Raw genomic sequence first — 54926 nt, forward strand, 5'->3', positions numbered from 1 at the left:
GCGTGCCGGAAGAAATTTGATGTTCCACCAGCTTAACAAGTGTCTCAACGTCAATTTTGCCATCTTGGAACGGCGTAATCAAAGCGACGTTGGAACCATTAAATTTAGCGACCTTAGGGTCTGAACTCATCATGTCTGACATTATATTGTGACTCATTAAGGCTATATATTACCGAGTATTTGTTGACGCGCACCCTAAGTCAAATTGCTTTTTTCTTCAAGCATACCGGTATGAAAGACTAATTACCAAACGATTGTCTGTTACTTCCTGCTCAGTTATTAGTCCAACTGCTATGTAGTTTAAGGAGTCCTGCGAAGAAGTTCGCCGAGTAACTGAATGCACTCTCCTAATAAAGGGTTATGAATTATTAGCAAAGCGAATGTAAACATCCCGAAGTCACCCGCCGGAACTTGCAAAAGTAAAACAAATGCATGCAGCATGTATTTTTTAAAAATAATGGCATCAAGTTTCTTTTGGATCATCGAACTCGATACCGACCCTCTTGAGACGCTCAACTAATGGCATACCTAAACCAGTTGCACTGGTTAGAACACCACCATAGTTTTTGCCACCGGGTAGTTCGTTAGCATTTTGAATAAGACACATTGCGCTTTCAGCTAAAAGTTTTGAAGTAACTTTATAACCCGGGTCACCTTCTCCGCGTATTGAAGAGACAAGCCTTTTTCCTGTAGCAGTTTTCAAAATAAACTTACAATCAAACCAACCCTTATCTCTAATGTCTTTAGAAGGTCCATCACCGGGCTGCCTGAACATTGGGCGTAACAACTTACGCAGAGGAGAAAAAAGTATCCCTCCTATCATGGCCATGCCAAACATACCTTTTATTGCTTGCCACCATGAAGAGTGATAAGAATATTCATTATAAACAAAATTAGCTCCATAAGGCTCCTGCACAAGCTCTGATAAAGCGGCAGAGCGACGAACTACACGCGTGTTTACGCCAGCCATGATGAATGGGCTACCATAACCTTTAATTTCTGGCCTAGAAATTATACTGTATTTATCTTTACTATTTTTTTTCATTTCGGGTGTAAATGTACCGACTGGATTGAGCAAAAAAGGGTTCGTCATATCATCGATTTGAGCCACATCTGGCATAGAAAACATAGTCTCCAGCGTCCCGCCCGAAGCCTCACCTTTATAAGAATGGAAAGCCTCTATTTGGCTAATCTGAACTCCTGCTTTTTTAATGGCATAGAAACTTCCTAAGTCAGATGGAATTGAGTCAAAACCGCAAGATGGGATGATTCTAACACCCTTTTTACTTGCCGCCTCATGGTGTTTCTCAATGAGGCCTTTAATCCAAAAGTTCTCCCCAGTTATATCTACATAATGAGTGGAATTCTTCACACAAGCAGCTACTAAGTTTGAACCATATCGATGAAACGGGCCAGCAGTTGAAAGTACGACATATGACCTCGCGGTAAAAGCCTCTAAACCATCAACATCATCAGAATCTGCAACGATGACTTCAACATCAACACCAATTGATCTGACAAGTTTTTCAAGTTTTGAATAATTACGACCTGCTACAGCCCACTTAATTTGCCCAGAGCTTTTTGCCAGATATTCAGCACAAAGGGTGCCTGTAAATCCAGTAGCGCCATATAAAACAATATCTAAGTCTTTAGAGATGGTCACTTACCTTTTGCTGGGGGAATAAAGAGAGAAGATTTTTTATCAAAACTCCCTTTAATCCATCGATGAGTAAGGTTTGACCAGTAACTCATCCCTCCCTCATCTTCTGGTAATAGTTCAATTAGATTATTTTTACCTTTTTTGGGACGAGTACGATTTTTAGTAATCTCATAAAGTTCAAAAATTTTTTCATTTTCTAAATCGGGATGGTCTTCATCAATATCTTCAAAAAACTTCCGCATAGCCCCCAGCGCCATTAATGCTCTTTTTTGTGGAACGTTTTCAATTTTATCAACGACACCACCTGGCCACCAAAGAAAAACGTCAAAATGAGAAATAGAAGTTTTATAAGTCTGCTGCAGGTTTTTCGGGTTTGATTTTTTTACAGTATATTCCTTCCGATAACTTGGCACTTCAATTTGATTTAAGAATTCTATAGAAAAAATTACCTCTTCTAGCGCAATGGTAAGATCTTTTTTAAATACATTATGTTTTAATCCAGGATTTTCGCCGCGCACACCGGCAAATGGATCGAGGTGTTTATTGCGATCATATGTTAAGTCGGAACCTGGTATAAAAGGTTCAAAGTTATAGTTTTGAGCCGTTTCATTAAAACATTTGATAATATCTGGGTGAGTTAAATCAGGATCTAGAGGATTAATTTTTTTATAAAACGATTGCATTCCTACTAACGCGACACGCACCTCACGCTTAGGGACTTTGTATATTGAGGCTATTTTTTTTCCAGACCATTTAAAGTGGACATCAGCAAAGGATTTATCGTTTAGTTTTATATAACTCCAGTTAGGTGGCTCTTTACCAAGAAGTTTTGTCTTTGCTCTGAAACGTTCAAGTAATGAAGCACGTTCAATCTCAGGAGGCATTTTTCCATCCCATAAATCAATAGAAGACTGAATGTCTGCTAGTGCCTGTTGCTTATCAACTTCCATTGGAGAAAGTTTTTTTGCACTTTCTTCAGTAAATTTTTTATCACCCTTAATTCCACCAAATGGATCTAAATTTTTAGAGGACATAACCCAGCCTATAAAATTTATCTCTTAATTTATTGTTATTGGAGTATAACCAATCTCTGAAGTGAAACAACTTTAACCTTTATAATGATTTTCTATGGGGGGATTCCATTTATGGGATGATAATTTATGGCCGGTGATGAATTTCTCAAATCAATTGAAACCAATTTTAGCAATGCTGTTGCAGCATTAAATACAACTGATAACGAAGAAAGAATTAGTAGTGACCTAGCTAATCAAATTATGCTCGCAAATTCTACATATGTGGTTCGCTTTGGAGTAAGACTTCGAGATACGCTTACAACTTTTACTGGTTTCAGATCAGTTCACTCTGAGCATTTTGAACCAGTAAAAGGGGGAATCCGTTACGCGCCTGATGTTAATCAGCAAGAAGTAGAGGCTCTTGCAGCACTAATGAGTTATAAATGTGCCCTTGTAGAAGTGCCTTTTGGTGGATCTAAAGGGGGGCTAATAATTGATCCAAGAGACTGGACGTCGGCCGAATTAGAAAGAATCACTCGTCGTTTTACCCAAGAGCTTGCTAAACGAGACCTTATTCATCCATCACAAAATGTTCCAGCGCCAGATGTTGGAACTGGTGAACGTGAAATGGCTTGGATGGCAGACGAATACAAGCGGCTTAATCCCGCGGAGATTAATGCATGGGCTTGCGTTACTGGCAAGCCAGTTGCGAAAGGGGGTATTTCAGGAAGAGCAGAGGCCACAGGAAGAGGGGTGGTTTATGCTCTCCGTTCTTTCTTCGATTGTCCAGGGGATGTAACAAAGTCTGGACTGAAGCCAGGGCTAAAGGGAAAAAGAATAATAGTTCAGGGACTAGGCAATGTTGGGTATCATGCGGCAAAAATTCTTTCTGAAGAAGATGATGCACTAATCACTCATGTCATGGAGCGTGATGGAGCAGTAGTAGACGAAAGTGGAATAAATATTGAGACCCTGAGGTCTCATATATCTTCAACTGGAAGTGTTTTGGGTTACTCAGGTTACGTTGAAAGCGGTTTAGAGATGTTGGAGTCAGATGCTGACATTATTATTCCAGCTGCAATGGAACTTGTTATCACGGAGGAAAATGCAAAGAATATCAAGGCGCCACTTATAATTGAGGCAGCAAACGGACCAGTCTCAGCAAAAGCCGACACAATTCTTCGAGATCGAGGGGTAATAATTATTCCTGACCTTTATGCCAATGCTGGTGGTGTTACCGTAAGTTATTTTGAATGGATTAAAAACCTAAGTCGTATTCGCTTCGGCCGTATGCAGCGTCGAGCTGATGAAAGCAGATATGGCGCATTAATTGAAGGCATCGAGGGCATTACAGGTAAGTCGTTTCCTGATGAGCTTGCAAGTCGTGCAATTAACGGAGGTGCAGAGATTGATCTTGTTCGTTCTGGTCTAGAAGACACTATGAGAAGCACTTATGATGTAATAAGCGAAGTTTGGAATAGGGAAAAGTCTGCAATTGACCTCCGAACTGCAGCGATGATGGTTGCAGTTCAACGCATAGCCCAGGGCTATCAGTCAATTGGTATATAGGTAACCTCATCGCTACTTTCAGCTTAGTAATTGACCAAACCTCCCTGCTGTTCTATTTAGGAGTTCTGCGTAGAGAGGTGGCCGAGTGGCTGAAGGCGCTCCCCTGCTAAGGGAGTATGCGTTAATAGCGCATCGAGGGTAAACATCCCGAAGTCACCTGCCGAAACTTGCAAAAGTAGAATAAAGTCAGTTTCTTCTAAGTATGTTCAGCCTAATAAAGTTGTTGCCAAAAGGCTATCCCCAAAATGTTGCAGATCTTGATTATGTCTGTTTATCGATCTAACTGGACCCATATTGGACCCGAATATATTTAGCTAGCAGGGGGCACACATGGGCCACCCGGGGTAGCCCGTATATGTGCATATAAAGTCCAGAGTGATTTGTTATTTTTGTGGTTAATCGTCCCAAGTAGCTAACGGTTACGAGTACGCAGAGGACCAGTGGAGCGGATCCCAAGATCCGCGGAGGTGGGACGATGTTTCTATTAGTCATTAAACTTAAAACCATAATGTTTCAGAAGAACATTTCTTTTAGTACACTTCTCAAGATTATTTGCCTATATCTTTGAACAAAAATATAAAACTTTTAAAGAAGCAAAAACGTTAAACTAAAACTTATGAGAGTGTACAAATTTGAATCTTAACATTTAAAAATAACGTATTAAGAAAACTTTTTGTGCGGGGTGTTAATTATTTACAGCTTCTACGATTATTTGAAAAACTTCCCAACAAACCATTAAATCTTCTCGAAATGCTTCAGGTGAAGAAACCAGTAATCTGTTGTAGATAGCTTCGTTTGATCTGATTTCATAGTCTGAGACAACGCTACCTTCTTTTCTTGCCAGTAACAAAAAACCTGAACCCATCGATTGTGATAATTTATATAAAGGTTCTGATAATTTGTTCTCTGGCGCTAGTAACACCATATCAGATACTACTTTATTCAAAGCAGCACATCTTCCGTTAATAATTGTAAGAAGGGCACTATCATCAGTAGTTCTATCTTCAAGGCGTGAAAATATATTTCTGAGAGATCCTTCTGGGAAAGTGGTATAAGTTTTTTTGTTTTCTGTAGTAGAACATGCAACCAGAAATATAAGACCAATACTGAATATGAAAAATTTCTTTATCATTTTAATCCAACAAAAGAACTCACTGATTTGTATTCGAGATGACCAAATTTAAAAAAATGTAAATAACTCGAATACCTTAACCGCTAATTAGCTTTTTTTAAACAAATTAAATTATAAATCTGAGCCTTGTTAGCAGCGCCAGATATTAATCCTCTCTCAGCTTCTAACCGCTCTTTATGCAAATCTGATTGAACGTAAACTTGACCGCCTTCAGTTAAGCCATCTTCCATCAATCTTCTATATCGCTGTGCAGCTACTTGGAACTGCTTAATTTCTTTCATTAGAAGTTCGCAATCTACCTCCTCTGCAGTTGCAGGCAGTGAAAATAGAAATATCAATATTACAACTGAAAACTTAGAGAAGTTCTTTACAAGGATAAACATCTGCTAACTCATATAAAATAGCTAAGGTTGCGTTTTCTTTTCTATTACTTGGGTCTCTATTAACCGCTCTTTCCATCATTTCAATTGCTAGGTAATAGTCGTAAGCTGTCTCCTCAGGGGTGCAGATTTTTTTCCTATATTCCTTATCTTGAAAGTAAACCTCTGAGAATAAGATGCCATGCATCGTACCAATTATCCGATAAAATACATCACTCTTGTCTTTGTTTTCCAGCATGTAACCAACGGTTAATTCTTCAGCGAATTCCTCATCATTTTCTGCGTAACTATCAGATACAATCGAGAAAAGCAGGGCGATAGTTAGAAGAAGTGGTTTCATTCCTTTATATTCTCTCTTTTTTTATAAAATTTATCACATACTTTTTTGGAGAATTATTGCTTCTATTGTGTTAGGAGTCGGGCGGAATGCGTAACTTTCATATACCGTTACGTATACTATTTCTCCATTTATCTTATGGCGACTTAAGGGTGTAGCACCCGCTGCTCGAGTCATAAATAAACCGCAACGACCATAATAATATTCTACATCTGAAAAACTTTTAGAACCCGAATCTTTATCGATAAATTCGTGTAGGACATAATAAAGAATGTATCTATCTTCTATTAAAGTTGGCTCAAAACCAACACGGAAAGTGTCTCCTTCTTTTCCCTCCACCATTATTTCCCACTCTGCCCAAGCAGGCGTCGAGAAAAGCAATGCGATAATGAGGAGAAGTGGTTTCATTTATTTACCTTTGAGTCTTTGGAAGGGTTAATAATTGACTTCTTCCGCCTCTTCATCAGCAGCATAATCATGACCGCAATTTGGACAGCATCTAGAAAAGTCCATATCCTTTGGAGGCGGAGCAATTGTACTGAAGCTGTTCATTACATTTATGAAAAATAAGTGCGAACATTTTGAACAAATAATATCTTGGATAACGATAGTAGTCATAAGCTTATTCGTATAGACCTCGCTCGTTACATGACACTAAGGGAAATATTGAAATAAATGCGATGGTGAGGAGTAGTGGTTTCATTCCTTTATATTCTCTCTTTTTTTATAAAATTTATCACATACTTCTCTAAGAATGATTGCTTCTAATGATTTAGGTTTTGGGCGGAATAAGAGACTTTCATATATAGTAAGGTATCTTATCTCTCCATTTATCTTATGGTGACTTAAGGGTGTAGACCCTACTGCTTGAGTCGCAAATGAATGACAGTGACCTTTGTAATATAATACTTCTGAAAAACTTTTAGAACCTGTGTCTTTATCGATAAATTCGTATAAGACATAATAGAGTATGTTTCCGTTTTCATTTAAAGTTGGCTCATAACCAACATGGATAGTTTCTCCTTCTTTTCCCTCCAGCGTTATTTCCCACTCTGCCCAAGCAGGCGTCGAGAAAAGCAGTGCGATGGTAACGACGAGAGTTTTGAGGGTGTGTTTCATAATTTTAGATTAAGCACTTCACAATTAAAATTTTCAACTGAGGACTTTATGTCCTTTTTTTGAGACGCAACAGTGTATCTTAAGGTCAGAGCTGTTCTATTAATAAATAATGAAACTTTGAAACCATCAGTATTTGAACTGCGTAAGCACTCGTAGAAAAATGGCTCTATAGTTCTGCATCGAAATTCTTCGCCATTGAACGTTGCAGTCTTTGCAACATCATTTTCATAATCTAACTTCAGATTTTGTTTGATTGTTCCACTTTTGCAAATAAGTGCTTTAGTATTTGCCCAAATTGGTGTCGAGAATAGAAGTGCGATGATTATAAAAATTTTTAACAAATTTTATGCTCTATGCGATTATTAAATTTTAATTTCCGTATCGTATTTTATCCCAAAAAGTTGGTGCTTTTGAAATTTTACGACATTTTCTAAAGGCAGATGCTTTATAATCTTTATCAACCAGTTTATTAGGCATCAGAGAAACGACGCAATTATCAAAAATTGCCTCTTTCTCCTCAATATCAAGAACCTCTTTTTCTGAATAAAAATCCAAGCAATTTGTCTTGGATTCAGACTGGTAAAATAGAGTTAAATCATCATCATCGTCGGGGGGATATCTGCCATCAAAGCCTTCTTTAAATGAGGATGCAGGAGGTATATCGACGTTGACGGTATGAATATTCCCCCCTCTATCCTGCCAAGACAATTTTTTAATTGTAGTATTGAGTGGGTTAAAGAAACTTATCTGAATCCCAAGTCCATTTCCTGACCGGAATACACCAGTAGTATAGTATGATAGCTTATATTCTTTCCAAACGGGCTCGGCCCAAGTCTTACATAGCTTTTTATCGTTTTTTTCGTAACTGTCAGATGCTGTCAGTAAAAGCAGGGCTAAGGTGAGGAAAAGAGGTTTTAAATAAGAGTTATTCAATATCAACTTCGCAATCAGCCCAGTAATATGCAGTAACAATATGCCTACCACCTAGAGCGGTTTCAGGATTGCCAGTAGAACGGACAGCATAAAGTTTTTTTTCTGAGACATCTAAGTTAGTAATCCACCACTGAAACCCATACTGACCAAAAGATCTTATCAACCCCTTATCGGCAGCCATGACAAATTCCTCATCCCATTTTGTGCCAGCCAACTGCGCAACTTCTTTAGCACTAATACCATCGGATTGTGTGCTTTGTGCATACACTTTTAATTTATCTGGGGTGTCTGTATCAAAGATGTAATGCCATGATGCTCCCGTGTATGCATCAGGGTTATCTTTGTTTATCTGTCCAAATGAGTATGAACTACTTTTGCCTTTTGGTTCAAAACAAGTTGCATAAACAGTTGCAGCAGAAGCATTTCTAGCTAATGCAGTAATAAAAATAACTAAAATTAAAAATATCAGATTTTTCATTTTTGACTCCTTAAACAATCCTTTTTTCCATCAATATAACCATCATTGAAACCTTTAGCGTAGTCAGGATTATCAAAATAACCATATTTCTGTTCACACCAAAAGAAAAAGGCGTCCCGTAGGACGCCCTATCAATGGTGTAAATTCTTACTTGTTAACCCTAGCAATAATTTACCTATTCCCAAGTAGTTCTATTTTGATAATCTACTCTCATCTTTTTGAATAATCAAGGTGGTGTTGGGATGTCCGAAAAATATCGACTAGGGCTCGATGTGGGAACAAATTCACTTGGATGGGCTGTTATTGGGCTGAAAGAAGATGTGCCATCCAGCGTTTTAGCAACCGGTGTAAGAATATTCTCTGAGGGTCGTGATGCAAAGACCAAGTCAACATTAAAAGCCAGTAGAACCGAGAAAAGATCAGCTCGCCGTCGTCGAGACAGGTTCCTTCAAAGACAAACTTTCCTCATATCAGAAATGGTAAAGTCTGGTTTATTTCCAAAGGATATAGTTGAACAAAAGAACTTAGAACTTCTAGACCCATACGAAATTCGTTTTAAAGCCCTCACAGAGCAAGTACCTCTCCACCATCTAGGCCGTGCTTTATTTCATATTAACCAAAGGAGAGGTTTTAAATCTTCCAGAAAAGACAAAAGTGAGGAGACAACCTCTGGGGTTGTGTCGAAGTCAGTTCGTGCACTTTATGAAGAGATGCAGCTCATTAATCCTGCTCCTGTTATCGATGATCCTAAAGCCCTTTCTAAGGAAGAGCGGAGAGAAATCAGAGTTCAAGAAGCGTCTAGTCGAGAAGAGGCTTTAGTGACGCTTGCTGAACAAAAAGGAGTTACTTTCGGGGCTTTTCTATACCGAAGGCTGCAATCAGGTAAATCTGTTCGAGCGAGGAAAGACGCAGATAGTCAATTATATGATGTGTATCCAACCCGAGAACTTCTTAAGGACGAGTATTCGAAACTGATGCAACATCAGGCTCAATACTATCCAAATGTTATCAATGAGGCTCTGATATCAAGACTTCATGATGTCATTTTCTTCCAAAGAAAACTGAAAGAACAGGAAAGAGGGTTTTGTACCTATTATCCTTCTGAAAGACGGACTTTTAGGTGCATGCCGAGTTTTCAACAATACAGAATGGTTCAAGAGCTAAATGCGCTTGAGTGGGTTGACGCGGCAGGTAAACATTGCCTTCGAGATTATCCAGAATCTAGAGACCTCATACTTAGTGAATTGGAGAATATTTCTACAAAGGCCGGAGAATTCACCTTTGGGAACATGAAGAAAATTCTAAAAAAAATGGGAGTTATTGACGGAGAAGTTTCCTTCAATTTCGAAGGTCCAAAAAGAAAAGGTTTTCAAGGCAATGTTACATCTCGCGAAATGCGACACGAGGATTGTTTTGGAACTCGTTGGGATGAATTATCGTTAGATGAGAAAGATGACATCATAGATAAAATTAATGATGACCATCTAGATGATGAAGACATGGAGCGTTATCTCATAGATACCTATGGTCTGTCTTCTTTCTCAGTGGGTAATGCCATAAATGCCCGCCTACTAGAGGGGACTGCTAATGTCTCCCGAAAGGCTGCGCGCACTCTTTATGAAACCATGCTATCTGCAAATTGTCTTCAATCAGATGCCGTGATCGCAGTTTCTGAGCAAGATGACACCTTTGTAAATCCTTACAGCAGGACAGGTCGTGGTGAGTTGCTTTCTGAGCTTCCTTATTATGGAGAAGCCTTTCAGGATGGTCGACACATCATTCCGGGTAAACGAGAACCAAAAGTCTCGCATGATCAGTTAAAATTTTACGGGGGGGTATCTAATCCAACTGTTCATATTGCTCTCAATCAAATTCGGTTGGTCGTTAACGAAATTATTAAAAGATATGGGTTGCCGTCTTCTATTAGCATCGAACTCGCAAGGAACTTGCCTGAGGGACAAGATGGGCGTCGCAAAATTGAGAAAATGCAATCGGAAAACCAGAAAAATAACGAACGATATGACCAGATACTTACAGAAAATGGTCAATCTCCAAACCGAGATAATCGTCTCCGCCTAGCTTTATGGGAGGAATTGGGAGAAGGCCCTACTGATCGATTGTGTGTTTTCACCGGCAAACTTATAGAGCTCGCAGATTTATTTAATGGTTCCGTAGAAATAGAGCACCTTATCCCTTTCAGTGTGTCTTTAGATGACAGTAAGGCCAATAAAACTGTCTGCTGGAAAGAAGCCAATAGGTTTAAAGGTAATAAGACACCTTATGAAGCTTTCGCAAATAATTCTGGCGACTATTCTTGGGAAGAAATTATGGAGCGGGTCAGGGCACTACCCAATTCTAAACAGTGGCGTTTTCAAGAAGATGCATTGAAAATTTGGAATAGCGATCATTCTGATTTTTCAGGACGACATCTTAATGATACGCGCTACATCAGTCGGCTGGCGCGAGAGTACTTAGAAAACATATGCCCATTCAATAAGATCGATGTAGTAACTGGACGCCTAACAGCCCTACTAAGAGGTCATTGGGGGCTTAACAATATTTTACGTGGGCACAATGAGCCAGAAACGGCAACGCCAAAAAAAATGCGAGATGATCACAGACACCATGCTATTGACGCGGTTGTAATTGCAATGACGTCGCTCACGATATTGCAAAAAGTATCAAGTGCTGCGGGAAAAGCTGAAGAACTAGATGTTGGAAAATTATTTGCTAAAGATGAAAGTGGCCGCTCGGTGATCGACCCGTGGGATGGTTTCAGAGACGAAGTGGCTGAGAAGGTCAGAAACATAATTGTTTCTCATAAGACCAAAAGGAAAACGATTGGAAATAGCGGCAAATCAACCGATAGGGCCCTTCATAATGAAACAGCTTATGGCTTGATAGATGGACCTGATGAGAAAGGTTTGTATTCTGTAGTCACGACTAAGCCAATTTCATATTTTGATAATCGTGATAAAATTGAAAAAATCCGTGATGAAAAATTAAGGGATGATTTTCTAACAGCATGGGATGGTGAGGGTGATAACAAAGCCTCTCAATTAGCAGTATTAGATAAGGCTAGTGGTCTGAATGTAAAAAAATGCCGCTATGTTGAACGTAAAAAAGTAATTCCTATTAATGGGCCCGATGGTCAACCCTATAAAGCTTATGACGGCAACAGTAATTGGGGTATGGAAATTTATGAGTTTCCAAATGGTCACCCAAAAGAAAAAAAGTGGAATGGCGTAGTTATCTCTACATATGATGCTAATAAAAGCGAGTTTAAACCGGGAGAAACCTTCAGGCCCCATCCTGCTGCCAAACTTGTTATGCGACTTCACATTAATGATATAGTTGAGGTGCAAAACGACGGCGAGCCAATTCTTTACCGCGTTCAGCTTATTTCTGCAGGAACACTTACCGTATCACCTTTACATGAAGCTAATGTTGATAGCCGTAACAGAGATAAACACGACGAATTCAAATATAAATCTTTAAGTGTTACGCCGATGCAAAAAATGGGCGCAAAAAAAGTGAATATCAGCCCAACTGGCTTAAAAAATTATAGCAGGTAAGCACGGCCACTTGGGAATAGCTAGGGCTAGAGCAACCCTGTTCATGGAGTGCCCACTTGAACCTTTAGCTTACCACTTGGGAATAGGTAGGGCTAGAGCAACCTGTCTTTAATGCCACATCATTAGAGGAACAGCTTACCACTTGGGAATAGGTAGGGCTAGAGCAACAGGTTACGAGCAATAATCTTTTGGCGTTGCAGCTTACCACTTGGGAATAGGTAGGGCTAGAGCAACCTTATCGGGTGAATACATCTGATTTCGGTTAGCTTACCACTTGGGAATAGGTAGGGCTAGAGCAACAGGGTTACTTGAGTGCCATCCTGTAATGTGAGCTTACCACTTGGGAATAGGAAGAGCTAGGGCAACATTCAAGGTGTACGGGGAACTAGCGAGTTCAGCTTACCACTTGGGAATAGCTAGGGCTATAGCAACCCTGTTCATGGAGTGCCCACTTGAACCTTTAGCTTACCACTTGGGAATAGGTAGGGCTAGAGCAACGAAATCTCCATAAGGTCAACCTCTTTCAAGAGCTTATCACTTGGGAATAGGTAGGGCTAGAGCAACCTCTCATCTTTAACCATCTCGCCAGCGTAAAGCTTACCACTTGGGAATAGGTAGGGCTAGAGCAACATCGCCGCCAAGCACAATAAACGTGACCTTAGCTTACCACTTGGGAATAGGTAGGGCTAGAGCAACTTAGCTTGCATACCCGCGACCTTGCCTTTAAAGCTTACCACTTGGGAATAGGTAGGGCTAGAGCAACGAACACTGAAAGCAGGACTAAATACTACGTAGCTTACCACTTGGGAATAGGTAGGGCTAGAGCAGCTCTACCCCACGCAATTACTCTAATCTAATTAATCAAATGACTTTCTTTTTGGGGTGATGCATTAAGGCTTCAGCTAACGGTTACGAGTACGCAGAGGACCAGCGGAGCGGATCCCAAGATCCGCGGAGATGGGACGATGCTGTAGGGGGGGCATAATTTATTTATAACAAATAAACTAAACCATTGAATATATTGAAAATAATTGCCTTGCAGGGTTGTAATCGGTTGTATCGTTCCCCACATATGGAGCATGTTAAACTCCAAAGAAACACTTAATAAAGCAGTCAGCCAAATTACCGACGAACTTCAAACCCATTGGGCTACCAATGGTAAGAGGCGTCTTGGACCGGCTGACGTGGATGCTTTTCATGCATCCCTTACACACATAATTATTGACGCCTTACAAGCACATAACTCATCACGAGAACAGAGTATGGCGTCCATACACAAGACATCAGGTCATTACTCACAAGGCCGGTATTGGTCTGCGCCTTATGGATATAAAATCCATATTGGACGATCTTATAATGGCCTATGTGAACTAGGCTATATCCAAGAATGTAAGAAGGGGGTTTACACTGATTATGCCCGACTTCTTACCCGTTACCGAGCTACGGATAAACTTATCAAAATGTTCGATGCGGAAACCATTGATGATCTCCACATTATATTTAGGCCACGAACAAATGCTGAGACGATCAGGCTCAATATATTACAACCTGATGGCTACAAATTGCTTGTTGATTATCAAGACACACATGAGACCATTTCGATGCGTGAGGACATGGAAATGATTAATAATTGTTTGTCCAGATCATGGGCTGATTTGGAACTCGATGATGATCAGCTGCGTGAACTAAAGTTGCGAATGTTGCCAGATGGTCCTGATCAAACATCAAGCAACAATGGTGACGGCATATTGCGGCTTCAGGACCGGACATTATACCGTGTGTTTAATGATACCGACTTCTCCTCTAATGGCCGCCTTTATGGTGGATGGTGGCAGTCCATTCCTAAGGAATACCGTCCCTATATTTTAATTAATGGCAAGCAGACAATTGAACTCGATTACAGCGGCCTTCATCCAAATCTTATTTATGCTTTATCCGGTCAAAAATTAGATGGCGATCCTTATGAGATCCCACAGTCTCATCGTGACTGGTCACGTAAAAAATACTTCCGCAAGGCAATAAAGCGCGCATTTAACGCCATGCTAAACGCAGATCACGAGTTGATGCGTGAGCCCTCAGGCGTCGGCATTAAGGATTTAAATATGAGTTGGAAGGAAGTTAAGGCTGCGATTATCGAGAGACATAAACCTATATCACATCAATTTTTTACAGCCATTGGTTCAAAGCTCCAGCTTATCGACAGCAAAATTGCTATTGCCGTTTTAAAACATTTTGCAGCTATGAATGTTGCCGTCTTGCCTGTCCATGACAGCTTCATCATGCATTCAGGATATGAGAATGAGCTTAAAGATGTTATGCGCGAAGCTTTACGAAAAGAGGCCGGTATTTCTGTTCCAGTGATGCTGACAGAAAAAAAGCAAATGACTTCACATAAATCAGATTTAAGTGAAGAAGACGAATTGCTTGAACTCTTGAGTCCGCAACCATTTACTAGAAGGCTGGATGCGTTTTATGCGCTCAGATAGTTACTTTAGGGGCACTTTTTTATAGTTATAAATATACAATAAATGATTGCTTTTTTTATCACTATTTAGTGTCCCTACCAAAGCTTTTTAACTATTGAGTTTAGGTCAGCATGTGCATAACGAAACAACTGGCTGGGTGTTCTGTGGCCGCTTATTGAGGCGACCTCTGGAACGCTCAGCCCTTTTTCAAAAAAGCGACTTATTGCTTCGTGACGCAGATCATGAAACCTGATGTCAGGATAACCTGCCCTGTCGCGTAATCTTATCCAAGCATTCGCAACCCCGCTGGGGGACAGGCCAAAAACCAGCGCTTCTTGCCCATCAATTTGTTCAAACACGAATAAAGAAGCTTGAGACATGGGTATGTAGCGCGAATAGCCATTTTTCCCCTCTCGAACGGTTATTAATCTTCTCTGTCTATCTACATCCTCCCATTCAAGACGTAACAGTTCGCTGCGCCGCATGGCTGTCTCAAGCGCAAGTTTTGCCAATAAAAATATCTCTGGCTTTGTCTCTTCTGAGTAAATTGCCTCGATGGCATCCCACGCACCTCTCGGCAGGCGTCTTACAGCGGGTCTGCCAATTGAGGGCAACCTTAATTGTTCAACAGGATTAACTTCTATTGGAACGTGCCATTGGGTTTTGGCGATATTGAACAGATGGCGCAACACGCCGAAATCCTTTCGAATGGTTTCTGGCTTGTAGCGTTTTTGGTAATCGTTAAGTACAGGCGTCAATCGGGCACTTGTTACCGCCCCTATGGGTAGTTTCGAGATCTCATGTTTTTGCCATTTGCCGATAATATATTTTTCAACATCATAGCTTGCCTTAAAGGCGGATATATCTGTCTTATAACGGCTTAAATAAGCCCGTAGAGGCGTGTTCAGAGCTTGCTTGTCTACAACCCCTGCAATGGCCTTATCTTGGGCTTGTTCGACTTGTATAGCCCATTTTCGGGCATCAGATTTTGATATAAATGTTTTCGAACATGTTGGGGCACCAGCACGCCGAATGAGAGCTTGCCACTTACCATTTTTACGTCGAATAGTTGCCATTTTTTTCTCCTAACTGGACCTATATTGGACCCAGAAGGAACTGACTTACGTATCTCGCTGTTCAATACACGGCGATAGACGAGTAACCTCATCGCTACTTTCAGCTTAGTAATTGACCAAACCTCCCTGCTGTTCTATTTAGGAGTTCTGCGTAGAGAGGTGGCCGAGTGGCTGAAGGCGCTCCCCTGCTAAGGGAGTATGCGTTAATAGCGCATCGAGGGTTCGAATCCCTTCCTCTCTGCCAGCTTTACTTAAAGAGCTATCTTTTAGAAGAAATGGTACAGACGCCCCGATTTGAACGGGGGACCTCCTGATCCACAATCAGGCGCTCTAACCTACTGAGCTACGTCTGCACTGCTTTCGCGACTTATTGGAAGTGTTGGGAAATTAATCCTTAAAGCTGGATGTTTCAAGCGGTTAATTTGAATTTCCGATAGAGTTGTCCAAAATCATAAATAAGCCTTATAAAGTGAGTATAAACCATCAGGAGATGACGCATGGGTATTAACACGCCTTCAGAAATCATAGCGGATTTGAGCATAGGGCCAACCGATCAGGGCATGGTGCGTATTTACATAACCTCCGAGGAAATTGATTTGCCGATGGATTTTTCGCCTGAAGAGGCTGAGGAAATTTCTCGGGAACTACTTGCCGCCATTGCCTTGATTAAGGACAAAAGCGGGTGATCGGAAAATCATTATCGCGCCCTATTGGCTTTCTTATTGTTCTGGCCATGCTTGCGCCTATTCTGGGCATTGCATGGCTTACCGTCGTGCCACCCGAAATGTCTGACAGCACGAATGACGGCTTAATGTCGTTTTTGATGACAACTGTACTACCCTATCAGTTTGGTCAAACACTTGGCCTCATGCTGGGTGTTGCAGTTTTTACCATTTTGGCTGGCGTTCCGGCAGCATGGTTTGTGACATTCATCGACTTTCCGGGTCGCAGGCATTTACAATGGTTGCTGTTACTCCCCCTTGCAATGCCGACCTATATCGCCGCCTATGTGTTTGCAGAACTTCTCGACAAAGCTGGACCTTTTTATCAGCTATGGGTTTCAATTTTTGGGAGTCATGCATGGTATCCTTCGCTCAATAGTCTTGGCGGTGCCATCTTTACGCTCTCTATTGTGCTTTATCCTTATGTTTATATGTCAGCACGCACCGGCTTCATAAACCAATCTGCAGAATTAATGCAGGCAGGGCGCCTATTGGGTGCGTCACAATGGGTGAGTTTTCGTCAAATTGCACTCCCGCTATCACGACCCATGATAATTGTCGGTGTTGCTCTTGCACTGATGGAATGTCTGAATGATATCGGCGCTGTCGAGCATCTTGGTGTTAAAACGCTCACCGTCGGGGTTTATGAAACATGGTTGTCACGCGGCAGCCTTGAAGGTGCTGCCAGAATTGCAATGCTGCTGCTTAGCTTAATGGCACTCTTATTACTTTTAGAACGCTATTTGCGCGCTGGTGGCATAGAACAAAAATCCAAACACGACCTCACCCCTGTTTTGCACAAACCTTCGCCACTTATGCAGGGTGTCGTTCTAACGATCAGCAGCCTACCGTTTTTAATCGGCTTCGTGGTGCCGGTTATGTTGCTAATCGTGTTTGCAGTAGGGCGTTTTGATAATGCCACCAATCTATTCTCTCCTGCTATCAGAAGTATTTTACTCGCCAGCATCACAGCTGTTATTGTTGTAGGTATCGGGCTTTTTCTGGCTTTCCTGACACGCATTAATGCGCCGGGGTGGTTTAACAGATCAATTCAATCTGCTTCATTGGGTTACGCCATACCGGGAACCGTCCTTGGGCTTGGGGTTTTGATCGTACTGTCGCAATTTGACAATTTCTCATCCCAATTTCTTAATCTGTCATTTTTGCCGATATTAAGCGGCAGTGTTTTCGCCGTGATTTTCGCCTATTCGCTACGCTTTCTCTCGATTTCTTTCGGCACATTCGAAGCAGAATTGTCCCGCATCCCCAAAACCACCGATATGGCCGCCAGCACCCTTGGCGCTCGGACATTTCAACTTCTCAGACTTGTGCACCTACCGATGTTGCGCCCAGCTCTTGTAACAGCGTCGGTTCTCGTCTTTGTGGATACGATGAAGGAACTACCGGCAACACTTATTTTACGACCGTTTAATTTCGAGACATTGGCTACACAAGTTTACAATTATGCATCTGTCGGTCAGATCGAAGATGCCGCACTCCCCGCCCTTATCATAGTCGGCATAGGTATTATTCCTGTCTTCATTGCAACTCGTAAGCTGCATAAACACTAAATCAGCTTAGACGTTAGCTTCCAACAACAGCTTTAGACTCGAGAAACTCCTCCAGCCCATAGACACCCCACTCACGCCCATTACCAGATTGCTTGTATCCACCAAATGGGGCAGCAATATCCGAGCTAGCACCATTCACACTTACATTACCGACACGTAATTGCGCGGCAATTTTATAAGCATGGTCGCTGTCGCCGGATTGGATATAAGCCGCAAGACCATAAACCGTGTCATTGGCGATCTCGACTGCCTCATCCTCTGTTTCATAGGGAAGAATAGAAAGCACAGGGCCAAAAATTTCCTCACGGGCAATCCGCATATCATTGGTCACATTGCCGAAAACAGTTGGGCGAATGTAATACCCTTTATCTATACCCTCAGGCATATCAGTACCACCACACACAAGTTCAGCACCTTCATCGATCCCTGCCTGTATCAGCCCACGAATTCTATCGAACTGAACCTTATTAGACACCGGCCCAATAGTCGTGCCTTCGGCATCTGGCTCACCAGCGACAACTTTTTCGGCAGTCGCCTTGGCAATTTCGAGTGCCTCGGCATGTTTCGAGGCTGGAACAAGCATCCGTGTGGGTGCATTACAGGACTGACCGGAGTTGGCAAAACATGTCATGACACCTTGTCTGACAGCGCGTTCCAGGTCTGCATCATCGAGAACAATGTTTGCTGATTTACCACCTAGCTCTTGCGACACACGTTTGACTGTATCAGCCGCAGCTTTGGCAATCAGCACACCGGCACGCGTTGACCCTGTGAATGACATCATATCAATGTCAGGATGAGACGATAAATGCGATCCAGCCGTCGCGCCGTTACCATTGATCATATTGAATACCCCTGCAGGTACACCAGCTTCATCCATAATTTCAGCAAATATAACCGCGCTTAAAGGCGAAACCTCTGATGGCTTGAGAACCATTGTACAACCCCCAGCAAGCGCGGGCGCAACTTTACAGGCAACCTGATTAAGTGGCCAATTCCAGGGTGTAATCAGCCCGCAAACGCCTACAGGTTCACGAATAATTTTTGCACCCCCCAGTTCACCGCCAAAGTCAAAATCTTCGAGTACTTTTTTAATCTGAATAAAATGCCCAAGGCCGGCAGGCACTTGTGCCTTCGCCGCCAACATTCTAGGCGCCCCCATCTCCATCATGACAGCCGCAATCAGATCCTCCATACGCGCTGAATAAACCTCAATGATCTTGTCAATCAGCGCCAGCCTTTCCTCACGCGAGGATCTTGAATAAGCAGGAAAAGCAGCTTTTGCAGCAGCAACAGCTTTATCGACATCTTCAATACTGGCGAGCGTAATCTGTCCGCAAGCCATTTCAGTTGCGGGATTAGTAACATCGTGAGCCGTACCATTATTTGAGGCGACCCACTCACCATTAATATAAAATTGTTTGTTATGATCCACCTGACCCTCCTGAAATATGATTTGAGATGCCTGCAAACACCGTAATTGACACCTCAATTGAGTCTTTAATTAACAAAATTTAAGCTTGCATGACAAGCTGTGACCAAAACTTTGCAACTACAGATAGAAATACAACAATTTTTGTTGTTAAAAGACAACGCCTGGGTAAACAAACCCTTAAAATCATAAAGTTATTGAACCTATTTTTAACTTATCTTTTAATTACCTAAAGCGTGGCATAGTTGTGTGAAGTAGCAAGTGCCGTAGCGTAATATTTTTGTCTAGTTACGCCATGCAAACCGGCAGGCGTCCCTCCCAAGCCGGTTTGCCACGTCTCCCCATTTCGGAGTCGTGGCCCAATTTTTCCAAATATTTGACATCTCAGATTTTCACGCCACATACACTATATGAAGATGCGAAAAAAATCTGACCTTCCGGAAAAAACATGTGTGGTTTGCGGACGTCCTTTTGTCTGGCGAAAAAAATGGATAAAGGACTGGGAGCAAGTAAAATATTGCTCAGTCAGATGTCGCAACAGCAAATAACTTTTCTGGAGATGATTATGGCACGCCCCTTACCCTTTACCGCCATTACCGATACCGGCGACAAATTTGATGTTGATTTCCCACTCCATGAGGCAACGGAAGCTCCAATGCGCGTGCATCAATTACTTGAAGATATTCTCGCCGTTGTCAGTCGGGAAGCACGACGTGACGGAATGGCAAATGGCGACGTGCTACAAGCTTGTGCGATGGCCTTGGCGATAAGAGCTCGTGTCATCGTGGCTGACCCAGAAGTAACAACCAATTTGGCGAAAGACCTTACGCTCGCCGCATTGGAAGCAGTCCAACGTGCTGATGTTAGTTCGCCACCTTCAGGATTAGCTTAAGCTATTTCTAGGCCGGTATTTCTTGTCCATCCCAAGCAAATACTGCTCCACTCTGCGCGGGTGTCAGATTATCCATCACGTCAAGGAGGTAATCAGCTGATTGCGATGGACTAAAAAGCTTTTCAGGCGACACATTTCCTCTAAAAGGGGCCGAAAGATTTGTTGCCACCGTCCCTGGATGCAACCCAACAATCACCGCTTGTTTATATTTCATTCGCGCTTCCAGCGAAGCTGTTTTAATAAGCATGTTATGCGCTGCCTTGGATGCACGATAGGCATACCAGCCACCAATCTTATTATCGGAAATAGAACCAACACGCGCAGAAAGAGACGCAAAGACCGACCTTTGATCTCGTGGCATAAATGGCAAGAAATGCTTTATCAAAAGCGCTGGGCCGAAGCTATTAATCGCAAAAACTTTTTGGAATGCCTCATTGGATAAATGCCGAATGCTTCTTTCCGGCTGAAGGTCGTTTTCTTCATCATGCAAAATACCGCTGGCATTAACAAACAGCTGAACAGGCGCATCATCATTTATATGTTCACCAAGTTGTGCAGCCACGCTAGCGATAGAGTCCTCGTCGCAGATATCAGCCTGCAGCATTTGTATGTCAGTATCACCAATGGCGTTAACATTCTCTTCAATTTTAGAGATATTTCTGCCCATTAGGGTCAAACGTGTACAGCTCGGTAATTCGGTTAGTCGAGAAGCCATTGCCGCACCAATTCCACCACCTGAGCCGAAAATAACAGCATGAAAATTGGGTAAAAAACTTTTCATTGGCCTTTACAGTCTCTATTAAAATAATACCTATCTAATAATAGGTCATTTAAACTTAAAACAAACTACCGGGAGCGACATTGTGACAACAGATAACCCACGCATCGCTATTTTAGGAGCCGGGGTTTCGGGCATTTGTATGGCCATCAAGCTCAAGGAAGCAGGTTTTACAAATCTGGTTATTTATGAAAAGGCCGACCGGGTTGGCGGCACCTGGCGCGAAAATACATATCCCGGTGTCTCATGTGATGTGCCAACACATTTATATTCATTTTCTTTTGCTCAAAAATCCGATTGGCCAAGACTATACGCCGGCGGCGCCGACATTCAGGCATATCTTGAAGATGTGTCAGAAAAATCAGGCATTATTCCCTTGTGTCATTTTCATACAAAAATTACCGGAGCAACTTATCAAAATGATGAATGGGTTGTCAGTCTCACTGATGCATCAGGTAACAACAAGGAAGAGAAATTTGACTATGTTATCTCTGGTCTAGGCGGCTTACACAGCCCGGCCTATCCGAACGTTCCCGGATTAGAGGAGTTCCAAGGGGCTTCTTTCCATACAGCCAAATGGGACCATAGTGTCGACTTGACCGGAAAAAATGTTGCCATTATCGGCAATGCCGCCAGCGCCGTTCAAGCTGTTCCGGAAATTGACGACAAAGTCGCTTCCCTAACTGTTTTCCAGCGTACACCTAATTGGATGATGGATAGGCAAAATAAAGAATATTCAGGGAAAACCTTAAAGTTGATGCGATGGCTTCCCATTATACCCCTTTTGAAAAGGTTGAGAATTTTTCTTTGGGCGGAATTTGTTCTCCATCCCGCTTTCCGTGAAAATAGTTTAATGCAAAAATTCGCCCGCATGAGGGCTAAGGCCTATTTGAGACAAGAAGTGAAGGATCCTGAACTTCTAAAAAAACTCATGCCGGACTATTCAGTTGGATGTAAGCGGGTTCTGTTTGTCGACTCCTATCTTCAATCTTTACAAAAAGATCATGTGAAACTGGTAGACCGTGCGGTCAAAGCTATCACAAAAGACGGCATTATTGATGTAGAAAATAATAACCATAATTTTGATGTGATTATCTATGCCACAGGATTTAACCCCTTTAATATTCTCTCATCAATGGAAGTTAAAGGAGCTGAGGGGGTCACACTTGCAGATTGCTGGCAAGATAATATCCAATCTCATAAAACGGTTGCGGTTTCAGGCTTTCCGAATTTCTTCATGCTACTCGGGCCTAACAGCGCTTTAGGTCATAATTCAGTCATTTTAATGATTGAGGCACAGGTGAATTATATCGTCAAATGCCTCAAGAAAATGCGGAAAAATGGCTGGACATCACTCGACCCAAAATCTGTAAGTCAGGATAAATTCAACAACTTTATACAAAAACGGCTTCAAGGCACTGTTTGGCAGGGAAGTTGTTCAAGCTGGTATAAAGACGGCGACGGGCAGAATTTCACCATCTGGCCTCTATCGGCGACACGTTATATGTTAAGCATGCGTAAACCGGATTTTTCCGAATACAACGTTAAGTAGATATTTAGGAAATCTGACCGAGCGCCATATCCGATACAAATGGGTTAGAACGCCTTTCCTCCCCGAATGTTGAGGTCGGTCCGTGGCCTGGCACAAAAGTAACTTCTTGACCCAATGGCCAGAGTTTTTTCGTGATTGAATTGATGAGTTGTTGATGGTCGCCTTTTGGAAAATCTGTACGTCCAATTGACCCTTGAAAAATAACATCGCCGACCATCGCAACATTGTCTTCTGGTTGATAAAAAACCACATGACCCGGTGTGTGGCCGGGACAATGAACAACATCAAATGTTGCACCGGCAACTTCAACTTTATCGCCGTCATCCAGCCATTGATCGGGAACAAAAGTCTCAACATTTTGGAACCCAAACATCTCAGCAGCCTCGGGGAGACCTTCAATCCAGAACAAGTCATCCTTATGAGGCCCAATAATTGGCAGGGATAACTCATTCGCTAGTTCGGATACCGCCCCAACATGATCCAAATGACCATGCGTGCACAATATCATCTCTAGCGTGATATCATTCTCGCTCAGAAAGTTGCGAATGAGGCTTAAATCGCCACCAGGATCAACAATGCCCCCGCGATTAGTTTCAGGTGACCAGAATACCGTGCAATTCTGCTGAAGCGGAGTCACCGGAATAATTTGGTAGCGAAGCATATGGTTCTTAATTCGATCTTTTAAAATTAGCCGAGACAGGTTTCAGCATTAATTAGGCAAAATTTTCTCGATCGCCTTCGTCAGTTTTTTAGACTCTGGCCCCACTAACGATGAATACCCTCTGACCATTTTACCGTCTGGCGAGATGAGGTATTTATGGAAATTCCACATTGGGCCACCCGCAACATCTTTGGCCCATTGATAAAATGGGTGCGCATCATCGCCTTTAACGACAACTTTTGACGTCATTGGAAAGTTCACATTGAAATTGACTGAACAAAACTCTTTGATTTGCTCTTTAGACCCAGGCTCCTGACCAGCGAAGTCATTTGATGGTACACCGACAACAACCAGCCCTTTATCCTTATAGTTCTCCCATAAGGATTGAAGTCCGTCATATTGTCCCGTGAAACCACATTTGGATGCCGTATTCACAACGAGGAGAGCTTTCCCCTTATAGCTGGAAAAGGGCATGGGTTCCCCGTCAATACTGTTAAATGTATATTCGTGTGCAGAACCGTCTGCTTTAACCTGATTGGAAAACAAAGCCAAAAAGAAACCTAAAATAACTGAGCGCATATCATGACCTATTGCTTAATTTTATTTCAATTTGCCTCGCAGCGTTTATACCGCTGGACAAAGCACCGTGTGTATCTGGTAACATAATCCAATCTCCAGCAACAGCAAGTGCAGATCTTGTATCTATTTGAGCTTCAGGGGTTAAACCCGCCGAGGTTTCAATACGACAATAACGCCACGAATGTACCGCCAGATATACAGGATTATCCAGTCCGTCACCTGCCACACTATGCTCAAAGAGTATATTTTGTAGGTCTTTCAGGATAATCTGTGCGACCTCATCTTTTGGTCTATCAAGGTTTTCGAAGCTCCATTCCGGAGCACAAAAAACCACAAAAGCCGATTTTATCGGTCTATCAGGTTTTTTTGCCTGATTAACGATTTTAGCGATTTTTGGTGTCGGATTATGGATTATTGCTGGCGCATCACGCAAAAAATCATATCCAATAAGAACAGAGAATTGCGGCGCGTAAGTAACTTTCCTGGCAGCTTGTAACAAATCTTCGCCAAGGGGTAACAAACCCTCAATTAAATCAGCCGTTTGCGGTCCGGGAGCCGTCAGGAGAACAGCATCATAAGGCCCGCTGGATGTATCGGCTGTTTCAGCAATAAAAACATCATCGCTAAAGCTTAATTTCTCGATTTCAACACCCTGCCTAACATCCAAACCGCGACCCAATTCCTCGGGGAAGCTTCGCATAGCAGGCATGCTAACAAGTGCGTCTTCACCTTTCTCAGACAAGTCGTACGGCCAGCTTCTAAGATAAGGCTTTTCTAAAATATCCTTTAAATCTTCAGGAATTTGAGACGGTTTAAAATAGGGGGTTCCATGGTCAAAACTGAAACCGTCAATACGACGCGTGGCGTAACGCCCACCGCATCGAAATCCTTTATCAAAAACGGTGACTTGATAACCTGACGCGCTTAAAATCCGACCAGCAGACATACCGGCTAGTCCTGAACCTACGATCAAAATTTCTGCTTTTTTTCCCAAGCCTTTTCTTCCCCCGATTCGTTTCATACTGTAAAATATGATTCGCTATCAACAACTGAAAGGAGGTGGTCCATTGTCTAGTGTAGGATATCTTTCAGGGTATAAAATCCCATCTGTCACAAGAGCCATGGAGCAGCCTTCGTGGCGGCCTTTTGTGAAATAATAAGAGGGATTTAATCTTGAATCCATCACGGGGGGTTGCTTTTGGCAGCCCCCTTTTAATTTAACTATCAACCTATTTTCTGCTGTGTTCTCGTGGCTGTTTCTTTATGATGCAGCCATGTTATTTCTCGGCATAGATTTGGGTGCCAGCGCACTTAAACTTATCCTAATCGACGCCACAGGGTCGCCGGTAGCACATATAGCTGCGCCTGTTGACACCCTTAACCCCACATTGGGGACATTTGCGACTGCAGAGCAAGACCCATCCGCATGGCTCATAACGCTTGAGACCCTGTTAGACAATCTTTTCTCAAATAGCCCGGTTAAGCCCGAAGACATCACGGCCCTTAGTATTACGGCTGGGACGCATATTGCAGTTTTATGTGATGATGACATGCATCCAATCCGGAATGCGATAATGTGGAGTGACCAGCGTGCAGAAAGCATCATGTCTAAACTCACGGCGTCGAAGGATATGATTGTCGCGGAAAGCCTGCATGCACCGAACCCGACATGGACACTTGCACATCTGGCATGGCTCACCGAAAACGATCCCGAGGCAATGCACAAAACTCAAATGATTTTGCCTGCTAAAGACTGGTTGCGCCATTCCCTGACCGGACACATTGCGACGGATTTGTCTGATTCCGTTGGTTTACAACTCGTAAATGCCCATAGAGAAGAATGGAGCGCGACACTTTGCGATCTAGCGGGTATTAAGATTTCGCAATTACCGGACATCGCGCCCAGTGTGAGTTATGCGGGGCAAATCTCCGAAAGCGCCGCCAAGAGGTTTAAGCTTTCCCCTAAAACAGCCGTCTATACAGGTGCCATAGATACCTCAACCGAGATCCTTAAACCCTCCGATGACAAATCAGATGCTCCCGCATCTATCAAGCTGGCCTCTGCCGGCGTTGTTTATATGTCAGTGCCCGACAAAACGTCCCTGCCACCGCTATCATGTTACCCGCATTGTACCGAGTCAGATGGCTGGTATCTCGCTTCAGGCATGAATAGCTGTACAACTGCATTGGACTGGCTTCGCAAAGAAGTGCTGTCTGATATGTCCCTGCAGGCATTTAATGAATGTGCCGCAAAGGCACAACCAGGTACACGCGGCGTGATGTTCCACCCTTATCTCATGGGCGAACGCGCCCCTCATTGGAATCCTAACTTAACCGCAAGCCTTTCGGGTATAAGCCGCGAAACAGATAAATCAGATATCGCCCGCGCAGGTTTTGAAGGTATCGCATTTGCCATTCGGGACATTAAAGAAAATATGGAAATGCTGACCGGCAAAGCCCCCAATCGTTTCAATCTCCTGGGGGGTGGTGCAAAAAGCCGTTTATGGAGTCAGATTATCGCTGATATTCTGCAATTACCGATTAACATCGAGCCTAATTCTGATGCCGCTTATGGCGCCGGTCTACTGGCCTGCCTTGCGCACACAGGCAATTTACCTGCAACGCTACAAGACGACGCCGTGATTACATTAGAACCCGACACATCCCGCGCGACATTTTACGCCGAGAAACATGCAGAATTTAACCAACTAAGACAAAAATTATCCTGATGTTATGAAATTTTGATATGTTTGGTTAGATGATTGATGAAAGATAAAATGATGCAAGATAGAGTTTCCATTACCCGCCACGGTCATGTTGCCCATGTAGAAATGATACGTGAAGACAAAATGAATGCCCTCGATAAGGACATGATGGAAGGGCTGGTGGAAGCCGCAGAGACGCTTAGCCAAGAAGATGATGTACGCGCCGTTGTCTTATCAGGCAGGGGAAAAGCTTTTTGTGCAGGGCTAGATGTTTCAAATTTTGCCAGCATGATGAGTGGCGAAAAATCAAAAGTTGAAACTATCCCGCTAACGGAGCGAACGCATGGCATCGCCAATCTGTTTCAAAAATGCAGTTTTGCCTGGCATCAACTGGAAGTCCCTGTCATTGCCGCCGCGCATAACACCTGCATTGGTGGCGGGCTTCAGATTTACCTAGGCAGTGACATACGTTTTGCAGCGCCAGGTACAAAATTTTCTATCATGGAAATTAAATGGGGGCTGATACCTGACATGGGCGCAACCCCAATTATGTATCACCTCGCAAGACGGGATGTAATTAACGAGTTGACCTATACAGGACGCATATTCGAGTCCGAAGAAGCACACCAAATCGGATTTGTATCTCATATTGCTGAAGATCCCTTCGCGGCAGCTCTTGAGATGGCCCAGACCATTGCCAGCAAAAATCCCGATGCGATTAGAGCTTCAAAGAAACTGCTATCCCGCGCACCTTATTTATCAGAGGCTGAAGGACTGATGATGGAAGCGGAATTACAGCAAGCCGTTATCGGCACACCAAATCAGATTGAGGCGGTCATGGCTGAAATGGAAAAACGCCCTGCCAAATTCTCAGACAGTAAAAAATAATTATTCAAAGAGAAGCGAGAAGGGCTGTTCGATTATCGACTTAAAAGTCGCAACAAATTTTGCCGCTTCAGCACCGTTAATAACACGGTGATCACTGCTCAGTGTCACACGCATCACTTTTTTAATCTCAGGACCAGATGCACCGGGAAAATACTTTTCCTCAGCCCCGCCAATGGCCAGAATTGCCGATTGGGGCGGGTTAATAACAGCTGTGAAATCACTGATACCGAACATGCCAAGATTAGATACAGAGAATGTGCCGCCCTCATATTCTTCAGGCTTGAGACGCGTCTCACTCGCACGCGCGGCAAGTTCCTTTACCTCTGAAGCAATTTCTCTGACTGATTTTTTATGCGCCTTTTTAACAATCGGCGTAATCAACCCACCACCTGGCAAAGCCACGGCAACAGAAATATCTGCGTTATGAAACCGCATTACATGATCACCTGCAAAGGCCACATTAACTTCTGGCACTTGAATTAATGCCTCAGCAGCAGCCTTTATAATAAAATCATTAAGTGTGAGTTTCTCTGAAATATCTTTTTCTTTTAATGCTGCGTTAATTCTGGCACGAATTTTTTCTGCTTCATCTACATGGCAATCTATGGATACATAATAATGAGGTATCTCAGATTTAGCTGCCGTCAGTCGTTTTGCAATTGACTGAAGCATTGGCGAAATTGGCTCTAAAGAAAACTCATCCTCCGAGAAGAACAATTTCGGATCCGGTAATTCAGTTGTCTTTGTTGTGTTTTGTGTTTCCGTTGATGATGTATTGAGATTGGTTGCTGGGTTGGCAATCACACGTTCAATATCTCTTTTAATAACGCGCCCCTCCGGCCCCGATCCGGAAATCAAGGTCAAATCCAGATTATTCTCACGTGCCAAACGACGCGCCAGTGGGCTTGCGAATACTCTGGAACCAGATGAGCTAGGTAAAGTTGACATTTATTCCACTCAACCTTGCCGATAGCAAACCGCATTAACGGCCTGAATGACCTTCTCCGTCGACGGTAAAGCCATTTTTTCAAGATTATCGGCATAAGGTAAAGGCACATCCAATCCGGTTACCCGTGCGATGGGTGCATCGAGATAATCAAAAGCTTCGCTTTGGACAGCCGCAGAGATTTCAGCGCCGATACCAGCGACTGGCCAACCCTCTTCAACCGTAACCAGCCGATTTGTTTTTTGCACAGATGCAATCACAGTTGACGTATCAAGTGGGCGCAAACTGCGTAAGTCAATCACTTCGCAATCTACACCCTCGGCAGATAGGCTTGTTGCCGCTTCCAAACAAGCATCAAGACTACGGCTATGCGAGACAAGGGTAACATCAGCACCTGCTCTAAGAATTTTTGCCCGCCCTATCTGTAATACATAATCGTCACTCACAGGCACATCGGCTTTGACAGCATATAAAAGCTCATTCTCCAGCACCAGCACAGGGTTCGGGTCCCGAATGGCGGCTTTCAACAATCCTTTAGCATCGGCAGCAGTGTAAGGTGCGACGACTTTCAATCCCGGTATATGTGCATACCACGCTGAAAAATCTTGGCTGTGTTGGGCGGCAACACGGCGGGCCGCGCCGTTTGGCCCTCTGAAAACAATCGGACAAGTTACCAGACCACCGGACATATAATGTGTCTTAGCGGCAGAGTTGATAATCTGATCAATCGCCTGCATGGCAAAGTTAAACGTCATAAATTCAACTATTGGCCTTAGCCCTGCAAAGGCCGCCCCAACACCCAGACCGGCAATACCGTGCTCCACAATCGGGGTATCAATCACTCGTTTCGCCCCAAATTCATCAAGCAGTCCTTGCGTGACTTTATAAGCCCCTTCATATTCGGCGACTTCCTCACCAACCACAAAAACTGTTTCATCACGACGCATTTCTTCAGCCATCGCATCACGCAAGGCTTCACGAACGCTTAGCTCTTTCATCTCCGCATCTGCGGGTAATTCGGGATCTGCAGCAACCGTAATAGCTGTAGCTTGGATATCAGGGGAAGGTATTGTTGATTGTTCTATTTCTGTTGAAACAGGAATTTCAGGTTTTTCGGTAACTTGTGCCGGGGCCGTTTCAATATCTGATAATGCCTCACCATCGCGTAACAAATAAGCAATGGGTGTATTCACGGGAATATCTGATGTGCCTGCCTCCATAACAAGCTTCCCAACCTCACCATCGGCAGCGGCTTCAAGCTCGACGAGCGCTTTATCAGTTTCAATTTCAGCCAGCACGTCGCCGGCTTCAACCTTGTCACCCTCTTTGACGGTCCAACTTGCTATTTTGCCCTGTTCCATCGTTGGAGACAGTGCTGGCATAACGACCTCAACCGGCATGATTTTCCTCCACATAAATATCCGTCATTAATGCTGAACTGTCAGGTTCACCATTTTCCAGCGCTTTATTCGCCGCCTGCTCAATCACATCAAAAACCTCATCCTGAATTTTCTTAGACTCTTCTTCATTCATGAGCTTGCGTTCTATTAGGCGGTCTTTGAGCATATTAATAGGGTCATGGTGCTGACGCATATCCTTGACTTCTTCACGCTTTCTGTATTTTGCAGGGTCTGACATCGAGTGTCCGCTGTAGCGATAAGTTTTCATCTCAAGAATAAACGGCCCTTTGCCGCTTCTGGCATGTTCCAGAGCCTCCAGTGACGCGGCGTAAACTGCCTCAATATCCATGCCGTCAACCTGGCGGCCTTCTATACCAAAGCTTCTACCGCGCTGGGATAAATCTGTCTGAGCCGAGGCACGCTCAACACTCGTCCCCATCGCATATTGATTATTCTCGATTATATAAAGAACAGGCAGTTTCCAGAGCGCGGCCATATTAAAACTTTCATAGACCTGGCCCTGATTGGAAGCACCATCGCCAAAATAGGTGATGCTGACCGCCGGATTTTTATCTTCTTTATAGGCATTGGCAAAAGCCAATCCGGTGCCAATCGGCACTTGCGCGCCGACAATACCATGCCCACCATAAAAATGCTTATCCACGTCAAACATATGCATGGAGCCTCCCTTGCCTTTCGACACGCCATCGGCACGCCCCAACAATTCGGCCATAACATTATATGGGTCTACCCCGCAGGCGAGAATATGCCCGTGATCCCGGTAGGCTGTAATCATTTGGTCTTCCGGGAGTTTAGCCTTTGCAATTCCTGTCACGACAGCTTCTTGACCAGAATATAAATGGCAAAATCCGCCAATTTTTCCGAGACCGTAAAGCTGCCCGGCGCGTTCTTCAAAACGTCGGATGAGAAGCATATCGCGATAAGAAGAAATGAGATCCTCCTCACGCATTAATTTGTTAGTTTTCTGTGTCTGCTTGACGGATTTTTTACCCATAATGTCTCCATCCATTATCGATATTCAGGATCAATATTTCGCCAAAATGTTTTCAAAATCTGATAAGTGCCAAATTCGTTCACAAGACACAGAGGTGATTTCATGATTTATTTTTTACATATTATCCAATTCACCATGGCGGATACAAGCAAACACTGACATAAAACGCGTATATCATAAAATTAGTCAGTTTATTTCGGGGCTAAGCTACTCTGGGAAATAAAATTTCTAATCTCGCAATATTTTGTTTCGGATGTAACATGATGATATGGCAAGAAGAGGCGTAAATAGGAAAATACACATGTATCGCTTACAACCCGCACATATTTTGATCGGACTTATCGGCTTTAGTGCTTTTGTTTTGATGCAATGGACGCTTCCAAGCCACGGAAATTATCTAACGCCACGAAATCTTTTTATGTGGATGGTGATTTTTTTGATATGTGGCGTCGGGTTTCTTCCAGTTGCTTATTCTGGTCTCATCAAATTTAAAACTATCTGGCTATGCGGGCTTATTCCCCCAGCCTATATACTTCTTCGTATGCTGGTTTTTGGCAGCGATTTGCCAGAGGCAACTCTTCTGACCATCACGGCGCTAACCGGGTTCTGGCTTTTGCTCATCGCCTTAATACAAATCAACATCACAGCAAAGCAATGGCATTTGATTTTTGATATTTTGCTGGTTGGCACATTCATAGGGTTATTGCTGACCTTCATTACGCCTGTATATTTCAAAACACATTTGACTTTTTTGCCGGATAACTTAAGAGCACCATTCGCCGGGTTTGAGCAAATTAACGTGCTGGCTTCATTCTTGACAACGCTTGTTCCACTGGCATTTGTGCGTGACATCAAACTTTCCGAGCCCAAAAAATTGACCTACAAGATATTTCATTCGTTTTTTACAATTGTGTTCGTGGCGGTTATTTTCGGAACCGGAAGTCAGGCCGGGATGTTAGGCCTAACCCTCGCATGTCTAATGGTGAGTGTTATTGCCTTATTTATTGCCAAGTCAGGAAACCGACCAGTAAGACAAATTTTGGCTTTTTGGGGTCTTATTTTCTTTGGTTATTTTCTTTATTTATTGCTTCCTTCTGTTCCAATTCTTTTGGAAGCTAATGAAGGGATGGACATACTCAATCAGGGTTTAGCGGAGCAATTTTCAAGTAATCTAGATGCAATTCAGGGGCCACAAACCTTACGCATTAAAGTCTGGCTAATTACTTTATCACTAATTTGTGACGCGCCAATTTTTGGCCACGGATTGGGGCGATTTGCAGAAACGTTCTATGAAACGATCATATCCAATGCTGAATTTCATTCATCACCGCACTTTAAGGCCTCACTGAGCCATCCCCATAATGAAATTCTTTATCTTCTTGCAGAGCATGGAGTCATTGGCTTTTTGTTGATTGCAGTGCCTCTGATTTATATGGCCACTGTCATGATGAAACTCTCCGGGTCACAATCTCTTTATATTCTCGCTTTGCTTCTCCCTATCGGCCTACACACCATAGTAGAGTTTCCTCTTTATATATCGGGGTTACACTGGCTGTTGCTTGGGCTAATAATTGTCTGGGGTCTCAATTTTGAGAGTGGCGTCTCCCTGCCAACGCATTCATTTTTATCAGCATTACGACCTAGCATTCGATTGTTTCTCATTTTGGGGCTTGTCTCACCGCCGTCTTATTTTGCCGGTCAGACGGCCTTTACGCTTCATCAAGCTTGGGTACATACCAATGGCTACCGATATAAAAACTTCGCCGGATATATAGAACATAGCAAATATAGGCCTGAATTATGGCATCCACTGTTAGGGAGGCGATATACCACCCTTCACGAAATGGTCATTGTCTCCGAGGCTTCAAATTTCGGTTATAAGGAAATTGTTGTGAAATTATTACCGAAACTGGAGTCTGAACGTCACCATTTTGAAACTTATGGCTATTGGGTAGCACTGGCCAAAGGATACCAGCTACTGGGGGACACCAAAAATCTTAACCGTCATCTAAACCGGATTAAAACAATCAACCCCAATCAACACGACGGATTAGTAGACGCCCTTAAGCTGGAAACCTCTCAATAAACTTTTAAAATTGGCTAGGGCATCTGGATTTATATCTGGGGCGTGGTATTCTGTTCAAAAAGGAGTCCAAGCATGTCTGAGAATGAATTCATGTCTCCAGAAGACATCAACAAGGTTATTGAAAACGTCACTGCACTTGCAAGCATCAAAGATATTAGAAGTCTAAAAGGTGAAGTCAGTGATGAAGAATGGGAACTCAGAGTTAATTTGGCAGCCCTTTACAGGCTGGTCGCCATGAATGGGTGGGATGATATGATTTACACGCATATATCCGCGCGTGTCCCTGGCCCTGAGCATCATTTTTTAATTAACCCTTTTGGCATGCTGTTTGATGAAATCACAGCCTCCAGTCTCGTGAAGGTGGATATGGAGGGTAATGCTGTTAATGAAAGCCCCTTTATAGTCAATCCCGCAGGTTTCACCATTCACAGCGCACTTCATATGGCACGTGAGGATGCCCAGTGCGTTATTCATTTACACACTAATGATGGCGTTGCTGTATCTGCTCAAAAGGAAGGGCTACTCCCCCTATCCCAGCATGCTATGATTTGTTGGAATCGCTTCGCCTATCATGATTATGAGGGCGTGGCACTAAATCTTGACGAGAGAGAAAGAATTGTTGCTGACTTGGGTGATAAGCAACTTATGATTCTCCGAAATCACGGCACGCTTGCCATAGGCCGTGACTGCCAAACAGCTTATCAAGCAATTTTCTATCTCGAACGTGCGTGTAGCTTTCAAATTCGTGCCATGTCCGGCGGAACTCTGAACACACCACCACAAGGAACACCTGACCTGTCTTCCAGTCAAAGCGAAAGTATTTTTAACGGTCTTGCCGGTGCATTGGCATGGCCGGGACTGTTGCGCAAATTAGATAAAATTGATTCCTCCTTCAGAGATTAGAATTTATGGATATTAAGAGTAATTATATCCGGTTTGATTGCACGGATGCAGTCACGACAGATATTGAGTCAGAGTTCGATGCCCTCCTGAGTAAAGCGGACAGCATCCGTCAAGCTTTTAGTGAACACCCGCTCCCTTTATTTACACAACTTGACGATAAAGATGATCTAAGCGCCATGCAGGCGCTTGGGGAAAGCGTTCAAGATAGCGCTAAAAGGATAATCGTTCTCGGCACGGGCGGTTCTAGCCTGGGGGCTCAAGTGCTGGTTCAGATTAATGGCTGGGGCACCCCCGCATCTGGCATGGTAAGAGCGTCAGGGCCGGAGATGATTTTTGCAGACAATCTGGACGGTCAGACTTTCGACTTACTCCTTGATGAAACGCAACTTGAAAACACCAAATTTATAGTTGTTTCAAAATCAGGTGGAACAGCAGAAACCATGATGCAACTCTCTTGCGCGCTGACAGCATTGAATAAAGTTGGGCTGGATGCAACGACGCATGTTTCCGGTATCGCAGGGAGTGGGTCAAACACTTTACGCGATGTCGCCGAGCGAGCAGGGTTCCCGCTTTTGCAGCATGCAGATGGCATTGGCGGAAGATTTGCAGTTCTCACAAATGTTGGCCTATTACCCGCATTGCTTATGGGGGTTGACCCTGTGAGTGTTCGCACGGGCGCCTCAGAGGCATTGGCCTGCTTTATGGAAGCACCCATCACAGAGATTCCGTCAGCCATTGGCGCGGCAATGCAAATCGCCCATGCGCGTAAAAACAGGAATATTTCTGTCCTCATGCCATATACGGACAGGCTTGAACGTCTTGGGTTTTGGTATCGACAATTATGGGCTGAGAGCCTTGGCAAAGACGGGCAAGGCACCTGCCCCGTTAACGCACTTGGCCCAGTTGACCAACACAGTCAGGTTCAACTCTATCTCGGTGGCCCTGATGATAAAATATATAATCTAATAACCGCCAAAAATCAGCATCCAGGCCCAAAAGCTCTTGCGAACGCCTGTGATATTCCCGAACTTTCCTGGTTGCAAGGGCGCAGTATTGGGGAGTTGGTCGCTGCTGAAGCCACAGCAACCTATACGGCACTTAAAGAAAACGCACGCCCTGTAAGGCATATTGAAATGGAGGATGTTACCGGACATTCAGTCGGTTACATCCTCATGCATTTCATGCTGGAGACGATTATTGCCGCAGGGTTAATGGAAATTGATGCATTCGGTCAACCCGCTGTTGAGCAAGGAAAAATAATCGCTAAAAAATTAATGTCTGAAAGCTCAGACAAGCGGTAGATCTTCTTCCTGACTCTGTGGTCTGTAGCGGATAATCAGACAGGCAGCAGCAATCAGTACAATCGCGATAGCTTCGTAAAGCAAATTTACCGGCTCGGACTCTTTACCTTGAAGAATAATCAAACGACTGAGAGCGGTCATGGCAATAAATAAGGGCAGTGTAATCGGGATTTTCTGGCTTTTGTAAAAGACTGCCACCATGCCAAGAACCTCCGTATAAATAAACAGAAGCAGCAAATCAGCTAGCTCGACATGACGATTGCTTACCAAATGAAAAATTTCTTCCATTGTCGCGTATAAAGTTGCGAGTGCAATAATACACAGCAGGAATTTTTCAGTAGAAATCAGAATTTTATGCATATTCATATCCTTTTCGAGGTAGAAAGAACTTAGAATAATAAGCAACAAAAACCATAATAATTTGCATGTCTTTGCGCCAACAATATACCTAACAAGCGTCAACCCGTTGTTTTACAAATATTTTCCTGTTTTCATTGCTTTCGATTAGGTAAAGTGTTTTTAAATGACGGGGATGTAAAAGGGGTTAGAAATGTTGCAAAAGATAATACCTGTACTGGTTTTGGCGATATCGGGTGTATTAAGCCTGTCCAACCCTGCACTTGCAGGTTTTGATGAGACGGTAAACGCTGCCTTGGCCCCCATTTCAAAAGCCGTTTCGAGCTTTATTTTCTTTTCCGTACCCTTAAATGGCGCTGACATTCCTCTGATTGTGGTATGGCTAATTGCCTGTAGTATTTTCTTCACTTTTTATCTCAGAGTGCTGACACCGCGGAATATTATAACCTCCTTGAAAATGGTGCGTGGCGATTATGCGGACCCAAATCATGACGGACAAATTTCTCACTTTAAAGCTCTGACGACTGCGCTTTCTGGCACTGTAGGTGTCGGTAATATCGGCGCCGTTGCTTTTGCCATTACTATTGGCGGTCCTGGCGCATTATTTTGGATTATTGTCGGCGGTCTTCTCGGCGCAAGCCTGAAATGCGCAGAATGTACATTGGGTGTTAAATACCGCACAAAACATGCGGATGGCTCTGTCTCCGGCGGCCCGATGTATTATCTTGAGAAGGGTCTAAAAGAAAAAAACCTCCCCGGCCTCGGTAAAATTATTGGGGGTATGTATGCCGCGTTTATCGTCATTGGCTGCTTGGGTATTGGTAATATGTTCCAGTCCAATCAGGCCTATGAACAGCTTCAGTTGGTGACAGGCGGCGCAGAAGGGTTCCTATTTGGTAAAGGCTGGCTGGTAGGCGGCATTATGGCTTTTATTGTGGGGCTTGTATTGATTGGTGGTATCCAGTCCATTACCCGCGTAACCTCAAAACTCGTACCTGGCATGGCAGGTATTTATTTTATCGCCGCACTGATTGTCATTGGCCTTAACATTGAGGCACTCCCTGGTGTTATCACAGATGTTGTGACACAAGCATTTTACCCAGCTGGTATTACAGGTGGTTTATTTGCAGTCATGATTATCGGCTTTCGGCGGTCAACATTTTCCAATGAAGCGGGGCTTGGCTCCTCCTCAATTGCCCATGCGGCAGTGAAAACCAATCAGCCAGCCTCAGAAGGTTTAGTCGGCTTGCTTGAGCCACTCATTGACACAGTCATAATTTGCCCGCTTACTGGTCTGGTTATATTGCTGACTGTCTTCAGCCCAGAAATGGTCGGCGGTGATGTACAGGGCGTTCAACTAACCTCCGCAGCTTTTGAAACAGTCATCTGGTGGTTCCCCAATGTGCTGGCCATCGTCATCGTTCTGTTTGCCTTTTCCAGCATTATCGCCTGGGGATATTACGGTCAAAAGGGATGGATTTATCTTTTCGGGAATAATCCAGCTCAAAATAAGATGTTTTTGCTGATCTACTGCGTGTTTGTTCTCATCGGATGCACCCTAGATTTAGGCGTGATCATAGATTTTTCTGATGCGATTGTTTTTTGTATGGCATTACCGAATGTTTTGGGATTATATTTCTTAGCGCCGGTTGTCAAACGTGAAGTCTGCACTTATCTGGAAAAATTAAGATCTGTTGAAACTTAAAGATTAAGTTTTGCTCGTAAGGCGTGAGATTGTTATGGAGCATCCGTCATTTTCAAATATTGGTGTCACCCCGTTAAGTAATGCCCTGGGCGCAGAGATTGATGGCGTGGATTTGTCTCAACCTCTGGAAAAAGCTCAGTTTGAAGATATTCAAAAGGCTCTTTGTGCTTATGGTGCTATTGGCTTTCGCAATCAGAAGCTATCACATCAGAACCAGATTGATTTTGCCCTGCGTTTTGGAACCCTTGAGGTTCACCCGATTGTAAAGGGTATGGAAGAGTATCCTGAGATTATAAGAATGCACAAACCTGCGGGGAAACCCGCAAGTTTTGGGGTTGGCTGGCACTCGGATAATTCATTCTTTGATAAGCCGAGTCTTGGCTCAATTGTCTATGCAGAAACAGTTCCGCCAGTCGGGGGAGACACATTATTCGCCAATCAACAACTTGCTTATGACATGTTATCCGACGGCATAAAAGAAACGCTTGAGGGGCTGATTGCGATCCACTCTGCAAAGGAAGCCTATACGTCACCCTCAGCACTAGAAAAATACGATTCTGATGGGCCAATAAGTTATACTAAAAGCGATATCATTGAGGATTTTATTGAACATCCTGTTGTAATCAGGCACCCAGTAACTGGGAAAAAAGCACTTTATGTCAATGCCATGTTCACCCATCATTTCAAAGACTGGACGATGGAAGAAAGCAAACCCTTGCTTGAGTTCTTATGCGCACATGCTACGCGAGAGGAATTTCAATGCAGATTCAAATGGGAAAAAGACTCATTGCTCATGTGGGATAACCGCATTGTTCAGCACGCGGCATTAAATGATTATGTCGATTATGACCGCACACTCTACAGGGTAACGGTCAACGGCACAAAGCTAAATTAAACAGCAAATCAATATGTTACATGAAAAAAGCAACCCACTTAGCTGATGCAAGTGGATTGCTCTCATTCGTGTCGTAATATTGGAGGAGCGCTAGTTAAAACTTGTAAGAAATCTTTGTTGCAACAAATTCTGATTTTACATCCCAGTCATCATTATGGTTCTGCTCTAGATAAACCCCAACGGTTAACTTGTCTGAGACTTTATAATCGACACCATAGTTGTTCTGCGCCTCGTAATATTCGCCATCATCATACCCATCTCTATCAATGGCGAATTTAGGCTGGATTTTGGCGTAGGCTTTAAAGGCGCCAAATTTCTTTGCATATTGAAAGCGAAGCCACACATTAGCGAAATCATCTTTGCTTTCTTTATCGAATGCCCGGTATTCAAAACGTGGCGCTACTGAGAAACCATTATACTTAAACGCCTTTGGCAAACTAACACGAAAGCGATGCTCAACATTGCCTTTGCTTTCTTGGTAGCGATAAGCATAGCCATAACCGGCAATCTTTATATCAAATTGTGTCATCCACTTATCAATACGTGAATGATCGCGGTATTTCAGACTCATATTGCCCGACTTGATTGTGTAATTATGTTGCGAGTAGTCAAACGAGTCAGTCGCAAATGAGGGGGTTACCAATAATGCCGTAAACAGTGTTAAAAGGCTTGAACGAATAATTAATTTTTTCATTAAAATTTTTCCACAAAATAACTAACATGCCATCAGTCAAAACTAATGATTGCGCCGCTCATTTTATTTAAATGTAGCAACTGACTGGAAAATGCCCTCTAAAAATTACAATTTTGTGACAAAATGTAAAAAATATTACAAATATATGAATTAATTGTTTGTTTATTTCAATTATGTGTCATTTTTGTAAATGAACATCAAATTTTTCCCTTATAGCGACGAAAATTATTAATGCGTTAAAACTGTGGAAAAAGGGTTTTTATGCCGCTTTAGCTTATTTTTTTGTCTTGTGATAGTTCTCCAAAAATTTTTAAGCTTAATAAGTTAAGTAACATGAAGCGTGGAGTTAGTAATGAGATCATTTTTCTTTTTAATCGGATTGCTGGTAATGACCGCCAGCGCAAATGCACAGGCCGTCTGGCTAAGTTACAGCTATGCTGTTCCACCTGAAAATGAAAAAGCATTTGCAGCAACAATTGACACGTTTACAAAAACTGAAACTTTCAAAAAATTTAACGGTTCAATGATTTTCACACTAAATGCTTTTAATGGCGCAAATGCGGAAACGCACGGGCTTCAGGTTATCTACAAAAGCATGGAAGATTATGAAAAGCTGATGAGTGAAATTAGAAACGATGCAAATTTCACCGCTTTCCGAGAGGGCCTGTCACAAAATAGCTCTTTTGAAAATGAATCTCTATTTCAATGGGTGACCGGCTTCGGTCAAACACCGACCAGTGGCAACAGAGCCTATCTTGCACAGTTCAATATGGTGAAAGACCCAATGGGATATATTGGCGCTATCAGTGCCAATATGAGCAAACCTTTTATGCAAGGCATGCCGGGTGGGTTTGATATCTGGCAATTGCTTGTGGGGGGCGCACCGGGGTTAACCCACGTCGTCGTCTATAATTATGAAAAATTGTCCGACGGTTTTAATTTTGTTAATGCCAGTGTTAAAAACCCCGAATTCACAGAATTTATTGGCTCTCTTAATCAGTTCAGAACGCCTCTTGGTCAAACAGCCACTTACGGTCTTATGACCTATGGCCCATTGTCACCGGCAGATATACGCAAATAAATTTTGCATACCAAAACAAACAAGCTGCTCCTTTCTCAGCAGAAAGGGGCAGTTTTTTAATCGGTAATATTATCAATCAGACTACCCGTATACGCTGTTGTCGACTCACCAGCGAAGAATGAATAGCTGGCAAGAGGATTTGTCGTCGTTGACGACATCCATCCAAAAGTAGATGTTCGGGTTGTACCGTCACGGACATATCTGAATTGTGTGACATCTCGTGTGGCAACATCCCTAATTACGAGCCGCTCTCCTAAAATCGTTTCCAGCCTTACCCGTGGGCCTGACATATCATTATGATGGATTTGATAAACTTTTTTCGATGCGCAGTCTGCAGCTTTGATCGCCCAAGCTGAATAATTTGACGTGCATATACCTGTACCGCCTGAAACCGTCGTAGCGCATGTCCCCGTGCCGCCATAATCGTCATAATCATCGCGTGACCGTCGACATGCCTCCCAAACCAGGACAATGTTAACCGTTGCATCATTAATCGTACTGACCGAAAACCCAATATTTGCCAACCACGCATTATAGGATGTCATGCCATCGCGGAAACCAACCTGACTGACCGGAAACAGCTTGAAGGCATCATCGCTAGAGGTCGCCGTGATGCTGTTCGTACTGAAATAGCTTGCCAAATTTGTGCGTAAATTAGTGATTGTATAATTCGGGTTTGCCGCCAGCACATCTGACAGAAAGCCCGATATATTTACCGCATTGTCGTAAAGCGTGGTCGTTAGATCAGAAAGTGGATGTGGGCTTTGATCACCCGATGTCGCAATTTGGGCAATTTTCCACTTGGCAGAGACCTGTTTCGTGGCGGCTGAAACACTTGTCTGCAATTCAGAAGCCGAGTCCACTGTCGTTGCGTCAAGCGCCGCAATCAGACTTGCCATATATTCCAAAGATGTCGCATCCGTTAAATCCAAACCTGTAGTAGAGAGCCCTTCTACATTATTAATCAATTGCGATGTAAGCGTATGTGGGGAAGCCGCAGATGCGGTCAAGACAGCATCAATATTGCTGATTTGCGTTTCCAACGCATCCACTGAAGCCTGAAGATCTGAGGCAGTTGCTGTTGACGAGGCGTCCAGCGCGGCAAGTTTGGTTGCAAGATAATCAAGCGACGTGCTGACTGTAAGATCCACATCGGACACATCTAAACCCGTAACAGCCGTCAAAAGAGTTGATGTTAGTGTATGCGGCGACGCCGAAGCGGCAGTTAATACATCCTGAACCGCCCCTACATTTGTGGCAATCGCATCATAATCTGTTTTGTCGATACAAGCGCAATTTGACAATGCCGCCGCACAGACCGGATCCGGCGGATCGGTCGCCAGCGCGCATTGCCCCTGATAAGCAAGCGTAGCATTCACAGCATCTTCAAAATCGCTATTCTGCGAAGATGAGTAACCAAACATATTGGCGTAATTAGCTTGTGTCTGATTAATATAGTTACTCAAATAATCACTTTGCTCGGTATAACTACTAAAACCATTACCTCCACTACTGATTTGCGTGGTCGCCGTATCGCGGGCGGATTTAAAATCTGTATATTGCTGATAGGTTAACGTTGAGCAAACAGTGTTTGAAATCACGGGTGATTGATCTTGTCCCCAGCTCGAACAATCCGTGTCATAAGTACCGGCAGCATGTTCGCTACATAAAGTTGACCCGGTAGAAGTTGAAGGAAAACCAAGAGTCAGGCAGCTATCTGAGATGGTCGAAATAACATCGCCATTATATTTCCCTGTACCGGAAGATCGCACACTAAAACCAGCGTGAGAAATACTCGACATCAAAAAAATACCGAGAAAAATATAAATAACTTTCTTAAAACCGAACATACGCCTGCCTCAAGTGGTATTTAACCAAAATTGTTGAAATTAGTTTTACCATGAATAAGCCTCACCATAGGTGTAATTTTTAGCTATTTTTTACCTGGGTGTGGTGTTTAGAGAACTTTCATCGCCGCTTTTCTAGTCCTTGATAAATCAACCGCCAAACAAAAACCGGAAAAAGCAGGTTTTTGACCCACCAAGGTGAAATCCCGACACGCTCGCCATTGGGCGTAAATATCGACAAGCCTTTTTTCTGAACCCCAAGAATTGACCCCCAACGGTAACGTGGCGGCTTAAAAGGCTTCATTTTTTCAGACCGCCCCTCAAGATAAGCTTTAACATTATGTGCGAGAATAAGATGCCCTGCATTCCTTGCAGAACTTCGGTTATCATCTGTTTTGGCAATATCCCCCACAGTGAATACATTGTCATAACCAGCTACACGCAAAAAACTATTGGACTTAACAAAACCATCACTTGTAAGCATGTCAGCGGGGATAAACTCATTATTCGGTGTCAATTTGCCGATAGCCCATAACGTCAGGTCAGCATCAAATGGCTCTTGCCCGGTAGACCAGCTAATCGGGTCACTGGAAAAAGCCTCAACATCTAAATCTGTTGGCACATTTGCCCGATGCAAGGGATGCAAAACGACCCCCTGACTCCTTAAAAATTTTTCGACCTTACGCCGTGTACGCGGATGATAAGACGGCAACGGAGTCTCCTGACTGAAAAACAGATTCACCTCTGCGTCAGAACGCATTTCTTTGATATTGGACGCTACGCTAACAGCTGTCGGCCCGCCACCAATAATTGCCACACGATTGGCAGATAAAATCGCTTTAGATTTTTCAGTCAAATTGCGTTGAACATCGTCATTGTTTTCAAAATGACTTGTTCGCCAGAAACCATTACGCGTGCCGGAGGAAATCACCAGAGCGTCATAAGTGAGCGTCTCTCGCGAACCGTCATACCCAATCAGGCCGATTTTATTTTCATCTGCAATAATTTCCGATACTTTGGCATGACGAATATCAACACCTTTAAGACCCTTAAATCGGTCATAATCAATAAGATAGTTTTCTTCCCAATCTTTAGGTCGCGCCAATCTAGGGCCAAGTTCCTGCCCGCTCACTAGACAGGGTTTTGGGGAAATACCAATAACCTCAAATTTTTTATTAAGCTGAATAGCCGACAACAAGCCGGCGTCACCAAGGCCGGCAATCACAATCCGTTTCCTAACCATTTATCATTCTGCCGGAAACCAAGGAATAATCGCAGATACTTTTTTCATATGCTCGTCATATCCGGGACGGTTTTCCTTACTTCGGTCATCAATAAGCGGTATGCTGACAAAAAAGAACATTGCAGTCATCGCAACCCCGCCTGGCATAATCCACCACCAGCCCTCTGGATGTGCCGCAAGCCCAAACAGCATTAAACCAATCCAGAAACTCATCTCACCAAAATAATTAGGATGACGAGAATATTTCCAAAGGCCTGTTTGCATGATTTCGCCTTCTTTACGGATTGGTAAAAAGGCATGAAGTTGAAGGTCAGCAATTGTTTCAATCAGTATAGCGCCACTTACAACAATAAAAGCAATCCAGTCCAACCAGTTCAATGCATTATCTCCAACACTCACTGCAGCAAAAATCGGCAAGCAAGCGAAGAAAACTATTAAAGTTGGAAAAAGGTGAATAGCTAAAAAATCAGCAATAGCCTTGTGTTTTCCAGCTTTTTCACGGATTGGAGCATAACGCCAATCTTCATGCGTCAGACCTTCCCAATATGTTGCCCAGTTTGCTGTCAATCTAATGCCCCACAGCCAGACAAGAATTAAGACCATAGCCTGACGTGTCGCATCGACATCCGGTGAAACATGGAAAACGAGCCAGTAAACTGCGAGTAAGGGGGGAATAACACTCCAATAGGCATCATAAAAACTCGAATTTTTATAATATCGACCAAAGGCGAAAATAATAACCGTACCAACTAAATCAGCCCACAGGGCATTCAGGAGAAAACCGCTTTGACATACATAAAGTGTTAAAGCCGCACCAAAAATTGTAACTGCATAAGCAATCGAAACAGGAATTAAGTCCTTACTCATAATGTCCAAGACTAAACATCAAAAACATCGAATAGCAAGGAAATCACGCCATAACTCTCGCGACATGAAGATATTAAAAATTAAATCTTTTTTGAACGTGAGCACGGCGTTGCGCCAAAATATCTTGCCTTTGTTCGGGAGACAGCATCGTCTCATCCGGTGGCAAGAAGGTGGCTAGGTCATTAAACTTCACTAATCTTGCAGACGGATTCAGGTTTTCAGCCATAGTGTTTCCGGGCAAGCCATCATAACGCATTAACAAAACACCGCGCATAAACCCCTCCGTATCCAACCAGTTTGAATAGCCGGGGTCATTTTTCGTGAGGATAAAATAATACGCCCCATCCGAGCTTAGAACGGCCTGATCTGCCGTCAGGCTGGACTGTCTATGAGCATAATCCATAGACTCCCACCAATGATGCCCCAACTGAATGGCCTGATATTTTGCCTCAGTCGGATAGGATTTTATAAGTAACGCCTCATCATCTTGAAGATAAAAATGTCCTCCCACCATCACACGCCCAGCAAGCCCACCAGTGGCACTCACATCTCGCGGCTTTGTAAGTGTATTCACCGGAAGCAAAGCATCAAACCGCGTGCGACTATATTCAGGCCATCGCTGAACATTAGTTGCAAATGTGTCGGTTACATCCCGAAGTTTCTCAGCCATATCCGCAGAACTTAAATTAGGATAAGCAGGTCGTGCTTTATCAATACGATCTATGTGAATGTCACCCGGCAACTCAGTTGCCCAGTCCGAATGAATTTGGCGAACCAGCACCCGTTTCACACCTTTTTGCAGTGGCATCCAGTTGCCTTTAACTTTCGGCCCACCCAAAATAAGTTCGAAGCTTCCATCAGGCGCAATCTCCATATCATCTGCATTAAGCGCTGCTAAGGTTTTCGAGAGGGCATCTTCTTCATAAACAGAAAAGGATAAATCAACCTGCGTTCCCTTATGCCCCCATATGCGGTAAACCCCGGTCCCATTAATCAAGACAGATAAATAACGTTGGTCGGCATTATCCATGCCCGATTTAGAGAAAGGATTTATTTCATAAAAATAGGGGAAATCTTTATCACTCAAACTTTCCTGAACACTGTTCATCAGAATGCGTAAAATATGCCTGTAAGCCTCGGCCTGCTCCTTTTCAGTACCATACCATTTGTGACCTTCGACAAAATCTCCAGCCCGAGACATTGCAGAAACCAGAGCATCATAAGTCTCAGGGAGTTCATTTGAAAGTTCTGCTTTTGGGGGTGCATCTGAACTTAGAAGAAAGCTCCCAGCACCTAAAGCCCCGATCACGACCCCGAAAAAAAGTCCTAAAATAAAAAATTTACGCACTGATACATACCCATCTAAGAACGAAATGTTTATTCTTTCTGTCGCGTTTCTTTATCTATCCCCAGCAAATAATCCAGTGAAAGCTTACCAGCTCCTTTCACAATTTAAAGTAAAAGGCACTGATCTAGAAAATTCTATTCAAAAAAGCTGAGTTGTGCATTTGGCTTTTCCGCTGGTTTAACTTTAGAGGGGCGGCCTGACCTCTTTGGCTTCCGTCGTCGACTGCCCAACTTTTCATAAACAACTTTGGAAGTTTGACGAAACCCCTCACGACGAAAAACTTCAGCCATTTTCGCTCTAGCTAATTTGACGGCTGAAGCATGTTCGGTAAGCGGAGCAGGATAGGTATCACCAATTTTTAATTGCGCTTTTTGTTGCTGACCCGCATCCATTTTCCATGGCTCATGTATCCAGTCCGAACCAACCTCCTGCAATTCCGGCACCCAGCGTCTGATAAAAGCGCCAGTGGGGTCATGATCCATAGATTGCTTTACAGGATTATATATCCTAACCGTATTTATACCGGTAACACCGGACTGCATCTGTAACTGGCTGTAATGTATCCCCGGTTCATAATCAGTAAACACCTGCGCCAAATGATATCCAGTCTTGCGCCAGTCCAGCCAAAGATTATAACTCGCGAAACTTACAAGCATCGCGCGCATACGGAAGGTAATCCATCCATTGTGATTGAGATTACGCATACAAGCGTCAATAAACGGATAGCCGGTCATCCCATTTTTCCAGGCATCATAATAATCTTGATTATGCTCACTCTCCCGCAAGCCCTCAAAAAAATCATGCATGCATTTTGTTTCTATTGATGGCTGGTCTTCAAGCTTTTGAATAAAATGACACCGCCAGGATAAACGTGACTGAAAAGCGGATAAGCTTCTTCGCGAACCGGGCAATTCGCGTGGATCAGCATTATTTTTATAATGCGACAGTGTTTTTACAACCTCTCTCACAGATAGCGTTCCCCATGTCAGATGAGGAGATAGACGCGACGCATATTGCTCCGACAGTCCAGGTGCGGATAAACATTTCAGATACTGGCTAACGCGGGAGTCGACAAAACTCTTCAACACGCCCTGACCAGCGCTTCGCCCGCCTTGTTGCACCTCGCGACTAATCCACGAGTCTTGGAACACATTTTTCACATCAGGAATTACACCCGAATCAACGCCATCCACTGGACGAAGCGCCTTCGGCATGGGGGTCATATCCTGCGCCATGCGGCGATTACGTTCAAATGACCATTTATCACGATTGGCAAGACGCCTGACAACGCCGTTAGATGGAAACTCATGAAACAGAATTTCATTATCCCGACACCAGTTCAGAACTCGCTTATCTCTCTCATAAGTCCAGCCATTGCCTGTTTCCTCATGCGCATAAATAGATTGCAAATCAAATTGCTTTTGCAAATCCACCAACACCGCGCACACATCCCCTATGCGAACAACCAATGGCATACCCAAGGCCGCGCAATCTTTTCTGAGTTCTGTCAAACAGGCTTCCAGAAAGAGCCAGTGCCGTTCTGACGCAAATGGTTGCGCCCAATAGTCACCCTCAACGACATAAAGAGGTAATACGCTATTGCCAGTTTGGCTCGCTGCTTCTAACGGAGCATGATCCTGCACACGTAAATCACGCTTAAACCATACAATATCAATTTTTTGGACCGCTTGTTTGGGCAAACTAACTCCATAGTAGTATGAATTGATTAAGTTAGTTTAAAATTGATATTTGACCATTAAGCCTAGTCAGACACGACCTGAATAAAATTATCAAATTTTCAAAGGAAACTTTAAAGCGCCCTGATTGTCTCTAACAATTCAATCAAAAGTATTGAATTAATTATTTTAGTTAGTCATTAGTGTTACTTAATTGTCATAATGTTTTCAGAATATGCATAATCTTCAATCCCACAAGCTCTCCAAGCAGCACTGATTAGTGCAGTCCATTCCGGACTGTTTTCTTGCCAGTTTGTTATTTTTTTTCGCAGTTCCCAGGACTCAGTTCTATCCACACATCCAACATCACCGTCACCATAAATTCCACAACTAACATCATGCTTATAAGGTGAATTTTCGCGTTCATATGCCATAACTTTATTTAGATATTTTAACGACTTATCTGCATCACCTGGACACTTGTTCTTATATATAAAAATTAAATCATCCTTGTTAGCTAAAACCTGAGGTAATGCTTGCGAGGCACTAAAAATTCCGAAAAAAACAATAAAATATTTAAAAATATTTAACCTCACGAAATACTCCTGACTACTCGAGCCTTAAGATATCTAATTGAAACCCAAAATCATCGACCTCACAGACACGCCAACCCTCCCTAATTAGCGTATTCCATTGGTCATCATTTTCTTGCCAAGCTACATTAGCCTCGTAATCCTCAACTGAATTGGTAACTACCACACATCCCATCATACCGTCATTCAAACGACCACATCTAGAAACCTGAGGTTTAGGCTGATTTTTAAACTGATACTCAAAAAGCTTTTCATATTTTTTCATAGCACCTTCGATATCTTTGCATTCATTCTTAAAAAAATAAACAACCTTGCCTTTTTCTATATTAATTTGAGCAAAAGTTTGGTTTGGAAATATTAGAAAGAAAAGAGTTAACAAGGTAATTATTCGCATCATATGCACATTTACTTCCTTTCTAGTATTTCTTGTTTAAAAGCAAAATTATCTATCTCACAATAATCCCAGGCTTGGGAAGCGAATTCGAGCCACTTATCGTCATTTGCTTGCCATTCTTGGATCGCATCAAATGTTTTACGGGACTTATGCAAAATGACACAACCTGCTGAGCCATTATCATATGCACCACAAAAACCATTGAAGGTATTGGGAAATTGGGTTTCTTGATAAGAAAGCATTTCATTAAAAATGGGCATTGCTTTATCAGGGTCTGCACATTTATTTATACCAACAACGGCAAATGAGTACATTTCATTTATTCGTTTTATCTTAGAAGACTGAGCATTAACTTCGTAAACCCAAAAGCATAATAAAATTATTGAAAAACCGATTAATCTCTCAAACACTAAAACTACTCCACAAAAAATCCTATCTTTTTAATTTATAATAAAGATTAACTTTTGCAATTTTTGGTAATAATGCATTTAATATAATCCTATTTAGAGTTAAGTCGATGTTTGGTAAGTACAGTCTTTTTTTCTTTATTTCTTTATTTTTATCTACAGCCTCAAATTTAGCTGGTGAGGTAAAAGTAACTTCGCCAGAAGAAGTTGGTTATTCAACTAAAAAATTGATGGCCCTCAAAGATATTCTTGATCCTTATATTCAAGACGGCAAATTACCCAATTACATGTTGTCCTTATACCGTGAGGACAAAAAAATTTTTGAAATAATGAATGGGACTACAGATTTTGATTTCAAAAAACCAATAAGAGGTAATGATATTTTTTGGATAGCTTCTATGTCAAAACCAATCACCTCACTCGCAGCACTTCAACTAGTTGAGAAGGGGAAGTTAAACCTAGACGATCCAATTGATAAATATCTGCCTTATTTTTCCAATCCAATTATCGCAATTGATGGAAATATGTCATCAGAATTAAAGCCTGCTAAAAACAAAATCCTAATAAAAAATTTACTTACTCATACATCTGGACTTACTTATGGATCAAGTATCGCGAAAGAAAACGATGTTTCAAATCTGTATGACGGCATAGACCCTATGAGCCCATCAAGATCTTTAAGCGACTCGGTAAACTTAATATCTGAGTTACCTCTTATTGCAGAACCCAACACAGAATTTAACTATTCAGTAAGCTTACTCGTATTGGGCCTAATAATTGAAGATATAACCGGTATGCGTCTTGGCGATTATCTTGAAGAAAATATATTTAAACCTTTAAATATGATAGATACTGCATTTTACATTGATGTTAGTAAACACGATCGAATTGCAGATCTTTTTCAAGCAAAACGAGTAACCGTTCAAGTTCCAGGAGAAAACCTTTCGTTTGAACCTAGCCCTCTAACCAAATGGTGCAAAAACAAGAAAATGGCTGATCATGGCGGCGAGGGTCTTTGTTCAACAGCTGCGGATTATCATAAATTTATTCAGCTATTAATGAATAAGGGAGAGCTCAATGGAGTTCGGATCCTGGGTGAAAAATATACCAATTTAATGCTGACAAATCAGATGCCGTCAGAAGCAGGGGAAGCACCTTTAACTAACTTTTTCGGCCCAGTAGCAAAAAACTTACAATTCAGCTACGGGCTTGGAATAAGTTTGGATAGAGAACTTACAAAAACAAGATATTACTGGTGGGCTGGTGCTGCGAATACTTTTTTTTGGTTTGATACAAAAACTAAATTGCATGGTGTCTTTATGACTCATCACCTCCCAGTTTTGTATAATATTATTGATCAACTATATAGTGTTACAGACAATTCGAAGTTGTAATCACAATGCAAATTCGTCATCTTTTATCTGTTATAATAATCTTATCTGCATTAATTGCTGCATCGCTAACAGCACTCCTATTTAATCTTCGTGATAACGCGTCTTCTTCATTTCGTCTGGAAAATGAAAAGAAAATATTTGAAGACCGATTTAAATCTATTATTCAAGAGGAAGACATAATAATAAATAATTTCAGCCCAACTGGCATTCGGTCATCTTTTTTTGACTCAAGAAACTCCAAGCCACTAGATTTTTCTCGTAATCAAGCAAATTATTTTAATAATTTACAATCATCAAATGTCACTGAAAACCCAATCCATTTAAACATTTTAAATGGTCGTTATAGAAGTCTAAGTCGATATTTTACACCATTTTTCCTTCGTGAAATTGAAGGGAGCGTACCATCATTTTATTCATTCTTGAAAATTGAAGATTTGAGCGAAATGTCGTGTCGATCTGACCCTAGATTAGAGGTCTCACCTTGTGCAGGAAGAACAGAAGAAAATATTCTAATCACATCAAACCGTGAAAAAATTTTTTCAGATATCATAGAGACTAAAAGTTCTTGGTCAGGCTTTATGGCAGTTAAAAACACTGTTCAACAGAGTCGATGGCAGGAAGCCAACATGAAATTTGGTTATCTGAGAGTTAAAATTTTTCCTCTTATTGCTGACGATAAGGTTATTGCATTTGGTATAATTGGAAGGGAAATTGAAAGTGCAATTAAATCATTTGCAGAGGGTTTAGTTGCAGATGCTGAACTTGTTTATATCCCAACACTAGACAGCCAACTTGAAAATACAAGAAATCAAATGCTTAAAAGCCGAATGGAGATTTCCAGATTTCTTATTAACATAAATAAAAACTTTTATGTCGATGAACAATCTGGACAAGAAGCAATTAGACTTGATTTCGGAGAAAACAGGGATCTTTTTGTAGTCTTATTTAGAGATATCTCTAACCTTTTAAAAGAACAGAAACTAATTAATCAGCAAGTTGCACCATTAGGGTTTATCATCCTAATTCTACTCGGAATTATAATTCTTGCTGTTCAGAGAAGTATTTTTAAGCCTCTAAAAGAGGCCGTAGATGCACTTAAGAGTCTTTCTGAACATAATACTGATTTAGTAATCCCCGAACGCAAGGGACTATTATCAAGTGATAATGATGAAATTGGACGACTTCTGATGGCTCTTAAGAATTATGATGCGACAACAAGAGAGCTGGATCAAATTAAAACTTTGTCCAAAGAGTTGGAGAAAGCAAAGGATGAAGCTAACAACGCCAATGAGGCTAAAAGTTTATTTCTTGCTAATATGAGCCATGAATTAAGAACACCACTTAATGCAATTATTGGTCTCGCATCATTGTTAAGAGATGATGTGAGAGAAGATGAACTTGAGGATTATTATGAGCCGCTAGATAGAATTCATCGGGCCAGCAAACATCTTTTGTCATTAATAAATGATGTGCTTGATGTATCAAAAATTGAAGCTGGTAAAATTGAGCTTTTCATAGAAAATTTTGACCTCAATGAAATAATTGACGATGTCATTTTCAGCTCCACTGAGCTAGCAAACCAAAACAATAATGAGTTGAACACTAATATTATTGACGAAATAGGGCTTATTAACTCTGATAGAACTCGTCTTCGTCAAATTATTTACAATCTAATATCAAATGCCTGTAAATTCACCGAAAAAGGTAAAGTTACCCTATCAACATCTTTCGCTGATGATGAAAAAGATACTTTTCAAATTGCAATTACTGATACCGGTATTGGCATGACAGCTGATCAAGTAGCCAAATTATTTTCATCTTTTACTCAAGCTGACAGTTCGACAACTCGAAAATATGGAGGCACTGGATTAGGATTATCCATCTCAAAACAACTTTCAGAAATTATGGGGGGATCATTAGAAGTTGAAAGTGAAGAAGGTATAGGGTCAACATTTATTGTCACACTGCCAATAAATTCCAATAATCAAGACAAACAAAAAGATAATCGTAAAGCTGAAAAAGTAACAAAATTACCTATTAAGGATAGCACGATACTTATTATTGATGATGAACAGAGTGTTGTAGATATTTTATCGGAGCAACTTAGACGTAAGGGTTTTGAGATAATCAGTGCTAAAAATGGAGCTGATGGTATTACAATGGCCGAAAAGTATATGCCTGCAGCAATAACTCTTGATATCCTTATGCCAGAAATGGATGGCTGGGAAGTGCTCAAACAGCTCAAAAAAAATAAAAAATTAAAAGATATTCCGGTGATTATTTCTTCAATAATAGATGATAAGAAGACTGGTTTTTCTCTTGGCGCTAGCGATTTTATATCCAAGCCTGTTGATAAAGACGAACTTTCAAATGTACTTGGTAGGTTTTTTAATTCCTTCAGTAATAAGAAAGTCCTAATAATTGAGGACGATAGTGACTCCAGACTTTATCTTAAAAGATTAATGGTAGATTTAGATTTAACGGTTTCAGAAGCAGAAAATGGTAAAAAGGGTATTGAATTTCTTAAATCTTGCGACATTGTCCCTGATTTAATTTTACTTGACTTAATGATGCCTGAGATGGACGGATTCCAATTTGCCGAAGAAATAAAACTCCTCGAGAAATGTGCCAATATTCCTATTGTCGTCATTACCGCTTTGGATTTAAACCCTGCAGATCACTCAAGAATTATTAAAAACGTAGATAGCGTATTCACAAAGGGGCAAGTTAAAGCAGATGAAATTTCGGAAAAAATATTCTCCTTACTATTAAAGGAAAGGAATTAAACATGGCCAAGATACTCTACGTCGAGGATAACGACGATAATATATATATGCTTAAAAGGTGGTTGAAACGAAAAGGTCATGAAGTTTTAATAGCCGAAAACGGCGCTGACGGTGTAGATATTGCCGAGCAAGAAATGCCTGATTTAATTTTAATGGATTTAAATTTACCCATAATGGACGGCTGGACGGCGACGACAAAAATTAAAGAAAATGAAAAAACCTCCAGCATCCCTGTCATAGCTCTTTCTGCTCACGCAATGAGTGAACATAGAGAAAAAGCTTTAAATTCTGGCGCTGACGATTATGATACAAAACCCGTGGATGTTGACAGGCTTTTATCCAAAATGGGTAAGTTTCTTGATTAATTTATAATATGATGCGATTTCTGCCGCCATTTTTTGCTTCATATAATTTTTCGTCAGCAAATGTAAGATAAGAAGAATAATCACCATTCATATCATTTGAATGAGCAATTCCACCGCTGATTGTCATTGAAATTTTTGAATTGTTAATTTCCAATTCTACTTTTTCAATAGATGACCTAATTCTTTCACATATAATTGACATATCATTAATAGATATTGGCTGACAGGCGCATAGAAACTCCTCACCCCCTAACCTGCCAACAAGGTCAACTTTACGAACATTCGCAGAAATAGTTTTAGCAACGAATTTTATTGCTTCATCTCCTGCATCATGACCATAGGTATCATTGATTATTTTAAAGTGATCTATGTCAAAAATAGCAACTGCATACTCTTTTCCATTCTCTTTAAGTTGAGTATCATATTTTTTAAGATCACCAATAATCTTTCTTCGATTGCTTATACCCGTTAATTGATCAGTATTAGCTAACCTGAATAGATCATCTTGAAGAATTTGTTTTTCAAGAACTGAAGCAACTTTGATTTCTAATACTGATAATTCAACAGGTTTGGCAAGATAGTCATTTGCGCCATTTCTCAAACAAGTCACAATACTGCGAGGGTCATCTAGACCGCTAATAATTATTACAGGGATTTTTTTATGTTTATCAACAAGCCTGAGTTTCGTTAAAACCTCTATACCATTCATATCTGGCATTATAAGGTCCAATAAAATCAAATCTGCATCCGTCTTCTCCAGAAATTTTAGAGCATTAGCGCCTGAGTCCTCTTCGTGTACGTCATAACCACGTTGCTTAAGGCGTCTGCTAAATATTCCACGATTGATATGATCATCATCAACAATGAGAATGCGCTTGCCTTTTAGTCTTTCATTCGACGCATGTTTAAACTCGGAGGCATCAATTGAGGAAAAAAATTCAGCAAGAGAGTTTCTCTGGTTTTTATCTTTATTTTCAATTGCTTCTAACCTAATTAGACCATCAACTTCTATGGTTAAATCATTTGAAATATCAATAATCTGCTTAATTAAGACTCGAAGCTCTTCATCTGAGTCCTGACAATCGTCGAGAACTAACTTTGAACAACCCAGAACTGCGTTTATTGGATTTTTAATATCATGTCTGATTTTTTGGAAATCAAATTTACTAATATCTTGAGTGTTAATATCATCATTATAATGCTCGATCAAAGCCACAAGCTTATTTGAGGCACTATGAATTTGATAAATATCTTCTATTGTTTCCTCAGATAGACCATCAAAATTTCGAATTATCTCATTGCAAATACCAACAATTGACTGACTTGGAAAAAGAATTTTCTCTCTAAATTCTGTAATATTTTCATTTTTTGAAATATTAGACATAATCAGTTCAACGATAGGTTATTTATTATTTTAACATTTCTAATTTGTTTTCAGATCGCAAATATTCAATGAATTCATTAAAAAATTTTCTGAAATTTTCATCCTCAACAAAATCAACAGCAAAAAAGTTTTTATTTTCGTCCACCCTTACAATTTTTCCTTTAACTCCCCATCCTTCATTTCCAGATTTATGCGGAAAGACTATAATAATTTCAGCTTCAGTATTAACTACTGCTTCAAATTCATTTTTGATTAATCCCGCACCAGTTCTACTAAAATCAATTACGGGACAATGATGTCCGTCAATAAAAACATTGACTGGTAATTTGTATCTGACGCTTTTTCTAGTGCTCATAAATAGACCTAAGAGATAAATTTTTCAGGTTTATGAAAATAATAGCCTTGTACCAACCTATATCCATATGACTTAAGCAAATTAATAGTTTCATTATCTTCAACGCCCTCAGCAATTAAAGTCAAACTTCTTTTGTTAGCTATGGAAATCATTTTCCGATGAAAAGAACTTTTCAATGCTTCTTCACTGATAGATATGCTTCTATCTAGTTTAACAAAATCAAGCGGAAAAAAATCTAGTGCATCAATTTCTATATCTGTTGCACCATAGTCATCTAGACCTATCTGAGCACCAGCATCTTTAAGATTCTCTGCAATAGGTAAAAATTTTATATAATCACTTTGCGTAAATATTTCAGAAATTTCTA

At 42.0% G+C, this 54926-nt stretch carries 51 protein-coding genes, 2 tRNA genes and 1 CRISPR repeat array (1 of these 54 only partly in view); of the genes, 20 read left to right on the top strand and 33 right to left on the bottom strand.

The features are described 5' to 3' along the window. The 3 genes from dapA to RS24_RS04310 all read right to left on the bottom strand — a co-directional run. Positions 1–142, bottom strand: partial view of a 4-hydroxy-tetrahydrodipicolinate synthase gene (gene dapA / locus RS24_RS04295; RefSeq protein ID WP_021776967.1) — the 5' portion only. Its footprint begins 770 nt before the window's first position; only the first 142 of its 912 coding nucleotides appear in the window; it begins with the start codon at positions 140–142; the stop codon falls past the left edge of the window. 321 nt (positions 143–463) lie between these two features. After that, the gene (locus tag RS24_RS04305; protein ID WP_021776968.1) at positions 464–1663 is read right to left on the bottom strand and encodes a saccharopine dehydrogenase family protein; all 1200 of its coding nucleotides are present in this window, start codon (positions 1661–1663) and stop codon (positions 464–466) included. After that, positions 1660–2694: a hypothetical protein gene (locus RS24_RS04310; protein ID WP_021776969.1), complete on the bottom strand. Its 1035-nt coding sequence runs from the start codon at positions 2692–2694 to the stop codon at positions 1660–1662. Before RS24_RS04310 ends, RS24_RS04305 begins: the two co-directional genes overlap by 4 nt. Positions 2695–2820: 126 nt before the next feature. Here RS24_RS04310 and RS24_RS04315 point away from each other — a divergent pair, with 126 nt between their 5' ends. After that, on the top strand, positions 2821–4242 hold the full coding sequence (locus tag RS24_RS04315; RefSeq protein ID WP_021776970.1) for a Glu/Leu/Phe/Val family dehydrogenase: 1422 nt from the start codon (positions 2821–2823) through the stop codon (positions 4240–4242). Between the two features lie 685 nt (positions 4243–4927). Here the strand turns inward: RS24_RS04315 and RS24_RS04320 are convergent. The 7 genes from RS24_RS04320 to RS24_RS04355 all read right to left on the bottom strand — a co-directional run bounded on the left by RS24_RS04320 (position 4928) and on the right by RS24_RS04355 (position 8621). Beyond that, a complete protein-coding gene (locus RS24_RS04320) occupies positions 4928–5374 on the bottom strand; it encodes a hypothetical protein (RefSeq protein WP_021776971.1) in 447 nt (148 codons plus the stop codon). Between the two features lie 83 nt (positions 5375–5457). Next, positions 5458–5655, bottom strand: coding sequence for a hypothetical protein (locus tag RS24_RS04325; protein WP_131443732.1), 198 nt, complete (start codon positions 5653–5655; stop codon positions 5458–5460). Positions 5656–5728: 73 nt separating this feature from the next. Next, the gene (locus tag RS24_RS04330; RefSeq protein ID WP_021776973.1) at positions 5729–6094 is read right to left on the bottom strand and encodes a hypothetical protein; all 366 of its coding nucleotides are present in this window, start codon (positions 6092–6094) and stop codon (positions 5729–5731) included. 33 nt (positions 6095–6127) lie between these two features. Then, a complete protein-coding gene (locus RS24_RS04335) occupies positions 6128–6499 on the bottom strand; it encodes a hypothetical protein (protein ID WP_021776974.1) in 372 nt (123 codons plus the stop codon). A gap of 291 nt (positions 6500–6790) precedes the next feature. After that, complete coding sequence (locus RS24_RS04340; RefSeq protein WP_021776975.1) at positions 6791–7210, bottom strand: hypothetical protein; 420 nt, start codon at positions 7208–7210, stop codon at positions 6791–6793. A 369-nt stretch (positions 7211–7579) separates the two neighbouring features. Continuing rightward, positions 7580–8143, bottom strand: a complete 564-nt coding sequence (locus RS24_RS04350; RefSeq protein WP_038300697.1) for a hypothetical protein — start codon at positions 8141–8143, stop codon at positions 7580–7582. Further along, positions 8136–8621, bottom strand: coding sequence for a hypothetical protein (locus RS24_RS04355; RefSeq protein WP_021776978.1), 486 nt, complete (start codon positions 8619–8621; stop codon positions 8136–8138). Before RS24_RS04355 ends, RS24_RS04350 begins: the two co-directional genes overlap by 8 nt. A gap of 242 nt (positions 8622–8863) precedes the next feature. Between RS24_RS04355 and cas9 the strand changes: the two genes are divergently transcribed. Continuing rightward, complete coding sequence (gene cas9 / locus RS24_RS04360) at positions 8864–12196, top strand: type II CRISPR RNA-guided endonuclease Cas9 (protein ID WP_021776979.1); 3333 nt, start codon at positions 8864–8866, stop codon at positions 12194–12196. Then, a CRISPR array of direct repeats spans positions 12197–13025; the repeat unit is 36 nt; unit sequence AGCTTACCACTTGGGAATAGGTAGGGCTAGAGCAAC. Between the two features lie 250 nt (positions 13026–13275). Next, positions 13276–14682, top strand: a complete 1407-nt coding sequence (locus tag RS24_RS04365; RefSeq protein ID WP_021776980.1) for a hypothetical protein — start codon at positions 13276–13278, stop codon at positions 14680–14682. A gap of 74 nt (positions 14683–14756) precedes the next feature. Here RS24_RS04365 and RS24_RS04370 read toward each other — a convergent pair whose 3' ends face one another. Continuing rightward, positions 14757–15737 carry a tyrosine-type recombinase/integrase gene (locus tag RS24_RS04370; protein WP_021776981.1) on the bottom strand — a complete coding sequence of 327 codons (981 nt, stop codon included), beginning with the start codon at positions 15735–15737 and terminating at the stop codon, positions 14757–14759. A gap of 153 nt (positions 15738–15890) precedes the next feature. Here RS24_RS04370 and RS24_RS04375 point away from each other — a divergent pair. Then, positions 15891–15981, top strand: a tRNA-Ser gene (locus tag RS24_RS04375). Between the two features lie 32 nt (positions 15982–16013). On the opposite strand, the gene RS24_RS04380 is transcribed toward RS24_RS04375, so the two are convergent. Further along, a tRNA-His gene (locus RS24_RS04380) sits at positions 16014–16090 on the bottom strand. 144 nt (positions 16091–16234) lie between these two features. On the opposite strand from RS24_RS04380, the gene RS24_RS04385 reads away from it, so the two are divergent. Both RS24_RS04385 and RS24_RS04390 read left to right on the top strand, forming a co-directional pair. Further along, positions 16235–16423 carry a DUF6324 family protein gene (locus RS24_RS04385; protein WP_021776982.1) on the top strand — a complete coding sequence of 63 codons (189 nt, stop codon included), beginning with the start codon at positions 16235–16237 and terminating at the stop codon, positions 16421–16423. Beyond that, positions 16420–18030, top strand: coding sequence for an ABC transporter permease (locus RS24_RS04390; protein WP_021776983.1), 1611 nt, complete (start codon positions 16420–16422; stop codon positions 18028–18030). Before RS24_RS04385 ends, RS24_RS04390 begins: the two co-directional genes overlap by 4 nt. 13 nt (positions 18031–18043) lie before the next feature. On the opposite strand, the gene RS24_RS04395 is transcribed toward RS24_RS04390, so the two are convergent. Further along, positions 18044–19465: an aldehyde dehydrogenase family protein gene (locus tag RS24_RS04395; RefSeq protein ID WP_021776984.1), complete on the bottom strand. Its 1422-nt coding sequence runs from the start codon at positions 19463–19465 to the stop codon at positions 18044–18046. Between the two features lie 407 nt (positions 19466–19872). Here RS24_RS04395 and RS24_RS09860 point away from each other — a divergent pair, with 407 nt between their 5' ends. Beyond that, the gene (locus tag RS24_RS09860; RefSeq protein ID WP_081696237.1) at positions 19873–20010 is read left to right on the top strand and encodes a DUF2256 domain-containing protein; all 138 of its coding nucleotides are present in this window, start codon (positions 19873–19875) and stop codon (positions 20008–20010) included. Further along, positions 19950–20354 (top strand): hypothetical protein, encoded by a 405-nt coding sequence (locus RS24_RS04400; protein WP_239642397.1) that lies wholly within the window; start codon positions 19950–19952, stop codon positions 20352–20354. The genes RS24_RS09860 and RS24_RS04400 overlap by 61 nt, the downstream gene beginning before the upstream one ends. Before the next feature lie 7 nt (positions 20355–20361). Here the strand turns inward: RS24_RS04400 and RS24_RS04405 are convergent, their stop codons facing one another. Continuing rightward, positions 20362–21135, bottom strand: coding sequence for an SDR family NAD(P)-dependent oxidoreductase (locus tag RS24_RS04405; protein WP_021776986.1), 774 nt, complete (start codon positions 21133–21135; stop codon positions 20362–20364). An 82-nt stretch (positions 21136–21217) separates the two neighbouring features. Between RS24_RS04405 and RS24_RS04410 the strand changes: the two genes are divergently transcribed. Next, positions 21218–22684 carry a flavin-containing monooxygenase gene (locus RS24_RS04410; protein WP_021776987.1) on the top strand — a complete coding sequence of 489 codons (1467 nt, stop codon included), beginning with the start codon at positions 21218–21220 and terminating at the stop codon, positions 22682–22684. 4 nt (positions 22685–22688) lie between these two features. Here RS24_RS04410 and RS24_RS04415 read toward each other — a convergent pair whose 3' ends face one another. From RS24_RS04415 to RS24_RS04425, 3 genes are read right to left on the bottom strand one after another with little or no spacing between them, the layout of a single operon-like run. Further along, the gene (locus tag RS24_RS04415; protein WP_021776988.1) at positions 22689–23345 is read right to left on the bottom strand and encodes an MBL fold metallo-hydrolase; all 657 of its coding nucleotides are present in this window, start codon (positions 23343–23345) and stop codon (positions 22689–22691) included. 48 nt (positions 23346–23393) lie between these two features. Then, complete coding sequence (locus RS24_RS04420) at positions 23394–23924, bottom strand: glutathione peroxidase (RefSeq protein WP_021776989.1); 531 nt, start codon at positions 23922–23924, stop codon at positions 23394–23396. A 1-nt stretch (position 23925) separates the two neighbouring features. Further along, positions 23926–24918: an NAD(P)/FAD-dependent oxidoreductase gene (locus tag RS24_RS04425; RefSeq protein ID WP_192814057.1), complete on the bottom strand. Its 993-nt coding sequence runs from the start codon at positions 24916–24918 to the stop codon at positions 23926–23928. Positions 24919–25198: 280 nt separating this feature from the next. Between RS24_RS04425 and RS24_RS04430 the strand changes: the two genes are divergently transcribed. Together RS24_RS04430 and RS24_RS04435 are read left to right on the top strand one after the other, a co-directional pair. Continuing rightward, on the top strand, positions 25199–26653 hold the full coding sequence (locus RS24_RS04430; protein WP_021776991.1) for a xylulokinase: 1455 nt from the start codon (positions 25199–25201) through the stop codon (positions 26651–26653). A 51-nt stretch (positions 26654–26704) separates the two neighbouring features. Further along, a complete protein-coding gene (locus tag RS24_RS04435; protein ID WP_038300741.1) occupies positions 26705–27517 on the top strand; it encodes a crotonase/enoyl-CoA hydratase family protein in 813 nt (270 codons plus the stop codon). Here the strand turns inward: RS24_RS04435 and RS24_RS04440 are convergent, their stop codons facing one another. Genes RS24_RS04440 through pdhA form a run of 3 tightly spaced genes read right to left on the bottom strand, consistent with a single transcriptional unit; the run spans position 27518 to position 30878 of the window. Continuing rightward, the gene (locus tag RS24_RS04440) at positions 27518–28465 is read right to left on the bottom strand and encodes a 2-oxo acid dehydrogenase subunit E2 (protein ID WP_021776993.1); all 948 of its coding nucleotides are present in this window, start codon (positions 28463–28465) and stop codon (positions 27518–27520) included. Between the two features lie 9 nt (positions 28466–28474). Further along, positions 28475–29863, bottom strand: coding sequence for a pyruvate dehydrogenase complex E1 component subunit beta (locus tag RS24_RS04445; protein WP_021776994.1), 1389 nt, complete (start codon positions 29861–29863; stop codon positions 28475–28477). Further along, entirely contained in the window at positions 29853–30878 is a 1026-nt protein-coding gene (gene pdhA, locus RS24_RS04450) for a pyruvate dehydrogenase (acetyl-transferring) E1 component subunit alpha (RefSeq protein WP_021776995.1), read from the bottom strand. Before pdhA ends, RS24_RS04445 begins: the two co-directional genes overlap by 11 nt. A gap of 301 nt (positions 30879–31179) precedes the next feature. Here pdhA and RS24_RS04455 point away from each other — a divergent pair, with 301 nt between their 5' ends. The 3 genes from RS24_RS04455 (at position 31180) to RS24_RS04465 (ending at position 35168) form a co-directional block, all read left to right on the top strand. Then, entirely contained in the window at positions 31180–32964 is a 1785-nt protein-coding gene (locus tag RS24_RS04455) for an O-antigen ligase family protein (RefSeq protein ID WP_021776996.1), read from the top strand. 72 nt (positions 32965–33036) lie between these two features. Next, positions 33037–33867 (top strand): class II aldolase/adducin family protein, encoded by an 831-nt coding sequence (locus RS24_RS04460; protein ID WP_021776997.1) that lies wholly within the window; start codon positions 33037–33039, stop codon positions 33865–33867. Positions 33868–33872: 5 nt separating this feature from the next. After that, positions 33873–35168 carry a methylmalonate-semialdehyde dehydrogenase gene (locus RS24_RS04465; RefSeq protein WP_021776998.1) on the top strand — a complete coding sequence of 432 codons (1296 nt, stop codon included), beginning with the start codon at positions 33873–33875 and terminating at the stop codon, positions 35166–35168. Here the strand turns inward: RS24_RS04465 and RS24_RS04470 are convergent. Further along, positions 35154–35528 (bottom strand): phosphate-starvation-inducible protein PsiE, encoded by a 375-nt coding sequence (locus RS24_RS04470; protein WP_021776999.1) that lies wholly within the window; start codon positions 35526–35528, stop codon positions 35154–35156. The two genes, RS24_RS04465 and RS24_RS04470, sit on opposite strands and share 15 nt — an antisense overlap. A gap of 190 nt (positions 35529–35718) precedes the next feature. Here RS24_RS04470 and RS24_RS04475 point away from each other — a divergent pair, with 190 nt between their 5' ends. Beyond that, the gene (locus RS24_RS04475; protein WP_021777000.1) at positions 35719–37230 is read left to right on the top strand and encodes an alanine/glycine:cation symporter family protein; all 1512 of its coding nucleotides are present in this window, start codon (positions 35719–35721) and stop codon (positions 37228–37230) included. A gap of 10 nt (positions 37231–37240) precedes the next feature. Further along, positions 37241–38125, top strand: a complete 885-nt coding sequence (locus tag RS24_RS04480) for a TauD/TfdA dioxygenase family protein (RefSeq protein ID WP_239642398.1) — start codon at positions 37241–37243, stop codon at positions 38123–38125. 94 nt (positions 38126–38219) lie between these two features. Here the strand turns inward: RS24_RS04480 and RS24_RS04485 are convergent, their stop codons facing one another. Continuing rightward, entirely contained in the window at positions 38220–38819 is a 600-nt protein-coding gene (locus tag RS24_RS04485) for a porin family protein (protein ID WP_021777002.1), read from the bottom strand. A gap of 352 nt (positions 38820–39171) precedes the next feature. On the opposite strand from RS24_RS04485, the gene RS24_RS04490 reads away from it, so the two are divergent. Continuing rightward, positions 39172–39900 carry a hypothetical protein gene (locus RS24_RS04490; RefSeq protein WP_021777003.1) on the top strand — a complete coding sequence of 243 codons (729 nt, stop codon included), beginning with the start codon at positions 39172–39174 and terminating at the stop codon, positions 39898–39900. 56 nt (positions 39901–39956) lie between these two features. Here the strand turns inward: RS24_RS04490 and RS24_RS04495 are convergent, their stop codons facing one another. From RS24_RS04495 to RS24_RS04530, 8 genes are all read right to left on the bottom strand, one after another. Further along, positions 39957–41750, bottom strand: coding sequence for a hypothetical protein (locus RS24_RS04495; protein WP_021777004.1), 1794 nt, complete (start codon positions 41748–41750; stop codon positions 39957–39959). A gap of 118 nt (positions 41751–41868) precedes the next feature. After that, complete coding sequence (locus RS24_RS04500) at positions 41869–42990, bottom strand: FAD-dependent oxidoreductase (protein WP_038300700.1); 1122 nt, start codon at positions 42988–42990, stop codon at positions 41869–41871. Between the two features lie 3 nt (positions 42991–42993). Then, positions 42994–43857, bottom strand: coding sequence for a DUF1295 domain-containing protein (locus RS24_RS04505; protein WP_021777006.1), 864 nt, complete (start codon positions 43855–43857; stop codon positions 42994–42996). A 73-nt stretch (positions 43858–43930) separates the two neighbouring features. Next, positions 43931–45205: a phosphoribosylaminoimidazole-succinocarboxamide synthase 1 protein gene (locus RS24_RS04510; RefSeq protein ID WP_021777007.1), complete on the bottom strand. Its 1275-nt coding sequence runs from the start codon at positions 45203–45205 to the stop codon at positions 43931–43933. A 134-nt stretch (positions 45206–45339) separates the two neighbouring features. Beyond that, complete coding sequence (locus RS24_RS04515) at positions 45340–46905, bottom strand: FAD-binding domain-containing protein (protein WP_021777008.1); 1566 nt, start codon at positions 46903–46905, stop codon at positions 45340–45342. Positions 46906–47087: 182 nt separating this feature from the next. Continuing rightward, positions 47088–47477: a hypothetical protein gene (locus RS24_RS04520; RefSeq protein WP_021777009.1), complete on the bottom strand. Its 390-nt coding sequence runs from the start codon at positions 47475–47477 to the stop codon at positions 47088–47090. A 13-nt stretch (positions 47478–47490) separates the two neighbouring features. Continuing rightward, positions 47491–47871, bottom strand: coding sequence for a hypothetical protein (locus RS24_RS04525; protein WP_192814058.1), 381 nt, complete (start codon positions 47869–47871; stop codon positions 47491–47493). An 8-nt stretch (positions 47872–47879) separates the two neighbouring features. After that, a complete protein-coding gene (locus RS24_RS04530; protein ID WP_021777011.1) occupies positions 47880–48278 on the bottom strand; it encodes a hypothetical protein in 399 nt (132 codons plus the stop codon). Positions 48279–48385: 107 nt separating this feature from the next. Between RS24_RS04530 and RS24_RS04535 the strand changes: the two genes are divergently transcribed. The 3 genes from RS24_RS04535 to RS24_RS04545 are packed head-to-tail and all read left to right on the top strand — an operon-like array spanning position 48386 to position 52820. Further along, positions 48386–49669, top strand: coding sequence for a serine hydrolase domain-containing protein (locus tag RS24_RS04535; protein WP_021777012.1), 1284 nt, complete (start codon positions 48386–48388; stop codon positions 49667–49669). 5 nt (positions 49670–49674) lie between these two features. Further along, on the top strand, positions 49675–52455 hold the full coding sequence (locus RS24_RS09730) for a response regulator (protein WP_021777013.1): 2781 nt from the start codon (positions 49675–49677) through the stop codon (positions 52453–52455). Positions 52456–52457: 2 nt separating this feature from the next. After that, entirely contained in the window at positions 52458–52820 is a 363-nt protein-coding gene (locus tag RS24_RS04545; RefSeq protein ID WP_021777014.1) for a response regulator, read from the top strand. Between the two features lies 1 nt (position 52821). Here the strand turns inward: RS24_RS04545 and RS24_RS04550 are convergent, their stop codons facing one another. From RS24_RS04550 to RS24_RS04560, 3 genes are all read right to left on the bottom strand, one after another. Beyond that, a complete protein-coding gene (locus tag RS24_RS04550) occupies positions 52822–54204 on the bottom strand; it encodes a diguanylate cyclase (RefSeq protein ID WP_021777015.1) in 1383 nt (460 codons plus the stop codon). 25 nt (positions 54205–54229) lie between these two features. Further along, positions 54230–54559, bottom strand: a complete 330-nt coding sequence (locus RS24_RS04555; RefSeq protein ID WP_021777016.1) for a PilZ domain-containing protein — start codon at positions 54557–54559, stop codon at positions 54230–54232. An 8-nt stretch (positions 54560–54567) separates the two neighbouring features. Further along, the coding region (locus RS24_RS04560; protein WP_021777017.1) for an EAL domain-containing protein at positions 54568–54926 on the bottom strand (359 nt) is incomplete at its 5' end.

It is taken from the genome of Candidatus Micropelagos thuwalensis (assembly GCF_000469155.1).
Classification (GTDB): Bacteria; Pseudomonadota; Alphaproteobacteria; order RS24; family RS24; genus Micropelagius; species Micropelagius thuwalensis.

Excerpts from the sequence above, each read along its gene's own strand:
- RS24_RS04465 (WP_021776998.1), top strand. The coding sequence starts at position 33,873 with ATGGATATTAAGAGTAATTATATCCGGTTTGATTGCACGGATGCAGTC.
- pdhA (WP_021776995.1), bottom strand. The coding sequence starts at position 30,878 with ATGGGTAAAAAATCCGTCAAGCAGACACAGAAAACTAACAAATTAATG.
- RS24_RS04505 (WP_021777006.1), bottom strand. The coding sequence starts at position 43,857 with ATGAGTAAGGACTTAATTCCTGTTTCGATTGCTTATGCAGTTACAATT.
- RS24_RS04415 (WP_021776988.1), bottom strand. The coding sequence starts at position 23,345 with ATGCTTCGCTACCAAATTATTCCGGTGACTCCGCTTCAGCAGAATTGC.
- RS24_RS04370 (WP_021776981.1), bottom strand. The coding sequence starts at position 15,737 with ATGGCAACTATTCGACGTAAAAATGGTAAGTGGCAAGCTCTCATTCGG.
- RS24_RS04500 (WP_038300700.1), bottom strand. The coding sequence starts at position 42,990 with ATGGTTAGGAAACGGATTGTGATTGCCGGCCTTGGTGACGCCGGCTTG.
- RS24_RS04490 (WP_021777003.1), top strand. The coding sequence starts at position 39,172 with ATGAGATCATTTTTCTTTTTAATCGGATTGCTGGTAATGACCGCCAGC.
- RS24_RS04310 (WP_021776969.1), bottom strand. The coding sequence starts at position 2,694 with ATGTCCTCTAAAAATTTAGATCCATTTGGTGGAATTAAGGGTGATAAA.
- RS24_RS04340 (WP_021776975.1), bottom strand. The coding sequence starts at position 7,210 with ATGAAACACACCCTCAAAACTCTCGTCGTTACCATCGCACTGCTTTTC.
- RS24_RS04535 (WP_021777012.1), top strand. The coding sequence starts at position 48,386 with ATGTTTGGTAAGTACAGTCTTTTTTTCTTTATTTCTTTATTTTTATCT.
- RS24_RS04485 (WP_021777002.1), bottom strand. The coding sequence starts at position 38,819 with ATGAAAAAATTAATTATTCGTTCAAGCCTTTTAACACTGTTTACGGCA.
- RS24_RS04495 (WP_021777004.1), bottom strand. The coding sequence starts at position 41,750 with ATGTTCGGTTTTAAGAAAGTTATTTATATTTTTCTCGGTATTTTTTTG.
- RS24_RS04330 (WP_021776973.1), bottom strand. The coding sequence starts at position 6,094 with ATGAAACCACTTCTTCTAACTATCGCCCTGCTTTTCTCGATTGTATCT.
- RS24_RS04315 (WP_021776970.1), top strand. The coding sequence starts at position 2,821 with ATGGCCGGTGATGAATTTCTCAAATCAATTGAAACCAATTTTAGCAAT.
- RS24_RS04525 (WP_192814058.1), bottom strand. The coding sequence starts at position 47,871 with ATGATGCGAATAATTACCTTGTTAACTCTTTTCTTTCTAATATTTCCA.
- RS24_RS04455 (WP_021776996.1), top strand. The coding sequence starts at position 31,180 with ATGTATCGCTTACAACCCGCACATATTTTGATCGGACTTATCGGCTTT.
- RS24_RS04460 (WP_021776997.1), top strand. The coding sequence starts at position 33,037 with ATGTCTGAGAATGAATTCATGTCTCCAGAAGACATCAACAAGGTTATT.
- RS24_RS09730 (WP_021777013.1), top strand. The coding sequence starts at position 49,675 with ATGCAAATTCGTCATCTTTTATCTGTTATAATAATCTTATCTGCATTA.
- RS24_RS04325 (WP_131443732.1), bottom strand. The coding sequence starts at position 5,655 with ATGAAAGAAATTAAGCAGTTCCAAGTAGCTGCACAGCGATATAGAAGA.
- RS24_RS04445 (WP_021776994.1), bottom strand. The coding sequence starts at position 29,863 with ATGCCGGTTGAGGTCGTTATGCCAGCACTGTCTCCAACGATGGAACAG.
- RS24_RS04470 (WP_021776999.1), bottom strand. The coding sequence starts at position 35,528 with ATGCATAAAATTCTGATTTCTACTGAAAAATTCCTGCTGTGTATTATT.
- RS24_RS04365 (WP_021776980.1), top strand. The coding sequence starts at position 13,276 with ATGTTAAACTCCAAAGAAACACTTAATAAAGCAGTCAGCCAAATTACC.
- RS24_RS04385 (WP_021776982.1), top strand. The coding sequence starts at position 16,235 with ATGGGTATTAACACGCCTTCAGAAATCATAGCGGATTTGAGCATAGGG.
- RS24_RS04420 (WP_021776989.1), bottom strand. The coding sequence starts at position 23,924 with ATGCGCTCAGTTATTTTAGGTTTCTTTTTGGCTTTGTTTTCCAATCAG.
- RS24_RS04440 (WP_021776993.1), bottom strand. The coding sequence starts at position 28,465 with ATGTCAACTTTACCTAGCTCATCTGGTTCCAGAGTATTCGCAAGCCCA.
- RS24_RS04550 (WP_021777015.1), bottom strand. The coding sequence starts at position 54,204 with ATGTCTAATATTTCAAAAAATGAAAATATTACAGAATTTAGAGAGAAA.
- RS24_RS04475 (WP_021777000.1), top strand. The coding sequence starts at position 35,719 with ATGTTGCAAAAGATAATACCTGTACTGGTTTTGGCGATATCGGGTGTA.
- RS24_RS04355 (WP_021776978.1), bottom strand. The coding sequence starts at position 8,621 with ATGAAAAATCTGATATTTTTAATTTTAGTTATTTTTATTACTGCATTA.
- RS24_RS04555 (WP_021777016.1), bottom strand. The coding sequence starts at position 54,559 with ATGAGCACTAGAAAAAGCGTCAGATACAAATTACCAGTCAATGTTTTT.
- RS24_RS04405 (WP_021776986.1), bottom strand. The coding sequence starts at position 21,135 with ATGAAAAGTTTTTTACCCAATTTTCATGCTGTTATTTTCGGCTCAGGT.
- RS24_RS04400 (WP_239642397.1), top strand. The coding sequence starts at position 19,950 with ATGGATAAAGGACTGGGAGCAAGTAAAATATTGCTCAGTCAGATGTCG.
- RS24_RS04430 (WP_021776991.1), top strand. The coding sequence starts at position 25,199 with ATGTTATTTCTCGGCATAGATTTGGGTGCCAGCGCACTTAAACTTATC.
- RS24_RS09860 (WP_081696237.1), top strand. The coding sequence starts at position 19,873 with ATGAAGATGCGAAAAAAATCTGACCTTCCGGAAAAAACATGTGTGGTT.
- RS24_RS04545 (WP_021777014.1), top strand. The coding sequence starts at position 52,458 with ATGGCCAAGATACTCTACGTCGAGGATAACGACGATAATATATATATG.
- cas9 (WP_021776979.1), top strand. The coding sequence starts at position 8,864 with ATGTCCGAAAAATATCGACTAGGGCTCGATGTGGGAACAAATTCACTT.
- RS24_RS04435 (WP_038300741.1), top strand. The coding sequence starts at position 26,705 with ATGCAAGATAGAGTTTCCATTACCCGCCACGGTCATGTTGCCCATGTA.
- RS24_RS04320 (WP_021776971.1), bottom strand. The coding sequence starts at position 5,374 with ATGATAAAGAAATTTTTCATATTCAGTATTGGTCTTATATTTCTGGTT.
- RS24_RS04335 (WP_021776974.1), bottom strand. The coding sequence starts at position 6,499 with ATGAAACCACTTCTCCTCATTATCGCATTGCTTTTCTCGACGCCTGCT.